Annotated in this window: 54 protein-coding genes (2 of these 54 running past the window's edge); 23 read left to right on the top strand and 31 right to left on the bottom strand. The window is 57.5% G+C overall.

What is annotated here, in order from left to right; translation table 11 throughout:
- From RBB47_RS17155 to RBB47_RS17140, 4 genes are all read right to left on the bottom strand, one after another.
- Positions 1-385, bottom strand: partial view of an ABC transporter permease gene (locus RBB47_RS17155; protein ID WP_305987082.1) — the start only. Its footprint begins 557 nt before the window's first position; only the first 385 of its 942 coding nucleotides appear in the window; it begins with the start codon at positions 383-385; its stop codon lies off the left edge, out of view.
- Between the two features lie 9 nt (positions 386-394).
- Entirely contained in the window at positions 395-1,900 is a 1,506-nt protein-coding gene (locus RBB47_RS17150; protein ID WP_305987081.1) for a sugar ABC transporter ATP-binding protein, read from the bottom strand.
- A gap of 10 nt (positions 1,901-1,910) precedes the next feature.
- The gene (locus tag RBB47_RS17145; protein WP_305987080.1) at positions 1,911-2,876 is read right to left on the bottom strand and encodes an ABC transporter permease; all 966 of its coding nucleotides are present in this window, start codon (positions 2,874-2,876) and stop codon (positions 1,911-1,913) included.
- 76 nt (positions 2,877-2,952) lie between these two features.
- Positions 2,953-4,062, bottom strand: coding sequence for a sugar ABC transporter substrate-binding protein (locus tag RBB47_RS17140; RefSeq protein WP_305987079.1), 1,110 nt, complete (start codon positions 4,060-4,062; stop codon positions 2,953-2,955).
- A 231-nt stretch (positions 4,063-4,293) separates the two neighbouring features.
- Between RBB47_RS17140 and RBB47_RS17135 the strand changes: the two genes are divergently transcribed.
- Positions 4,294-4,935, top strand: a complete 642-nt coding sequence (locus RBB47_RS17135) for a TetR/AcrR family transcriptional regulator (protein WP_305987078.1) — start codon at positions 4,294-4,296, stop codon at positions 4,933-4,935.
- Between the two features lie 27 nt (positions 4,936-4,962).
- Here RBB47_RS17135 and RBB47_RS17130 read toward each other — a convergent pair whose 3' ends face one another.
- From RBB47_RS17130 to RBB47_RS17115, 4 genes are all read right to left on the bottom strand, one after another.
- Positions 4,963-5,391, bottom strand: coding sequence for a heme-binding protein (locus RBB47_RS17130; RefSeq protein ID WP_305987077.1), 429 nt, complete (start codon positions 5,389-5,391; stop codon positions 4,963-4,965).
- A gap of 82 nt (positions 5,392-5,473) precedes the next feature.
- Complete coding sequence (locus RBB47_RS17125; RefSeq protein ID WP_305987076.1) at positions 5,474-6,538, bottom strand: TRAP transporter substrate-binding protein; 1,065 nt, start codon at positions 6,536-6,538, stop codon at positions 5,474-5,476.
- Positions 6,539-6,554: 16 nt separating this feature from the next.
- Positions 6,555-8,111, bottom strand: coding sequence for a TRAP transporter large permease subunit (locus RBB47_RS17120; protein ID WP_305987075.1), 1,557 nt, complete (start codon positions 8,109-8,111; stop codon positions 6,555-6,557).
- Positions 8,108-8,581 carry a TRAP transporter small permease subunit gene (locus RBB47_RS17115; protein WP_305987074.1) on the bottom strand — a complete coding sequence of 158 codons (474 nt, stop codon included), beginning with the start codon at positions 8,579-8,581 and terminating at the stop codon, positions 8,108-8,110. The genes RBB47_RS17120 and RBB47_RS17115 overlap by 4 nt, the downstream gene beginning before the upstream one ends.
- A gap of 284 nt (positions 8,582-8,865) precedes the next feature.
- On the opposite strand from RBB47_RS17115, the gene RBB47_RS17110 reads away from it, so the two are divergent.
- Positions 8,866-9,741: an NHL repeat-containing protein gene (locus tag RBB47_RS17110; RefSeq protein ID WP_305987073.1), complete on the top strand. Its 876-nt coding sequence runs from the start codon at positions 8,866-8,868 to the stop codon at positions 9,739-9,741.
- 48 nt (positions 9,742-9,789) lie between these two features.
- Here RBB47_RS17110 and cydX read toward each other — a convergent pair whose 3' ends face one another.
- The 5 genes from cydX to cydD form a co-directional block, all read right to left on the bottom strand.
- Entirely contained in the window at positions 9,790-9,915 is a 126-nt protein-coding gene (gene cydX, locus RBB47_RS17105) for a cytochrome bd-I oxidase subunit CydX (RefSeq protein WP_305987072.1), read from the bottom strand.
- 12 nt (positions 9,916-9,927) lie between these two features.
- Entirely contained in the window at positions 9,928-11,085 is a 1,158-nt protein-coding gene (cydB, locus tag RBB47_RS17100; RefSeq protein ID WP_305987071.1) for a cytochrome d ubiquinol oxidase subunit II, read from the bottom strand.
- A gap of 6 nt (positions 11,086-11,091) precedes the next feature.
- On the bottom strand, positions 11,092-12,696 hold the full coding sequence (locus tag RBB47_RS17095; protein WP_305987070.1) for a cytochrome ubiquinol oxidase subunit I: 1,605 nt from the start codon (positions 12,694-12,696) through the stop codon (positions 11,092-11,094).
- Positions 12,697-12,970: 274 nt separating this feature from the next.
- Positions 12,971-14,641: a thiol reductant ABC exporter subunit CydC gene (cydC, locus tag RBB47_RS17090; protein WP_305987069.1), complete on the bottom strand. Its 1,671-nt coding sequence runs from the start codon at positions 14,639-14,641 to the stop codon at positions 12,971-12,973.
- Positions 14,638-16,407: a thiol reductant ABC exporter subunit CydD gene (gene cydD / locus RBB47_RS17085; RefSeq protein WP_371932806.1), complete on the bottom strand. Its 1,770-nt coding sequence runs from the start codon at positions 16,405-16,407 to the stop codon at positions 14,638-14,640. The genes cydC and cydD overlap by 4 nt, the downstream gene beginning before the upstream one ends.
- 252 nt (positions 16,408-16,659) lie before the next feature.
- On the opposite strand from cydD, the gene RBB47_RS17080 reads away from it, so the two are divergent.
- Entirely contained in the window at positions 16,660-16,977 is a 318-nt protein-coding gene (locus tag RBB47_RS17080) for a hypothetical protein (RefSeq protein ID WP_305987067.1), read from the top strand.
- A gap of 52 nt (positions 16,978-17,029) precedes the next feature.
- On the opposite strand, the gene RBB47_RS17075 is transcribed toward RBB47_RS17080, so the two are convergent.
- On the bottom strand, positions 17,030-18,529 hold the full coding sequence (locus RBB47_RS17075; RefSeq protein WP_305987066.1) for a CoA-acylating methylmalonate-semialdehyde dehydrogenase: 1,500 nt from the start codon (positions 18,527-18,529) through the stop codon (positions 17,030-17,032).
- Between the two features lie 306 nt (positions 18,530-18,835).
- On the opposite strand from RBB47_RS17075, the gene RBB47_RS17070 reads away from it, so the two are divergent.
- Complete coding sequence (locus tag RBB47_RS17070) at positions 18,836-19,714, top strand: LysR family transcriptional regulator (RefSeq protein WP_305987065.1); 879 nt, start codon at positions 18,836-18,838, stop codon at positions 19,712-19,714.
- A 196-nt stretch (positions 19,715-19,910) separates the two neighbouring features.
- Positions 19,911-20,141 (top strand): hypothetical protein, encoded by a 231-nt coding sequence (locus RBB47_RS17065; protein WP_305987064.1) that lies wholly within the window; start codon positions 19,911-19,913, stop codon positions 20,139-20,141.
- 65 nt (positions 20,142-20,206) lie between these two features.
- Here the strand turns inward: RBB47_RS17065 and RBB47_RS17060 are convergent, their stop codons facing one another.
- Positions 20,207-20,824: a thiamine phosphate synthase gene (locus RBB47_RS17060; RefSeq protein WP_305987063.1), complete on the bottom strand. Its 618-nt coding sequence runs from the start codon at positions 20,822-20,824 to the stop codon at positions 20,207-20,209.
- A gap of 42 nt (positions 20,825-20,866) precedes the next feature.
- On the bottom strand, positions 20,867-21,391 hold the full coding sequence (locus tag RBB47_RS17055) for a DNA topology modulation protein FlaR (RefSeq protein ID WP_305987062.1): 525 nt from the start codon (positions 21,389-21,391) through the stop codon (positions 20,867-20,869).
- Between the two features lie 145 nt (positions 21,392-21,536).
- Between RBB47_RS17055 and RBB47_RS17050 the strand changes: the two genes are divergently transcribed.
- Both RBB47_RS17050 and RBB47_RS17045 read left to right on the top strand, forming a co-directional pair.
- On the top strand, positions 21,537-22,472 hold the full coding sequence (locus RBB47_RS17050) for a pirin family protein (RefSeq protein ID WP_305987061.1): 936 nt from the start codon (positions 21,537-21,539) through the stop codon (positions 22,470-22,472).
- A gap of 384 nt (positions 22,473-22,856) precedes the next feature.
- Complete coding sequence (locus RBB47_RS17045) at positions 22,857-23,750, top strand: ROK family protein (RefSeq protein ID WP_305987060.1); 894 nt, start codon at positions 22,857-22,859, stop codon at positions 23,748-23,750.
- Between the two features lie 18 nt (positions 23,751-23,768).
- On the opposite strand, the gene RBB47_RS17040 is transcribed toward RBB47_RS17045, so the two are convergent.
- Positions 23,769-24,770, bottom strand: coding sequence for a DMT family transporter (locus RBB47_RS17040; RefSeq protein ID WP_305987059.1), 1,002 nt, complete (start codon positions 24,768-24,770; stop codon positions 23,769-23,771).
- 236 nt (positions 24,771-25,006) lie between these two features.
- Here RBB47_RS17040 and RBB47_RS17035 point away from each other — a divergent pair, with 236 nt between their 5' ends.
- On the top strand, positions 25,007-25,576 hold the full coding sequence (locus tag RBB47_RS17035; RefSeq protein WP_305987058.1) for a MarR family winged helix-turn-helix transcriptional regulator: 570 nt from the start codon (positions 25,007-25,009) through the stop codon (positions 25,574-25,576).
- A gap of 34 nt (positions 25,577-25,610) precedes the next feature.
- Here RBB47_RS17035 and RBB47_RS17030 read toward each other — a convergent pair whose 3' ends face one another.
- The gene (locus RBB47_RS17030; RefSeq protein ID WP_305987057.1) at positions 25,611-26,477 is read right to left on the bottom strand and encodes a LysR family transcriptional regulator; all 867 of its coding nucleotides are present in this window, start codon (positions 26,475-26,477) and stop codon (positions 25,611-25,613) included.
- Positions 26,478-26,572: 95 nt separating this feature from the next.
- On the opposite strand from RBB47_RS17030, the gene RBB47_RS17025 reads away from it, so the two are divergent.
- On the top strand, positions 26,573-27,715 hold the full coding sequence (locus RBB47_RS17025; protein WP_305987056.1) for a TauD/TfdA family dioxygenase: 1,143 nt from the start codon (positions 26,573-26,575) through the stop codon (positions 27,713-27,715).
- Positions 27,712-28,302 (top strand): HD domain-containing protein, encoded by a 591-nt coding sequence (locus RBB47_RS17020; RefSeq protein WP_305987055.1) that lies wholly within the window; start codon positions 27,712-27,714, stop codon positions 28,300-28,302. The genes RBB47_RS17025 and RBB47_RS17020 overlap by 4 nt, the downstream gene beginning before the upstream one ends.
- A 71-nt stretch (positions 28,303-28,373) precedes the next feature.
- Here the strand turns inward: RBB47_RS17020 and RBB47_RS17015 are convergent, their stop codons facing one another.
- Positions 28,374-29,411 (bottom strand): M23 family metallopeptidase, encoded by a 1,038-nt coding sequence (locus RBB47_RS17015; RefSeq protein WP_305987054.1) that lies wholly within the window; start codon positions 29,409-29,411, stop codon positions 28,374-28,376.
- A 112-nt stretch (positions 29,412-29,523) separates the two neighbouring features.
- Between RBB47_RS17015 and RBB47_RS17010 the strand changes: the two genes are divergently transcribed.
- Together RBB47_RS17010 and RBB47_RS17005 are read left to right on the top strand one after the other, a co-directional pair.
- Entirely contained in the window at positions 29,524-30,288 is a 765-nt protein-coding gene (locus RBB47_RS17010) for an FKBP-type peptidyl-prolyl cis-trans isomerase (protein ID WP_305987053.1), read from the top strand.
- Positions 30,289-30,389: 101 nt separating this feature from the next.
- Entirely contained in the window at positions 30,390-31,580 is a 1,191-nt protein-coding gene (locus RBB47_RS17005; protein WP_305987052.1) for a cytochrome P450, read from the top strand.
- Between the two features lie 11 nt (positions 31,581-31,591).
- Here the strand turns inward: RBB47_RS17005 and RBB47_RS17000 are convergent, their stop codons facing one another.
- On the bottom strand, positions 31,592-33,013 hold the full coding sequence (locus RBB47_RS17000) for an 8-oxoguanine deaminase (protein ID WP_305987051.1): 1,422 nt from the start codon (positions 33,011-33,013) through the stop codon (positions 31,592-31,594).
- A 115-nt stretch (positions 33,014-33,128) separates the two neighbouring features.
- Positions 33,129-34,529 carry a Si-specific NAD(P)(+) transhydrogenase gene (gene sthA / locus RBB47_RS16995; RefSeq protein WP_305987050.1) on the bottom strand — a complete coding sequence of 467 codons (1,401 nt, stop codon included), beginning with the start codon at positions 34,527-34,529 and terminating at the stop codon, positions 33,129-33,131.
- A 405-nt stretch (positions 34,530-34,934) separates the two neighbouring features.
- On the opposite strand from sthA, the gene RBB47_RS16990 reads away from it, so the two are divergent.
- The 3 genes from RBB47_RS16990 (at position 34,935) to RBB47_RS16980 (ending at position 38,866) form a co-directional block, all read left to right on the top strand.
- Positions 34,935-37,121, top strand: coding sequence for an anthranilate synthase component I (locus tag RBB47_RS16990; protein WP_305987049.1), 2,187 nt, complete (start codon positions 34,935-34,937; stop codon positions 37,119-37,121).
- Between the two features lie 66 nt (positions 37,122-37,187).
- A complete protein-coding gene (locus tag RBB47_RS16985) occupies positions 37,188-37,712 on the top strand; it encodes a TerB family tellurite resistance protein (protein ID WP_305987048.1) in 525 nt (174 codons plus the stop codon).
- Between the two features lie 215 nt (positions 37,713-37,927).
- Positions 37,928-38,866, top strand: a complete 939-nt coding sequence (locus RBB47_RS16980; protein WP_305987047.1) for a hypothetical protein — start codon at positions 37,928-37,930, stop codon at positions 38,864-38,866.
- A gap of 17 nt (positions 38,867-38,883) precedes the next feature.
- On the opposite strand, the gene RBB47_RS16975 is transcribed toward RBB47_RS16980, so the two are convergent.
- The gene (locus RBB47_RS16975) at positions 38,884-39,990 is read right to left on the bottom strand and encodes a metal-dependent hydrolase (protein ID WP_305987046.1); all 1,107 of its coding nucleotides are present in this window, start codon (positions 39,988-39,990) and stop codon (positions 38,884-38,886) included.
- A gap of 126 nt (positions 39,991-40,116) precedes the next feature.
- Positions 40,117-41,961 (bottom strand): dihydroxy-acid dehydratase, encoded by a 1,845-nt coding sequence (ilvD, locus tag RBB47_RS16970; protein ID WP_305987045.1) that lies wholly within the window; start codon positions 41,959-41,961, stop codon positions 40,117-40,119.
- A 365-nt stretch (positions 41,962-42,326) separates the two neighbouring features.
- Between ilvD and RBB47_RS16965 the strand changes: the two genes are divergently transcribed.
- Entirely contained in the window at positions 42,327-43,655 is a 1,329-nt protein-coding gene (locus RBB47_RS16965; RefSeq protein WP_305987044.1) for a sugar porter family MFS transporter, read from the top strand.
- A gap of 109 nt (positions 43,656-43,764) precedes the next feature.
- Here the strand turns inward: RBB47_RS16965 and RBB47_RS16960 are convergent, their stop codons facing one another.
- The 3 genes from RBB47_RS16960 to RBB47_RS16950 all read right to left on the bottom strand — a co-directional run bounded on the left by RBB47_RS16960 (position 43,765) and on the right by RBB47_RS16950 (position 46,865).
- Positions 43,765-44,871: an alkene reductase gene (locus RBB47_RS16960; protein ID WP_305987043.1), complete on the bottom strand. Its 1,107-nt coding sequence runs from the start codon at positions 44,869-44,871 to the stop codon at positions 43,765-43,767.
- A 113-nt stretch (positions 44,872-44,984) separates the two neighbouring features.
- Positions 44,985-45,584, bottom strand: a complete 600-nt coding sequence (locus RBB47_RS16955) for a TetR/AcrR family transcriptional regulator (protein ID WP_305987042.1) — start codon at positions 45,582-45,584, stop codon at positions 44,985-44,987.
- Positions 45,585-45,686: 102 nt separating this feature from the next.
- Complete coding sequence (locus RBB47_RS16950) at positions 45,687-46,865, bottom strand: ABC transporter substrate-binding protein (RefSeq protein WP_305987041.1); 1,179 nt, start codon at positions 46,863-46,865, stop codon at positions 45,687-45,689.
- Positions 46,866-47,153: 288 nt separating this feature from the next.
- Between RBB47_RS16950 and RBB47_RS16945 the strand changes: the two genes are divergently transcribed.
- From RBB47_RS16945 to RBB47_RS16930, 4 genes are all read left to right on the top strand, one after another.
- A complete protein-coding gene (locus RBB47_RS16945; protein ID WP_305987039.1) occupies positions 47,154-48,350 on the top strand; it encodes an SH3 domain-containing protein in 1,197 nt (398 codons plus the stop codon).
- 133 nt (positions 48,351-48,483) lie between these two features.
- A complete protein-coding gene (locus tag RBB47_RS16940) occupies positions 48,484-48,960 on the top strand; it encodes a hypothetical protein (protein ID WP_305987037.1) in 477 nt (158 codons plus the stop codon).
- A 196-nt stretch (positions 48,961-49,156) separates the two neighbouring features.
- Positions 49,157-50,299 carry a lytic murein transglycosylase gene (locus RBB47_RS16935; RefSeq protein WP_305987193.1) on the top strand — a complete coding sequence of 381 codons (1,143 nt, stop codon included), beginning with the start codon at positions 49,157-49,159 and terminating at the stop codon, positions 50,297-50,299.
- Positions 50,300-50,321: 22 nt separating this feature from the next.
- Complete coding sequence (locus tag RBB47_RS16930) at positions 50,322-51,002, top strand: CPBP family intramembrane glutamic endopeptidase (protein WP_305987036.1); 681 nt, start codon at positions 50,322-50,324, stop codon at positions 51,000-51,002.
- Between the two features lie 76 nt (positions 51,003-51,078).
- On the opposite strand, the gene RBB47_RS16925 is transcribed toward RBB47_RS16930, so the two are convergent.
- On the bottom strand, positions 51,079-51,537 hold the full coding sequence (locus RBB47_RS16925) for a hypothetical protein (RefSeq protein WP_305987035.1): 459 nt from the start codon (positions 51,535-51,537) through the stop codon (positions 51,079-51,081).
- A 316-nt stretch (positions 51,538-51,853) separates the two neighbouring features.
- Between RBB47_RS16925 and RBB47_RS16920 the strand changes: the two genes are divergently transcribed.
- Positions 51,854-52,267 carry a GNAT family N-acetyltransferase gene (locus RBB47_RS16920; RefSeq protein ID WP_305987034.1) on the top strand — a complete coding sequence of 138 codons (414 nt, stop codon included), beginning with the start codon at positions 51,854-51,856 and terminating at the stop codon, positions 52,265-52,267.
- 130 nt (positions 52,268-52,397) lie between these two features.
- Here RBB47_RS16920 and RBB47_RS16915 read toward each other — a convergent pair whose 3' ends face one another.
- The 4 genes from RBB47_RS16915 to RBB47_RS16900 form a co-directional block, all read right to left on the bottom strand.
- Positions 52,398-52,979: a GNAT family N-acetyltransferase gene (locus RBB47_RS16915; protein ID WP_305987033.1), complete on the bottom strand. Its 582-nt coding sequence runs from the start codon at positions 52,977-52,979 to the stop codon at positions 52,398-52,400.
- A 226-nt stretch (positions 52,980-53,205) separates the two neighbouring features.
- Positions 53,206-54,129, bottom strand: coding sequence for a class I SAM-dependent methyltransferase (locus tag RBB47_RS16910; protein WP_305987032.1), 924 nt, complete (start codon positions 54,127-54,129; stop codon positions 53,206-53,208).
- 199 nt (positions 54,130-54,328) lie between these two features.
- Positions 54,329-54,883, bottom strand: coding sequence for a cupin domain-containing protein (locus tag RBB47_RS16905; RefSeq protein ID WP_305987031.1), 555 nt, complete (start codon positions 54,881-54,883; stop codon positions 54,329-54,331).
- Positions 54,884-54,909: 26 nt separating this feature from the next.
- Positions 54,910-55,614: a metal-dependent hydrolase gene (locus RBB47_RS16900; RefSeq protein WP_305987030.1), complete on the bottom strand. Its 705-nt coding sequence runs from the start codon at positions 55,612-55,614 to the stop codon at positions 54,910-54,912.
- Between the two features lie 144 nt (positions 55,615-55,758).
- On the opposite strand from RBB47_RS16900, the gene ruvX reads away from it, so the two are divergent.
- Both ruvX and RBB47_RS16890 read left to right on the top strand, forming a co-directional pair.
- Positions 55,759-56,241: a Holliday junction resolvase RuvX gene (gene ruvX, locus RBB47_RS16895; RefSeq protein WP_305987029.1), complete on the top strand. Its 483-nt coding sequence runs from the start codon at positions 55,759-55,761 to the stop codon at positions 56,239-56,241.
- A gap of 107 nt (positions 56,242-56,348) precedes the next feature.
- Positions 56,349-56,973, top strand: the 5' portion of a protein-coding gene (locus RBB47_RS16890; protein ID WP_305987028.1) for an AEC family transporter. It continues 302 nt past the right edge of the window; only the first 625 of its 927 coding nucleotides appear in the window; its start codon is at positions 56,349-56,351; its stop codon lies beyond the right edge, outside the window.

Here is a 56,973-nt window from a genome sequence, read left to right as displayed (position 1 = left end):
GCGCTGTCGAATAGGCAACACCGCCGATGGCGAGTGTCGAGACGAAAGACGGCACCAGGAGTCTGGTCGTGATGAACCCGGAGACCGCGCCAAAGGTAAGGCCTGCGACGATGCAGATAAGAGCTGCGGAAATCCCGAATGTGGGCAGCGCGACTGTCGCGACCACCGTCGTCATATTGGCGACCGACTGTGCCGACAAATCAATCCCGCCGATGTAGATCGCGAATGTCATACCGAGCGCCATGATGAAGAGCGGCATGATGTCGGCCACCATCGCCATCAGGTTCTGAGGCCGCAGGAAATTGGAGTCCGCAATGCCGACGATCAGCACGAGGACGAGCAGCGTAATCCAGGGCAAATGCGGCTTTATTCGTTCCAGGCTCATTCCGGTGCCTCAGGTCATGTGATGGACGAGATCGTAGAGCGACGGCTTGTCACCAGGCTGCCCGTGGAACACCTGCTGGGCTTCACCGTCTTTCAATACGAGGATTGTGTGACTGAGGCCGATGGCCTCTTCCAGGGTGTCGGCGACCAGGATGATCCCTGCTCCGTCGTCGCACATCTCCCGGACCATGTCGTAGACGTCTTCCTTGGCACCGATATCGAGGCCGCGTGTCGGATGATCGAGAAGGATGATGTCGGAGCCGGCCGAACGCCATTTGGCAAGCACGACCTTTTGCTGGTTTCCGCCGGACAGACCGCCGCAATCCTTGAACACCGACGGGGTCTTGATGGACAGGCGGTCAATCCATTGACGGGCAAGCTCCCGTTCACGGCTGATATTGAGCACACCGCCGGACGCGTAGTTCTGCATCTGGCTGAGCGTCATGTTCTCGTAGACGTTCATGCCGCCGACAATCCCCTCGACCTTGCGTTCGCGCGGGATATAGCCGACACCCATCGAAACGCCGGTCTGGGCGTTGAAACTGCGGATTTGCTGCCCTTTCAGCGATACCGTGCCGCTGGTCGGGGTTTCCAGGCCGAATATTGTGCGCAGGATCGGCTCGCGTCCGGAGCCTTCAGTCCCGACGAGGCAAAGCACTTCGCCGGCATGCAGGTCGAAGCTGATATCGCTGTATCTTCCCGCTAACGAAACCTTGTCGAAGCTGACCAGAACATTGTTCGTGTCGTAAGGACCCTGCTTCTGCTCCCTGTAGTATTCCTTGTCGATGTCCCGGCCGACCATCTTGTGCTGAATGGTGTCGATGTCGGCTTCGTCGTGATCGACAACGTCGACCACTTCTCCGTCCTTCATCACGTAAATACGGTCGGACAGCTCGAGAACCTCGTCCATCCGGTGGCTGACGAAAATGAACGATGCACGTGTGCGGAGTTCGCGAACCAGCTTGAACAGAAGTTCCACTTCTTCTCGCGCCAGAACACTGGTGGGTTCGTCGAGCAAAATGACCAGGTCGCCGTCGACGCGTTCCTCAAGTGTCAGCACCTTGGCCAGTTCGACGAGCTGCCTTTGCGCGAAAGACAGGTTGGCGGTGGTCATTGCCGGATCGATGTCCAGCTTCACCTTGGACAACTGGTGCCGCGCGGCGGCTGCCATTGCCTTCCAGTCGATGATCCCGAATTTGACGAATTGGCTCTCAAAACCAAGGAAGATGTTTTCCATCACCGTCAGGTTTGTGATCAGGGATTGCTCCTGAAACACCATCCCGATGCCATGTTCCATGGCCTGGCGCGGGCTCTGGAAGCGAACCGTTGTGCCGTCGATTGTCACGGTCCCGCCATCGGCCTGGTAAGCACCGTAGATGACCTTCATCAACGTCGATTTACCGGCACCGTTCTCACCGACAAGACCCACGATCTCGCCCCGACCGATGGTGAAGTCGACCGCTTTCAGGGCATGGACACCCGGAAACTTCTTGTCGACCTTGTTGAGTTGATACATGTGCCGCCCCTTATTTTACAAAGCTGACGGACTTGCGGTCGGTCGACAGGACCACCGCGGTGATAACGAGCAGCCCAAGGACGCCGTCCTGGACGTATCCGGGCAAGCCGATCACCACCATTCCATTGCCGATCACATTGACGATCAGCACTCCAATGAGCGTGTTCCATACACCGCCTATTCCACCCCACAGCGCGGTGCCGCCCACAACAACGGACGTGATCGAGATGAACATGAAGTTGTTTCCGGTGGCCGTTTCTGCGATCCCAATCCGGCCAACCGCGAGAAGCGCCCCGACTGCATAGAAGACACCGGCGAGCATGAAGCCCATCACACGCACACGGTCCACGTTCAGTCCCGACGCATGCGCGAGTTCCTCGCCGCCGCCGACCGCGTAGAAATTCCGGCCCAGCGTCGTGCGCGACTGGATGAACCATGCGATGAATAGGAAAAGAAGCGCGACGTAACACATCACCGGAAAACCGAACCAGCGCTCGGTCAACAACCCGCGAAAGACTTCGTCTTCGATGCGGATCCGGTCACCGCCAGTGAGCAGAAGTGCAAATCCGGTGCCGACAAAGCCCATCGCCAGCGATGCCATGAAGGATGGTATGCGTAATCGGACATGGACCAGTCCGTTGATCAGGCCGATAACGGCACCGACGATCAGCGCCAACGGCAGCGCCAGCCAGGCCCAGCTGAGAACAGTGCCCCCCATTGCGAGAAACGCGAAGGCAAACACCACCGCGGAAACCGAGACCGTCCCTTCCATGGACAGATCGATCGATCCCATGATGATGATGAAAGTCACTCCGACGGCAACCATGAGCGCGGGAGCGGACGCTATCGCAATGCGCGCCATGTTGCGGACCGAGATGAAGCGCGGCTCCATGACGGCGAAAAACAAGATCAGGACCAATAGAACGAGAAGCGGAGCCCATTTAACGAGGGTCTCCCTGGTCACGATGCCGTCCACGAACGCCTCCCAGCTTGTCGGCAAAAGACATGATTTCAGGAACGCGGCCGGTCTGCCGGCCGCGTTCCTTTAATGCTTATTTGTATTGAATCTGGCCGTTGGACGGCCCCCAGAAGTCTTGCCAGTCATATGTCGGCACGTTGTCGAGATAGCTGGTCTTGAACTCGATCGCATCGTCCGGGCGCACCATGATGGTCGGGCCATAGAACTCGCGATGCTCGTTCGGCTCTTCGGACGGTTTGAAGGTGCCCGTGGCTGCATGGTAGGCCAACGCTGCTGTGATACCACCACCCCAGTGCGGGTTTGTGAACACGGTTGCCAGGATCTTCTTGTCCGCGACAAGTTGAACCGCCTGCGGGTTGCCGTCATAGGAAACGATCGGCATATCTTCGATGCCTTCCGCCCGCAGGGCCTCCAAAACACCGTATGCGATGGTGTCGTTGGCACAGTGAACGCCGGTAATCTCGTCGCCGAAGCGCGTCAGGAAGGCCGACATGACCTGGTTGGCTTTCTGGGTGTCCCAGTCTGCCGGCTCTGCGGCAAGCAGCTCGACATCCGGATAGTCGACCAGCGCGTTCTTCAGACCCTGCAGACGCTCGATCGCAGGGTTGTTGGACGCAATACCGCCCAGATGAACAACACCGCCCTTGCCGCCCATGGCTTCCAGAAGAATGCGTGCCGTTTCTTCCGCCGGCTTTTCGTCCGACCAGCTCATGTGGCTGACGTAGTTGTCGCCGAAGTCCCAGGGATGCAAATCATCGGTCTTGTTCCACAGGGTTGAAACATAAGCTCCGGACTGTGCGCAGGCTTCTACCACCGGGCGCGCATTGGGCGCGTCGTTGGTGTCGATGGCCAGAGCCAGGTCCCCGTTTGTGCGCGCAAGCAGCGCCTTGACGTCTGCAAGCGACTTTTCCGAAGAGCCTTCATTGATCAGGTGAACCAATGCGTCCTTCGGCATACCGAGGCTTTCGACGAAGGCTTCGCCGCCGGACACGATTTCATTCCAGTAAGGGTTGGTCCGATTGCGGTAGCTCCAGGCAATCGTCGGATCCTGAATGGCGGCACGCGCCATGCCCGGACCAAACATGCCCGCTGCTGCAAATCCGCCGACGCCGGCCGCCGTTGCAAACAGGAAATTGCGACGGTTCACTTTTTCCTGCTCGATGAATTTCTTGATAAACGACATTCGTTCCTCCCGTTCCATTCAGTCCTGGCACAGCGCTTCGATCCTGCCGTCAAATCGACGGGCTTGACGGTTTCGATGACCTGCCAACAGATCCTTAATGCACTAACTAGTTACTTCATTATCAAATGAATTACAAGCCCGTTGAAACGGTCATTTCGCTGAATGGCCTTTGGACAACAAGGCACCAATCGGTTACTAAGCTGAAGTTGCTTGCACTGGGTTGGAATTAAGATGTCCAAAAACGTGGTTAAAAAACAAAGAGATGCCGACGCGACCAAGGCACGTATCTTGGCGGCGGCAAAAAAAGAGTTTGCCAAAAACGGTCTTGGAGGAGCGCGCGTCGATGAAATTGCCGAACGTGCAAAGGCCAACAAAAGAATGATTTATCATTATTTTGGCGGGAAAGAAGACCTGTTTCAGACGGTGCTGGAGGAAGGATATCTCGACATCAGAACCGCCGAACAGAAACTTGATCTGGAGCATCTTCCGGCACGCGAGGCACTGGAGACCCTGGTGCGGTTCACTTGGGAATACTACCTGAAGAACCCGGAGTTTCTGACGCTCGTCAACAGCGAAAACCTGCACAAAGCCCGGCATTTGAAAAAATCAAAGCTGATCGAGGTCGTCAGCCGCCGGTTTGTCGACATGGTTGGCGCGCTGCTGGACCGGGGCGTCAAAGAGGGCGTTTTCCGGACCGGTATCGATCCGGTTCAACTCAACATCACCATCGCCGCGATCGGGTATTACTACCTGACCAACCGCTTCACTGGCGCGATCATGTTTCAGCGCGACCTGATGGCAAAAGAGGCCCTGAACGAGCGGCTGGATTTCAACATCGAAACAATCATGCGCCTCGTGTGCAAGGAGGCGTGACTTCAGAACCTCCTTGTTGACGGTGCTCTAGCCGGGTTGCAGACCGGCGGCGCGAATGGCGTGCTCAGCGCAGTCAATATCTTCGTGCTCCTGGGCTCCGGACACACCGAGGCCGCCAATACATCTACCATCCTCGAAAACAGCTGCCCCACCTCCCCACGCCAGAAATCTGTTTCTGTTCGACAGGCCAAGACCAAGCGTCGGGCTTGAAGCCATTCGGTCTCCGAATGCCTTGCTCGATTTGCGCAGCGTACCGGCGGTATAGGCCTTGTCGATCGCGAACTCCCCGATCGGCGGCGCGACATTGTCCGTCCGCCCGAAAGCAACGAGATAGCCATTCGGATCGACGACGGCCACTGCGACTTCCCACCCATTCTGTTGAGCGTTTTGAAGAGCGTTTGCGACCAGGTTCTGTGCGGCTTCTGAGGTGATCTGGCGCTGTTCCAGGCTCTTCATCGCAGTAGCTCCCTAAATGGCTTCTGTATCTTGCGAGAACGGATTGCCAGGGGCTCACAAGCTCCCCGACAATCCGCGCGCGTCACACCCTTTGTGTAAAGGTCGCTGCTTTCACCTCGATGGCGTAATCCTTCGCCAACTCCAGGAAAGCGTCATAGCTCTTCTGGACTTCGGCAAAGGCGGGGTTGGCTTCAGCGTTCTCGGCCATGACTTCGCCGACGGCTGTCTTCAAGGCCGCAATCACGTCTTCGGGGAAAGCCCCAAAGGTGACGCCCTCCGACTTCAGCTTCTGCATGGCAACGGCGTTGAAGTAGTCAAACTGGGCTGTTGTCTCGACAGATGTCGCCTCGGCCGCGTTGGCGATCACAGCCTGAAGGTGTGCCGGCAGACTTTCAAAGGCATCCTTGTTGACGACGATTTCAAGCGCTGCCGACGGTTCATGGAAGGCCGGCACATAACAGTATTTGGCGACCTTCTGAAGACCGAAAGCCATGTCCAGCATCGGCCCGACCCACTCGGCCGCATCGATTGCGCCGGACTGGAACGCCGGGAAGATTTCCGGGGGTGGCAGCAGGACTGCGTTGACGCCGAGCTTGCGCATGGCCTCCCCACCGAGACCGGCGATCCGCATGTTGAGACCGGCGAGATCGTTCAGGCTTTCAATCGGATTTTTGAACCAGCCGGCCGCCTGAACGCCTGAACTGCCTGAATAGAATGGCTTCAGACCCCGCTCGGCGTAAATGGTGTCCCACAGGTCCTGGCCACCGCCGTAGCGCAGCCATGCCGTCGTTTCCACGGCTGTCATTCCGAATGGAACGGCTGAGAAGAAATGAAGCGCCGAATTCTTGGACGCAGCATAGTAGGGCGTCGAATGTCCGATTTCTGCCGTCCCCTGCTCCACAGCATCTTCCACGCCGAAAGGTGGCACAAGCTCACCACCCGAAAAGACCTTCAGCGTCAACTGACCATCTGACATTGCCGCCACCCGTTCGGCGAAAGAGGTCACATTCGTGCCGACGCCTGGCGCCTTGGCTGGAAAGGACGTCGGCAGTTTCCATTCGACCTTGCCCTGGGCAACGGCCGGAGCAGCAAGCATTGTCGCCGGTGCGGCGACGGCGCCTGCCTTCAAGAAATCCCGTCTTTTCATGTCACGTCTCCTTTGATCAGAACAAAACATCGGGCAGCCATGTCGCGAGTGCCGGAAAAGCGGCGACAAGGGCAAGTGCCAACAATTGGATCGCCACGAAAGGTATCACGGCCACATAAATCTGCGAGGTTCGAATGTCTTCTGGTGCGACTGACCGGAAGTAAAACAGCGCAAAGCCGAAAGGCGGCGTCAGAAACGACGTCTGCAGATTGAGCGCTATCAGCACCGCGAACCAGACCGGGCTGATGTCAGTCTGGAGGATGATGGGTCCGACGATCGGGACGACGATAAAGATGATCTCGACGAATTCAAGAATGAAACCAAGCAGAAAGATCACCAGCATGGTCAAAAGCAGCATGCCGTAAGCACCGCCCGGAAGAGCTTGCAGGAGCTCGGCGACATGCTCATCGCCATCAAAACCGCGGAACACAAGCGACAGGATGCTCGCGGCAATCACGATCCCGAAAATCATGCCCGTTATTGTCACCGTTTCGCGAAGGGCCAATAGCAGGACGCCGTTTTTCACAAGCGAAGTAGAAACCGCGAACAGGAGGAACAAGGCACCCAATGTCAGGGCCACGGACACCAATGACAGCACCGTCCAGCTTATGCGTCCGCTGGAAAACTCCAACCCGAGGAATCCAAGCTGGCGCAAGACAAGCAGCAGGATCGCCAATACCGCGCAGACCAGCGCCGCCCGGCTGTAAGCACCGCCCTGCCCTGCAGCGGCAATCAGAAGCGCCCCGGCGACACCGACACTGGCGGCTTCCGTTGGCGTTGCGATACCGACAAGAATACTTCCGAGCACAGCCACGATCAGACCCAGCGTCGGCGCAATGCTCAAGGTCAGTTCCCAACCGGTCACGCGCGTGTTGCCGGCGCCATCACCCGCATCGGCAGCTGCACCGCGAAGCCTGAGAAGAACGTAGCCCGCATAGAACACGACCAGCAAAAGCCCGGGCAGAAGCGCGCCGGCGAACAAGTCACCGACGGTGACTGGATCGGGCGCGAAATTTCCAGCTTCCTGCTGGGCTTCGAAGTAGGCGTTGGAGACCTGATCTCCCAGCAAGATCAGAACGATGGATGGCGGAATGATCTGGCCGAGGGTCCCGCTGGCGCAGATCAGTCCGCTGCTCATATGCTTGTTCACGCCCGCCTTCAAAAGCGCTGGCAGCATGATGGTGCCCAGCATGACAATGGTTGCGCCAATGATGCCGGTGGACGCAGCGATGAGCGCGCTGACCAAAACAACCGAGAGCGCAAGCGCGGACTGGTTGCCACCAAGCGCCGCGGAAAGACTTTTCAGCATGCGTTCCGCCTGATGCGACTTTTCCAGAAGCAGCCCCATGAAGACAAACAGGGGCACGGCGAGCAGCAGCGGATTGGACATGATGCCGAAGACACGCTGCGGCACAGCCTGAAAGAAGACGAGATCGAAGTCCCCCATCGAGGCTGCCAGCAATGCGATCAGTGTCGGCGCGCCGGCGATCGCGAGCAGGACCGGCACACCGGACAAGATGCAGGCAAACACAGCCAGCGCCATCAGAAGAAGCCAGACGATATCGACGCTCATGAGGCTAAACGCCGGACATAGCGAACAAGTCTGACGAGCGTCAGGAGAACAACCAACGCCGGCAAGATGAGCAGACAGGTCTTAACCAGAAAGAGGCCGGGCAGCCCTCCTGTTTCCGGCGACCCCTCCATAATCATCCAGGAACTTCGCACCAGCGGATAGGCCATCCACATCATCAGTCCGAAGACCGGCAACGCCAGAAAGATATCGCCAAGCGCGTCGATCCGCTGGTTGGCGCCGTCACCCAACTTCTGACGGATTACATCCACGCGTACATGCTTGTCTGCGTTGAAGGCAACCACCACCGACAAGGCGACCAGCGCGGCAAAGGCATAGTTGACCGCATCCTGGATTTCGAGAAAGCCGAAACCAAGCAAATACCGCATCAGAACCATGGAAAGCTGTCCGACAAAGACGATCACGGTGAGTGCCATGCAGATCTGGCGCACGCCTTTGAACACTGCTTGCATCAAAAACCCAGTTCCCGCCCCAATAGAGATTTCTGGTTCGGAGCCGCCCGTCTCGTCCCGTTCTGAGGTCTCAACTTATGCAGCAATTCCCCGATTGTATACAGACATTTGATGAACGGCAGCACATGTGTGGTTGCTTCGGCGGCAGCCATGAGAAACTGGGCGCGCTCCGTCAGCCTGCATTTGAAGAAACGGGCAATTTGACCGGATTTCGTTTGCTTGTGTTAGCCTCTGGTCGGGCGCACGCAGTCGCCTATTTCCCTTCTAGCGATGGAGGACAGCACATGCGAATCGGTCTCGGGACACTCTTTCTGGTTCTTGCTTTCGGGCACTCCGGACTTGCGCAAGAAAGTCCCGCTCCGTTCGCATCATTCGACAAGGCCGGACCTGAAGTCCTGAACGACCCCCATGACCTTGCCTTCGGACCCGATGATCTCCTCTACGTCGCCGACAAGTTTGGACACCGGATTGCCGTCATCGACCCGGAGACACTCGATCTGATTGAAAGCCTCGGCACCGGAAAACTGCCCGGCGTGCACGACATCTCTTTTGGCCCCGACGGGCGTGTCGCGGTCGCAGTTACCGGCCTCGGTAGCGTGTTTGTCTACAGCAGTGTTGAAACGCTCGACATTGCACCAGCCGTCATGCTGTCAGCGCCACGCACTGAAGGCGCCCTCGCCCACAGCAACGGGCGCATTTATGCCATGGCCGGCGGCACGGGGTTACTGATTGCCTATGAGAATGGAAAAGCCGTTGCCAGCGCAGGCTCGCACCCCGGCGCTCACGATGTCGCTGAAGGACCTGACGGTTCCGTCTGGGTCGCCGACAATTTCAACCGCAGGCTCGTGCGCTATTCCCCCGAGCTTGAAAAACTACAGACGGTCGAGGGACCGCAGTTCGGCTTCGTCGGTCCCCGTTATCTCGATATCGATGCCTTCGGAAGGCTTGTTGTGGCGGACCAGGACGCCCATCGCATCGTGATGATCGATCCGGATGGCGAGGGAGGCGCCGTTCTGGTCGGCGTTCTCGGGACCGGGCGTCCCGGCAAGGGACCCAACCAGTTTGATGATCCGGAAGGTGTCGCGATCCGCGGCAACGACTATTTTTTCGCTGACAGCGATAACAACCGGATTGTGCGCTATACGGTTGCAATCAACTGACCAGAAATGGCAACGACCGGGTGGCGTGTGCCCCCGGACCTTGCCTGATTACGAGTGCTGGCTGCGCTCGTGTTCGCGCCGTTCGTCGTCGGAACGCAGCTCCAGCCACATGGCATTCAGAATCGCCAGGCAACACGCCAGCGGCATTCCGAGGATCCAGGCAAAGTACCACATTTGAGTGTCTCCTCAGTAAGCCGTGTGGTTGTCGCGTTCGATGGTCTCTTCGTCGACCTTGCCCCACAAGACCTTGTAGACCCAGGCGGTGTAAACAAGGATGATCGGCAGGAAGATCACCACCGCGACCAGCATGTTGAAAAGGGTCCGGTGGGTCGAAGACGCATCCCAGACAGTCAAACTTGCTTCCGGTTGAACCGACGACGGCAGAATGAACGGAAACATGGAGATGCCGACTGTCGCGATGATGCCGGTGACTGCCCACTTCGAGAAAACGAAAATGAGCATCTCCATCTTCGTCTGCAGCAAGACCAGTGCCCCGAATAGCCCAAGGAACCCCATGCCGGGCACGATCCAGAGCCACGGATAGGCCTCATAGTTTGCCATCCAGGCACCATCCTCGATGACCGCTTCCTTAGCCAGCGGATTGGCCTGCATGTTAGGGTCGATTTCGGAAGTGATCCGGAAGCCATCGACATAGCCAGTGGCGACAAGATATCCCCCGAGTGCGAAAAGCACAATCGCCAGAAGAGCCGCGATGGATCCGTATCTGCGTGCGCGCACCGCAATGTCGCCGGTCGCCCGCATGACCAGCCAGACGGATCCGTGCATTACCAGCATCGCGACCGACAGCAGTCCGCATAACAGCGAGAACGGCGAGAACAGACCGAAGAACGATCCCTCGTATGTCATCCGCAGGTCGTTATCGAGAGAAAACGGCACACCAAGCAGGACATTGCCGACGGCAACACCGAATACCAGCGCCGGAACGAAGGAGCCAATGAACAGTGCCCAGTCCCAGGATGTGCGCCAGGACGGATCCGGCCTCTTTGAGCGATATTTGAAAGCAACAGGCCTCAGGATCATGGCCGCAAGCACCACGAACATGGCAAGGTAAAAGCCCGAGAAACTGATTGCGTAGAGCGGCGGCCAGGCGGCGAAGATTGCACCGCCGCCAAGAATGAACCAGACCTGATTGCCTTCCCAGGTCGGCCCGATCGTGTTGATGACAACACGGCGCTCGATATCGGTTTCGGCCACGAAGGGCAGCAAAGCGCCCACGCCCATGTCGAACCCGTCGGTGACCGCAAAGCCGATCAGAAGCACACCGAGCAGCACCCACCAGATAATCTTCAGCGTCGAGTAGTCGATCATTTCGTAAAGAATCATGTCTGCTTACTCCGCTGGAACAGGAGCTGCGCCGGAAACCGGCTGTGCCGAGGCAGGTGGCGATGTGCCTGCCGGAGCCCCATCCTCAGGCCCAATCTTGATGTATTTGATCATCAGCGCGATTTCGATCACCAAGAGCGTGCTGTAGAGCACCACGAAGCCTGCCAGTGTCAGAAGCACTTCTGTGACAGACAAACTGGATACCGCAGCCGATGTCGGCAGCATGCTCTCAATGATCCAGGGCTGACGGCCATATTCGGCGACGAACCATCCCATTTCGCAGGCAATCCACGGAAGCGGGATCGACCAGACAGCGACATGGAGCAGCCACCGCCGCTTCTCCACGAGGACATCGAGTTTTCCGGAAGAGGAATAGTAGAAGAACACGGATGTCAGCAGGATGAAGAAGAAGCCGCAGGCCACCATGATACGGAAGGCATAGAACATCGGCAGGACGTCCGGCACGGTCGACCAGGCAGCGGCGTCAATCTGTTCCGTGGTCGCTTCCAGCGGATTGTCCGTATAGGGCAGCAACAGGTAAGCGTAACCGAGCGACGTGGCGTTGTACTTGAACGTCTCGCGGACATCGTCAGAAACCGTGTCCGGGTTCTCCCTGATCTTCTGCAGGGCATCCCAGGCAATTGCCCCCTGCCGGATACGGTCTTTGGACTGGTCGACAAGCTCGTGGATGCCAGGGATCACCGTATCGAGCGAGCGTGTCGCGATCAGTCCCATCACATAGGGAACTTCGATTGCAAAGATGTTTTCCCGGTTTTCCATGTCCGGCCAGGCGACAACATTGAAAGCGGCCGGGGCCGGTTCCGTGTGCCACATGGCCTCGATGGTGGCCAGTTTCATCTTCTGGTTCAGGTTGGCCTCATACCCGCTCTCGTCCCCGAGAACCACCACGGACAGTGCAGACGCAAAACCGAAGGCCGACGCAATCGCCATGGACCGTTTCGCGACTTGCAGGTGCCTGCCCTGAAGCATGTACCAGGCAGATATGCCGAGCATGAACAGAGCTGCCGTGACATATCCCGCGGAAACCGTATGCACGAACTTGGCCTGCGCGACCGGGTTAAACAGCACTTCGAAGAAGCTGTTGACTTCCATGCGCATGGTGTCGGGATTGAACTCGGCGCCAACCGGGTTTTGCATCCAGCCATTGGCGATCAGGATCCAGAGCGCGGAAAAGTTTGTCCCGAGCGCGAGTGCCCAGGTCGCCGCCAGGTGCTGGCGCTTGGAAAGCTTGTCCCAGCCAAAGAAGAAGAGCCCGACAAAGGTCGCTTCCAGGAAGAAGGCCATCAGCCCTTCAATCGCAAGCGGCGCACCGAAGACGTCGCCGACATACTGGCTGAAATAGGCCCAGTTCATCCCGAACTGGAACTCCATTGTCAGCCCGGTCGCAACGCCCAGGACAAAGTTGATCCCGAACAAAGTGCCCCAGAACTTGACCATGCGCTTCCAGATCTCGCGGCCGGTCATTACGTAGACCGTCTCCATGGTTGCGAGCAAAATGGACAAGCCGATGGTCAATGGCACGAACAGGAAGTGATAGAGCGCTGTCATGGCAAATTGCAGCCGGGACAGGTCAACGACGCTGAGTTCCATCGTATGAATTCCCCCTTTTCGAGCCGTGACGGCTCGAGCACAAGGTCATGCAGGGCTCTGGACCGAATCGGTGTGCGCAGTTTTACCAACTGCGATAAGATTCGCGCCAACCGTTCCCGCCAAAGATCGGTGCAGAGCGATCCGCCAACACGTTTGGATCGTGACCCAGCCACATCTCAAGGTCAATGCGACAGATCGTATTTCACAACCGGAAATCGTAGAAAACCGGCGCGAAATCCTTTGAAAAAACGAAACAATTTGGGGCTGGAGGGTCTCAGTTCGCCGTGGTGTCGGTCAAATTCACAATCCTGTCTGCCACTTCAAGCTCCCGCTTCTTGTGAGCAATCATCAGGACGGCTTCATCTGTCCGGAACTCCATGAAGCTCGAAAGAACATCGCTCCCGGTTTTTTCATCAAGTCCCTCGGTCATTTCATCCAGAATGAACAGGGCCGGCCGGGTGAGAAACGCCCTGGCCAGTGCAAGTCTTCTTTGTTCACCGCCGGAAAGACCCAAACCGCCCTCGCCCAACACGGTCTTGAGACCATCGGCGCTCTCGGCGATTCGATCCGCCAGCTCCGCGCGCTCGAGTGCCTGCCAAAGCTGTGTGTCAATGGCGTCCGGATCGGCAATGCGCAAGTTCGCGGCCACAGTGTCGTTGAAGAGATATGGCCGCTGGCTCAGTACGCTCACCGCGCGTCGCAGGTCGATCTCACCGTAGTCGCTGATATCGGTCCCGTTTATCCTGATCGAACCGCTGTCGGAATCCCGGAGCCTGGCAGCCAGCGCGGCAATTGTGCTCTTGCCGCAACCGCTGCGCCCAGCAATTGCGAGCGTTTCTCCTCTTTCAATTGAGAATGACAGGTTGTCCAGGACCGGCCGCGACGCACCGGGATATGTAAAGGTGACATTTTTGAAGGTCAGAACAGGCCCGGTGCCGGGGTTTTCTTCCGGGCGTTTTTCCGGATCGGCTATCTGCTGCTTGCCCTTTTTTGCTGCCCCTGTTGCCGACATGGTGCGTGTTGCCGCAAGTGCGGTCCGGGGCAAATTTGCCAGTCCGGGAAGCATCATGGAGACGATTTCCGGAAGAGCCATGACAACCAGCAGAAGCCCTACAGCATAGGGAAGACTGATTGTCCCTTCGGCAACTCCCCAGGCGCATACAAACAGCATCGTGGCCAGGAAAGCCTGGCCAATGAGGTTTGAGTATGCGGAAAGCCTGATCGAGCGACGTTCCAGCCCGTCTTCAACCGATCTCAGTTGTTCGCTTGCCCGGGTTATTCCTTCGGCAGCTTTGTCGAGGCCGCCATAGATCGCAAGATCTCGCCTGCCGGCGGCCAGATCCGCTGCCCGAAGACGCATCGCATCAGATGCTGCATCTGCACGACGTGCCGTCTTCCGATCCGAATTCGAAAGGGATTTCCATGCAAGCAATGCCCAGCCGGCAAGAAAACCAAGTCCGGCCAGCAGAACCAGCCCCGAGCTGCCAGCCCAGACGAGCAAAAGGAAGGTTGCAACAACGATGCAAAGAACGATCGGCACCACGAGCCTGAGATACACCGTGTCAAGCGCCTCTATGTCGGCGGTCAGTCGGTTGAGAATCAGGCCCGACCGCTGCCGTCCGACAGCGTTTTCGGCAACCGCTGAAAACAACCGGTTTCTAAGGTTGCCCAGGAAGCGGAAAGTCGCGTCGTGGGTGAGCATGCGTTCGCCGTAACGGCCGGCCGTTCGAATGATCGCCAGGGCGCGAATGATAGCGCTTGGGGCAAAGATGTTGAGAAATACGCCGCTCAAGCCGGCAAGCGCCGCAGAGGTGATGAACCAGCCGGACACACCGAGCAGCAGAATACCGGCCGCAGCGGGAAGCAGTGCGACAAAGATCCCGAGCACAAAGCTATGCAAATCGTAGGATTTCTGGGTCTTGATGAACTGCCAGACCGGCTTCATGGCACCACCTCCGGCTCTCGCGCGATCCCGGACCCATCGAGATCGATTCTCCTGCCCCCGATTTTCAAAACCGCTGGATCATGTGTTGCGATGATCGTTGTACGGCTGTTCTTCAGCAGTCTCAGGCCATCAATGACGTCGACGGCAGTCTCCTCATCCAGCCCGGCGGTTGGCTCGTCCGCCAGCAGGATCGTGGCCTGTTTGCGCATTGCAGCGCGCGCCAGAGCCACCCGTCGGATCTCCCCGACAGACAGACCGAACCCATTTTCTCCCAAAGGCGTGTCGAGACCGCGCGGCAAACGTTGCGCCAGCGCCTCTGCTCCGGCAAGACGCAATGCCCTCCAGATTTCGCTTTCGGAAACAGTTTGGGGATCACTTACCCCTTTCAGAAGGTTTGATTTCAACGTGCCATGGAAGAGTTGAGGCGCCTGACCGAGCCACATGACATTCTGGCGAAACTCATGCGCTACCTCCTGTGTGTGCTTGTCGTCCATGCGAACCGAACCGCTATCGGGCGTTCGGAAACCCAGCACACAGTCGAGAAGTGTCGTCTTGCCGCTTCCACTCGGGCCGGTAATCAGCAGCGTTTCACCAGGCGCCAACTCCAGATCGACCTTGCTCAGGATCTGCCTGCCATCCAGTGAAATTGAGACACCGTCGAACGAGATGCGGGGGGCTCTGATTGTAGATCCTGTGCTTTCACGCTTGGGCAGGACACGCTCAGAAACTGCAGCAGCCGGGCCGATACTTTGCAGAAGATCCGACAGCTTCTGCCGCGCTGCAAGTCCTGCGGCCCTTTCGTGATAAGCCGCCGAAAACGCCCTCAAGGGTGCAAAGAATTCCGGCGCAAGCAGCAGAATAAACAATCCTTCAACGTAGCCCAAAGGCGTGTTCCAGACGCCAACTTGAATGTCTCCAAGCAACGAGAACCCGACAAAAACTGCCGAAAACGCGATTCCGAGCGCCGAGAAAAGTTCCAGCACAGTGGACGACAGAAACGCGACCTTCAGGACCTTCATGGTGCCCAGACGAAACCTTTCGCCGGCCTCTCGAATGTCCGACTTTGTCCTTTCCAGCGCGCCAAACACCCTGAGCGTTTCCAGCCCCTTGATACGGTCGAGAAGCATTCCGCTGAGCCGCGTCAGCTCCTCTTGCTGTTCGGCGCTCGCCGTTTTCGCGCGAGACCCGATCAGCGCCATGAACACGGGGATCAGCGGACCGCTGACAAGCAGGATCAAGGCAGCCATCCAGCTAAACCATGCGGTCACAAGAACAATCGCCAACGGAACCAGCTTCAGGCGCATGAACTGCGGCAAATAGTTGGTGTAGTAAGGCCCGAGCAAATTGACCTGATCCGTGACATGGGCGGCAAACGCTCCGGACGCGGGAAAACTGTCGGCCGGAGAGCGAACGACCGTCGCCTTTAAGAGGTCAGTGCGTGCCCTTTGCTGAATGGCTTGCGCAACCCGGCGTGACGTGTTCTGGGCAACCGTCTGCAGAACGACGCGCAGCAATGCAATCGCTATGACACCTGCGGCGGATGTCAGGAGCAAGGGCATGACCCCGGATACTTCCAGATTGGTTTCAGGGTCTGCAACCGCAGACAAAATCGAACCAAGGGTCCACGCGATCAGGCCGGCTTGAGGGATCCAGAGGAAATCTGACAGTGCCAGGACAACGCCTGCCCTGCCCAGTGTTCGCTTTTCGCTGGAGTCGGCGCCGCCAATTTCCACTCCGCTAATCGTGTTTGTTTTCAATCCCCTCACCAACACGCTCGTGACTTGCTCTACCTTTTGCGTGACCTTTTATCGTCCCCTCCCGGATCGCACCAGCCGACCAAACAATTTCGACCAGTAAGACCCTCTTACAGCCTCAAATGCGCTTTCACCACAAAGGTTCGGACAAAATTTTAGGGACATTGTTTTTTCGGGATGAAGAAAGGGTCCTGACAGGAGGCTGTCAGGAGCGCTGTGTCATGTTTGGAGTCAGGAAGATTCCTTCGAACCCGGGAGACAAAGATGACGAACACTTGCCTTGAACTGGCGGTTTTCAAAGTCAGGGATGCGGAAAAGGCCCGCGTTGCGCGCAGGTTCGCACAGCAGACCGTGCGCCACTATGAAGGTTTCATCGCATGGACAGCGTATGAAGCGATCGAAGACAAGGGGCTTTTCGCCGATATCGTGCTTTGGAAGAACCTGCAATCTGCTAAAGCAGCCGCTGACAGGTTGATGAAAGATCCCGCACTGGCGGACGTTCTTGCCGAAATCGACGGTATTCTGACGCTCTCGCACTTTGCGCCGGACCAGGCCGTTGAGGCAGCGTGTGTGGCCGCCTGAACGCAAACGGGCGGCGCCGATGCCGCCGCCCGACAACGATCTTGAAGTGCTGTTACTTCATCGTCGGAATGACGAACTCGGCGCCATCCTTCAAACCCGACGGCCAGCGGGACGTGACCGTCTTGGTGCGGGTGTAGAACTTGAAACCATCCGGGCCGTGCTGGTTCAGATCACCAAAGCCGGATTTCTTCCAGCCGCCGAATGTGTGATAGGCAAGCGGCACAGGGATCGGGACGTTGATGCCGACCATGCCGATGTTGATACGGGACGCGAAGTCGCGCGCGGTGTCGCCGTCACGCGTAAAAATCGCCGTGCCGTTGCCGTATTCATGGCTGAGCGGCAGATCGATTGCTTCTTCGTAGTTTTCGGCGCGAACGACCGACAAAACCGGACCGAAGATTTCGGTTTTGTAGATCTCCATGTCCTTGGTGACCTTGTCGAAAAGACAGCCGCCCATGAAGAAGCCTTCCTCGTAGCCCTGCATGGAGAAATTCCGGCCGTCGACAACGAGGTCAGCGCCTTCCTTGACGCCTTGGTCGACAAGACCCTTGACGCGGCCAAGCGCTTCCTTGGTAACCAGCGGCCCGAAATCGACATCGTCGCCAGCTGTATACGGGCCGATTTTCAAGGCTTCCACTTTGGGCGCCAGTTTCTCGATCAGCGCATTGGCGGTTGTTTCACCGACGGGGACAGCGACAGAGACTGCCATGCAGCGCTCACCAGCGGCACCGTAACCTGCCCCAACCAGCGCATCCGCTGCCTGGTCGAGATCGGCATCCGGCATGATGATCATGTGGTTCTTGGCGCCACCGAAGCACTGGGCACGTTTGCCGGACGCGGTCGCGCGTGAATAGACATATTGTGCAATCGGGGTAGAGCCAACAAACCCGACGGCCTGGATGGTTTCATCGTCCAAAATCGCATCGACGGCGGTCTTGTCACCGTTGACCACGTTCAGGACGCCGGCAGGAAGACCAGCTTCCATCATCAGTTCGGCCAGCATGATCGGCACGGACGGATCGCGCTCGGACGGTTTCAGAATGAAGGCGTTGCCGCACGAGATCGCCGGGCAGAATTTCCACATCGGGATCATGGCGGGGAAGTTGAACGGCGTGATGCCGGCAACGACACCAAGGGGCTGGCGCATGGAATACATGTCGATGCCGGGACCGGCACCTTCGGTGAATTCGCCTTTTAGGAGATGTGGCGCCCCGATGCAGAACTCGGCCACTTCAAGGCCGCGGATCACGTCACCCTTTGCATCCGGCAAGGTCTTGCCATGTTCGCGGGACAACGCCTCGGCGAGCTTGTCCATGTCCCGGTTGAGAAGGTCGACAAACTTCATCATGACACGGGCGCGGCGCTGCGGATTGGTGGCTGCCCATCCCCTTTGCGCTTCTGCGGCGTTGGCAACAGCGGCATCGATTTCTGCCTGGTTTGCCAGCGCGACCTGGGCCTGGACCTCGCCAGTCGCCGGATTGTAGACATCGGCAAAGCGGCCGGAGGTGCCTTCCACATGCTTGCCGTCGATAAAGTGACCGATTTTCTGCATTTGCGTTTCTCCCAGTGGACCGCAGCCGGCCAACCTAGTGCCGCTCAGCGCGTCAATTCTTCCCAACCTTTGTCGCTTTTATTTTTGTCGCAAACAAGATCCAGATTTCCGGATCTGTTGTGCATTTTTTATAGTTATGTCATATAACTTCCAAAGCCTCGCGCACTCTCGCACAATTGTCATCCCTGCGATGGCAGGGATCCAGTATCCGGCGGACTCCGTCGTTTCCACACCAAGACTTTGAACGACTGGTTCTCTGATCTTCGCGTTGCTTCGTCCGGGATGACAACTCGGTTGGGAAGGCCAATGAACTGGGACGACATCAGAATATTCCTGTCCGTTGCGCGTACGGGTCAGATCCTGGCGGCGGCGAGGCGCCTGGGGGTCAATCATGCAACAGTCGCACGACGCCTCACCTCCCTCGAAGAAAGCCTTGGGGCAAGGCTGTTTGACCGGTCGACATCGGGCTGCCTGCTGACGGAGGCCGGCAGCCGGTTTTACGACCGCGCGGAACGCATGGAAGCTGAAGCCGTTGCTGCCGAGGCGGACCTGGGCGGCGACACGCCGGAGATCGCCGGCACTGTGCGCATCGGCGCACCTGACGGTTTTGGCGTGGCCTATCTTGCGCCGAGACTTGGCAAGCTGACCGAAAAACATCCGGGACTGACCGTTCAACTCGTCCCGGTTGCCAGGTCATTTTCGCTGTCTCGACGCGAAGCCGATATCGCCGTGACGATTGACCGCCCTGAAACCGGTCGGCTTGTCGCTGGCAAGCTCGTCGATTACGCCCTCGGCCTTTATGCGTCAAAGTCCTACCTGGAAGACCGCGGCACACCAGCCTCGCCAGCCGATCTGATCGGGCACGATCTAATCGGCTACGTCGAAGACCTGCTTTATTCACCGCAACTCAACTACGGCACGGAATTCAGCAAAGACTGGACGGCGCGTTTCGAGATCGCGTCAGCTCTTGGACAGACCGAGGCAGTTCGGGGTGGCGCCGGCATCGGCATCCTGCACGACTTTATCGCGCGCGAGGACGATGATTTTGTTGCCGTTCTGCCGGAGATGAAATTGCACAGGGCCTACTGGATGGTCACGCATGAAAGCTCCCGCCCGCTCCGGCACGTGGCAGCCGTACAGAGTTTTCTGCGCGATCAAGTCGTACGCGATAGAGCTATTTTCTGATCCCCTCCGCGCCAGCACGGAACGACTGTCATTCGCGCAACGCTGACGTTGGGGCGGAAGAACGTTACGAATGTGACCGCAATCACAGCTAATACATGACGCCCCCTGTATTAAGATACCCATCACTTAAAGAAATCAATAATTCGAAAAAACAAGAAGATGTATTCTCTAATTTTACTTTTGAGAGGTCTTTGGAATGTTTAAATTCGGCACCGACGAGAAGCTTGGTGACAGCTTTAACTTCGATTTTTCCAACTCTGAACAAACCGACATTGATGACTTTGATTCAAATGCAGGCGGCAATGATCCGCAACCGCTCAAGATCAATCTCAAATCGGCTTTCGTGAAGTCCTGGTCCACCAGTGGCGACGCAGACGACCGGCCTACAGAGATTGAGACGTTCGGGCCGGACGACTTCCTGATGTGAATCAAATGAGGCGTGTAGGTCGGCCGGCAGGTAACCAACCTGTCGGCCGTTTTTGTTTGTGGGCTCTAGTTATCTGCGTCCGACCGGGAGCGCGTTGCCGCAATCCAATCAAGGGTCCTCTGTTCAGGATCGGCGTGTCGCGTCACGTCGCTGATAATTGCGATACTGTCCGCGCCGTGTTCCAGAACTTCCCCGGCCCTTTCCAACGTCACACCACCGATTGCGACCAGCGGCAAATTGCCGATCTGACGTTTCCAACCACCGATCCTTTCAAGCCCCTGCGGTGCCCATTTCAGCTCCTTTGACTGCGTTGGAAAGACGGGGCCAAGTGCGACGTAATCGGGGTCTGACGAGAGTGCCGTCTCAAGTTCTTCGCCATCATGTGTGGAAACCCCAAGGCGCAGACCGGCGCGGCGGATGGCAGGAAGGTCTGCCTCTGCAAGGTCTTCCTGTCCCAGATGCAGGAAATCGCATTGTTCCTCGATTGCGAGCTGCCAATAGTCGTTCACTATCAGCTGGCATCCGTGCCGTTTGCAGATTGCGTTCGATGTTGAAATTTCATCACGCAGATTTTCTTCCGCAAGCTCCTTGATACGCAACTGAACCAGTTTCACGCCCAACGGGACAAGTCGCGCGATCCAATCGGAGCTGTCGACAATCGGGTAAAACGGATCGAGTTTCATTGCGGGCACCTTGTTCTTGGTCAGAAGACGGCGGTTTCGAAATCAGGGCTGGCTGGACGGCGCTTGCAAGAACGCGCTTATCTCAACCTTTGTGCGCAGTCTCACGACGCGCAGATGGTTCGGCGGGTTTCGGTAGATTTGCATCAGCTTTGCGCGCGCGCTCTTCCGTGTCCTCAAGATAAAGCGGATAAATTCGACCGTCTCCCAATTCAATCGCTCCGGACACCCCTCGGCCAGATCGGGCCGGGTTTGACCGTAGTGCAGTATTGAGCGCTTCAGCACCCGAAAGATCCTCAGACCGACAGGAACATCAAGCCAGATGAAAGTATCGGCGCGTGCGACCCGTTCAGGAAACGTCCTGGAATGTCCGCCCTCAAAAATCCACGCGTCCTTTGCGTGGACTTCGTGGGTGAGCCTGTCCTTTTCTTCCCGGGCTCTTTCCAGCCATCCGGCGCGAAAGTGGATCTTGTCCATGTGATAGACCGGCAGGCCCGTCTGATCTCCCAAACGCAGGGCAAGCAGGCTCTTTCCCGATCCGGGACCACCGACAATCATTACCCGTTTCATGGAAACACCCTCTGGAGAGACGCGGCTCGCCGTTATACACGCTTCACATTGGCAGAAAAGATGGAAACGGACTGTTCAATGGACACTTTCCCGAGCCCGGCCCTATGTAGGTGACAGACGCGAGTTTGAAGGCAAGGAGAGGCACATGAGCTGGTTGAACAGCCCCGATCCCATACCCGGTGTCGCATCGAGTTGCGATCCCGTGGACACGATTATCGTTCCCCGTACGTCGGATCTCGGCGGGTTTTCGGTGCGCCGCGCACTGCCGTCGGCGAAACGCCGCATGGTCGGTCCGTTCATTTTCTTCGACCAGATGGGTCCGGCGGAACTGCTCGTCGGCGGCGGCATCGATGTGAGGCCGCATCCGCATATCGGTCTTGCCACGGTGACCTATCTCTTCGAGGGTGAAATGTATCACCGTGACAGCCTCGGGACGGAGATCGCGATTGCCCCGGGTGCGCTCAACTGGATGAGCGCGGGCAAAGGCATTGTGCATTCCGAACGTGAACGACCAGAACGCCTTCAGGCCAAGCGGCCGCTTTTCGGCCTGCAAAGCTGGGTTGCCCTGCCCAAACATCTTGAAGAAGACGATCCGACCTTCCAACACCACGGAAGCGACGAGCAGCCGGAATTCGCCGACAACGGCGCTTCCGTCAAATTGATCGCAGGCAGTCTTTACGGTCATACCGCGCCGGTCAAAACAGCGTCGGACATGTTCTACGCGGACATTGCTCTCGAGCCCGGAGCGAAGGTTCCGCTGGATACGGGCTGGGAAGAGCGCGGGCTCTATACGATCGCCGGAGAGATCACGATCGCAGACCAGTCCTTCGAGCCTGCCCAACTGCTTGTCTTCAAGCCCGGCGATCACCTGGTCATCGAAAACAACTCGCCAAACCCGGCACGCTTCGTTGTGCTTGGCGGTGAACCCATGGATGGTGACCGTTACATCTGGTGGAACTTTGTCTCCTCGTCCAAGGAGCGCATCGAACAGGCCAAGGAAGACTGGAGGCAGGGCCGGTTCGACACTGTTCCCGGTGATGAAGAGGAGTTTATCCCGCTTCCCGATCGCCCCGGGCCCTGATACCCGGGACGATCGCTTCGAATACCAGCAAACTGAGAAGAGCCGGAAATGTCCGGCTCTTTTTTGTTTCCCGCGGGTTTCACACAAGGCGACGGGCCGGATTCCCCTCTCTGATGGCCGGGTTTCGGTTGGTTTCGCTTGCCAGCCACTTGCATTCGCAGCCTGTTCTCGGCAAATAAAGTTCCCGTTCTTACGATACTTAACGCGCATCACGTTTATCGGCTCCGGCAACAACGTTTGTCGCTTCCGTCTCTTTTTGAGGTGAGACGAAACGCAAGGGCTAAGCCGCCGTGTGCGCGCTCAAAGTCAGCTTCGTCGAAACGACAATCGATGGGGCAGACAGGTTAGCAACAACCGGCACCTTGCCGAGAGGGAAAGACAACAATGCGGCTGGGAATCGACTGGGGCGGCACCAAGATCGAAATTATTGCGCTGTCGCACGAAGGCGCCGAAATGTTCCGTCAAAGGGTCGACACCCCGCGCGACGATTACCAGGGGTGCCTGGAAGCGGTAAAAAGCCTGGTGGCGGCGGCTGAGACGGCAACCGGCCAGGAAGGAACACTTGGTCTCGGCATTCCGGGGTCCCTCTCTCCAAAGTCCGGCCTCGTCAAGAACGCAAATTCCACCTGGATGAACGGTAAGCCGCTCGACAAGGATCTTGAACATTTGCTCGGAAGACCCGTGCGGATCCAGAACGATGCCAACTGCCTTGCCGTTTCGGAGGCAACCGATGGCGCTGGAGCGGGCGCGCATGTCGTTCATGCAATCATCATCGGCACTGGCTGCGGCTCCGGTATTGCCATTGATGCCAAGGCCCATCTTGGCGCCAACGGTATCGGCGGCGAATGGGGTGCCATCACGGTTCCCTGGCTCAAGGAAGACGAATTTCCCGGCCCAGAGAGCTGGATCGGCCACAAGGGGGTCATCGACAGATGGTGCTCCGGGACAGGGTTTCAGCTCGACTACAAGGAAAAAACCGGGACGTTGCTTAAGGGCCACGAGATCATGGCCCTGAAACGTTCGGGCGATGAGGTGGCGTCGGAGGTATACGAGGCCTATGTCAGCCGCCTCGCCCGCTCCCTGGCCATGTCCGCCAACCTGCTCGATCCGGATGTTCTGGTGCTGGGCGGCGGCATGTCGAACGTTGATGAACTTTACGACGACCTGCCGCCTGCCATGGCGCCCTACATCTTTTCAGACACGTTCGATACGCCCATCCGCAAAGCCATTCACGGCGACAGTTCCGGTGTCCGCGGTGCTGCCTGGCTCTGGAATTAAATTACGCTGGCGCTGGCCCTAGCCAGCAGACCGCCAGAGCCTGCGTTGTCCGATCGTTACCAAGACAATTCCGAGGCCGACAGACAGCACGGCACCAAGTTTCGCCGCGTTGGGAACCTCGTTAAAGATCAGATATCCGAACCCGAGGCCGACAACCGCTGCCACGGAGCCGATCTGACTTAGATAAACCGGGCCCGCAGTCTGCTGGAGCCGGAAATAAAGACCATATTGCAGCCCGAATATTACTGTCTGGACCGCGAGCAGCGCTGTTGCCTCATTGGTCCAGTTCACGGGCGTCACGGGAATGCCCCAAGCCGCAGTGAAGGCGGATAGAGCAAGAAATGCGACTGCCATCATGCCGAGCGCCAAGTCAACCGGCTGGGCCCCCTTCGGCCATTTCAAGGTGCGGTAGATGTTTCCCGCTGCCAGGAAGAACGGGATCGACAGGGCAAGCGCGGACCACACCGAGGCCTCTGCGGAAAGTTCAGCGCCCGATATGGCCAAAAGGACGCCACCTGCAACGCCGAAGAGAACACCGCCTCCCATGAGGATCTGGAAGCGCTGAAGACGCAGGATAACGGCAAATGCGTAAGTCAGAACAAGCGGAAAGGCATAGCAGAGCGCAACAAACCCGGCGCCAACCTTGGGCGCTGCTGCAAATGCAAGCATGTTCGGAATGATAAACAAGAGGCCGGTGACAAACACGTAGATGACCAGGCGTTGCCGATGCCCCTCGTCCCTCGCCGGTCTTTGGCGCCGTTTCCTGAAGCCCGCAAGTCTTGTCGTCGCAAAGAGACCGGCGGCCCCACCAAGGATGGACCATTGCAACAAGGCGACCGGATGCCAGCCAATCTCTGGCGCTGCCTTGGCAAACAACGTTGAAATGCCCAGAAAAGACCCGACCGTCAAAAGGAGGACCAGCGGCGTGTCCAGCGGGTTCCCGCCTCCAGCCGATGCCTCGACCTCTTCTCCGGAAGTACCGGAACCGGTGTGTGTATCCTGCCTTGCCATAGCGGTCATTGGACCTTCCTTTCATGGGGTTTGGCAACCTTGCCGTTATGCACCGGTCTGTTAGGTAGCATATTTTATCTTGATTTCAAGATACTTTATTTCAAGATTCTTGATCTGCATTGACAGACCCGCGCAAAACGGGAAAGCTCTGCGAAGCGAACCCTCTGATTTGTCATTAGCTTGCTGACGGTTTGTGCCGTTCGAATCCGGCCGCTGAAATTGAGAAACAAAGTCGGGAAACCGAAATGAGCAACACCACCGGGAACACACCAAAACACCTGTTTGGCGATCCGGAAGATCTTCTGACCGATCGCGCCGAACGTGCGCGCAGGCAGTGGCAAAAAGAAGTGCCCGAGGTTGCGGATAAACTTCTGCCGATGGTGCTGCTTGGCCGCTTGAACGAAGCCGGCCAGCTCATGAACCGCGACTATCTCACGCCGGCTTACGCCGAGATCGGCCTGAAACTGGGCGAGTTTGACGTTTTGGCGACCTTGGTGAGGTCCGGATCTCCTTACAAACTCACACCGACAGAACTCTACCGATCAACCATGATGAGTTCGGGCGGCATGACGGCACGGGTGGACAAGCTGGAAAAGGCCGGCCTCGTGGAACGCTGCCCGCATCCTGACGACCGGCGCGCGCTTACGGTCTGCGTGACACCGAAAGGCCTGAGCCTGATCAAGGACATGATCCCGAGCTATGTCGAGACCCAGCAAAAAGCCGTCGAAGGACTGAATCAAGAAGAGCAAAAACAGCTTTCATCCTTGTTGGAAAAACTCATACGAACCGCGAGTGATCCTGTGGCGGGCAAATAGAGCAGGCAACTGACTTTCTCCGGCAAAGCTCCGGTCAGTCGCCGATTGCCTTCAGTCCCCTTTCCAGCAAATCCCACTGTCTTCTCGAGACAGCCTCCCTGGATGCCAGCAACCAGTAGGTCTCGTGATGCGACAGTTCATCTTGCGACAGCCTTACCAGTCGCCCTGAGCTCAGATCGTCTTGGCAAAGCGGAAGCGATGCCAACACCACGCCGAAGCCCTGCCTTGCAGCCGAAAGACCTGCGAAGAAAGTGTCGAAGCGCAGACCTGGAAGCGGCGTCGATGGCGTTCCAAAGCGCGCGGACCATTCATTCCAGCCCGGGCGGGGGCCGACAACGGCAATGCGCGGCAGGCTCGTCCAGCCTGTGCCTTTTTTCAGAAGCTTCGGTGATGCGACGGGCGCAATGACCTCGCGATAGAGTGGCAGTTTGTACGTGTAGGCCCAGTCGCCAGAACCATAGCGGATCTGGATGATGCCTGGTTCCTGATGCGTATCCGCCGACAAAACCAGTGTCCTGAAGGACAGCTGGGCATCAATTTCAGCGGTCAATCTCGACAGTCGCGGCAGCAGCCAGAGCTCAATCATTGAGGCGCTTGCTGAAATCGTCAAACGGTGACGAGATATGCCGAACAGCCCCTCGGAGCTCTCACGCAGGCTTTCCAGAGCCGAGCGCACATGCGGCAGCCAGGTCTCTCCCTCCACCGTTAGCGAAATGCTCCGGGGCTGGCGCAAGAAGAGCTGCGTTTCCAGCCGTTTTTCCAGCTTTCCGATCCGTTGGCTGATCGCCGATTGCGTCAGCCCTGTTTCCTGGGCGGCGGCCGTGAAACTGCCGAGGCGCGCAGCGACCTCAAACGCCCTCACCCACTCCAGCGGCAGATTGTCGAACCGGGATTTATCCATTAGCAAAACCGACTCTTAGCTTCGTAATTGCTAATTTGATTTTATAGTAGAACAGCCTGATCCTGTCATTGTCCAAACAGGAGAGGCTTTGGCAGATGACAGAGGCAGCGATCGATGCGGCGGGAGATGTACTCGTTCTGAAACGGGACCTGGAACAGCATCGCTTCCATGCAGTCTGGCTCCGTGACAATGCCTGGGATGCGGAGACACGTTCGGCAACCAATGGACAACGATTGATCGCTCTTCGCGATATCGACCCGGATGTCAGCTTGACCGCCGCGGCAGTTGACGGCGACAAGGTCAATGTGACCTTTGCACCGGAAAACAAGACCATCGCGTACTCAATAGACTGGCTGTTTGCTCACGCATACGACCGTCCTCAGACGGCCCGCAAGGGCTGGCTTTCAGACAGTCTTGAACCCTGGGACGCCGCCCTGAACGAGAACGTTCCTTCCGCGGACTTCGGCCTCGTCGCTTTAAACGCTGGCGCCAAACGCGCCTGGCTGGAAGATATCGCCAGATATGGCTTCGGAAAACTCACGGGCGGTCCGGTTGAAGATCAGGCATTGATGAAAGTCGTCAGCCTGTTCGGCTACGTACGGGAGACCAACTACGGCCGCCACTTTGAAGTCCGCACAGAAGTCAACCCGACGAACCTTGCCTATACGGGTCTGGGCCTTCAGGCCCACACGGATAATCCCTACCGGGATCCGGTGCCGACCATCCAGGTCCTCTATTGCCTGGAGAGTTCTGCAGCCGGCGGCGAAAACATGGTTGTTGACGGTTTTCGCGCTGCGCTGCGGCTAAAGGAGGAAAACCCCGACTGGTTCGATGTACTGAGCCGTTATTGCGCGAGATTTGAGTATGCCGGAGACAAAGGCGTCGCCCTGAAGTCCCGGCGGCCGATGATCGAACTTGCTCCGGACGGCGAATTGATTGCAGTCCGCTTCAACAACCGGTCGGCGGCCGCCATCACTGACGTTCCGTTCGAGGATATGGGCCTCTACTACCAAGCATATCGTCGGTTTGGCGAAATCATCGACGACCCGGCAATGGAAGTCACGTTCCGCCTGGAGCCCGGAGAATGCTTTGTCGTCGACAACACCCGCGTTCTTCATGCACGCAAAGCCTATTCAGGCACAGGAACGCGCTGGCTTCAGGGGTGTTACGCCGACAAGGACGGCCTGCTTTCAACCCTTGCCGCCTTGCAGGCAAACGTTCGAGAGGCCGCCGAATGAGCAAGCCGGACTTTTCGGAGCTGACGCGCGACAACATCGTTGCTTTTCTGGGCGATATCTTCGAGCGCTGCGGCGACGAGGAATACCTGGGTGAACCTGTCACAATGGCCGAGCATATGCTGCAGGGCGCGACCATTGCGGAACAGAACGGTCTCGACGAAGAGATCATTGTCGGCGCTCTCTTGCACGATATCGGGCACTTCACGTCGGAGTTCGGCACCTTTTCCATGGAAGACACTGAGGACCGCTATCACGAAGAAGCCGGCGCAAAGGTCCTAAGCGCTTTCTTTCCGTCTGTAATCGTTGACTGCGTCCGCTATCACGTTGCTGCAAAACGCTATTTGTGCGCGACCAGGCCGGAGTATTTTAAGCGGCTCTCCGAAGCTTCGATCCATTCGCTCAATCTCCAGGGCGGGCCGATGCGGCCGGAGGAGGTCGCGGATTTTGAGAAAAATCCCAATCTTGGGAAGATCATTCAGGTCCGCTATCTCGACGAAGCCGGAAAGCGGACCGACATGGAAACACTTGATTTCTGGCACTTCGCGCCGATGGTGCAGCGGCTGGTCGACAGACATCTTTCTGCTTGAGCAAAAGCCCGCAGTCCCATTCCGGCTGCTTTCCTTTGAAGCGCTACGGATCGACGAGACATCCGCGTCGATCAGTCTTCAAGCTGCAAGCGCACCGTCTTTTCCTGAAGAGCCTGACCGTCCCGGACCAGCGTTGCCGTGCCGACATATTCGCCGCTGACCCAGGCATCGGCCGTGAGTTTGCGTCCGGCAAAGGAAACCCACTGCGCCTTTTGCCGGTCGATCGGCTTTCCTTCCGTCTCCGCCACGACGCCTTGCGGTCCATCCAGCCGCAGCGCCACCCGATCTCCCTTTTTCAGATTGATCAGGCGTGCGAAGAACACCAAGGCAGGTGACTCGGTGGTTGGCACCTTCTCAACACCCTGCTCAAGATCGACCGATTTAACTGGTCCGTCGGCAAAACCGGTCTGAATGATAACGCCTTCGCTGTCTGCCAGCAGCGTCTCGACCGGGTCTTGCCAAAGAGCATTCTCATAAGCCAAAGCGCCGCTGCCTCCCGACAGGCAACTGTCGAGGCGCTGTGTCGCCTGATCCTTTGTTCCAAGGAAAGGATCGATCACATCGCCCTCCTTGCGGACGGACAGATGAACGTGGGGAAACGCTGCGAATCCGGAATAACCGACAGTTCCAAGCTTTTGACCTCGTTCGACGCGGTCGCCTTGTGCCACGACAACAGAACCGCGCCGCAGATGACAGTATTGGGTTTCCCAGCCTTGTGCGTGGGCGATCACCAGTCCATTGCCACACTCGCGGTCCTTTACGAGTTCACGGTCTTCCGTGGAAAGCACCAGCCTGTCCGGCATGTCGTTTCGAACAGCTTTCACGATGCCAGGCGCCGAGGCAATGACATCTGCCTGTCCGTCGGTGTTCAAGACCCTGAAGTCCGTTCCCTTGTGACCGTCATAAGCTGCAAGATTGCACGCGGCCGTCCTCACCCCATTGTCCGGATCAATATCGACGTAATTCTGCACGAAACAGTCTTTCCCCAAATCACACGCGATCGGAAGCGACAGTTCCAGGTCCTGCGCAACGGCAAATGTGCCTTGCGCGACACCCAATCCGAATGCAGCAAGGAACATCGGGAAACCTGAGCCAAAGCGCCGCAGCATCGTCTTGATCCTTTTCAATTTATGCCGGCATGACCAATGCGTGACTTGCAATCCGATGATCTATCACCGACCCTTCGACAACCACTCTCCAGCAAATTATGGAACAAGCGTGATGATTAAGTGGCTTTCCACTGTTCTGATGACAGCAATTTTAGTGTTTCCGGCGATGGCCCAGGACGAACTGCAGATCCGGGATATCGAAAAAGGAACCGGAGAAGAGGCCAATGTCGGTGAGACGGTCGTCGTCCACTACACCGGCTGGCTGATGGACGGTACGAAATTCGATTCCAGCGTGGACAGGGGAACGCCCTTTTCCTTCACACTTGGCGAGCGAAGGGTCATTCCCGGTTGGGAAAAAGGCGTTGAAGGCATGCAGGTCGGCGGTAAGCGCGAGCTGATCATTCCGCCAGAAATGGCCTATGGTTCCCGCGGTGCGGGCGGCGTTATCCCACCGGACGCGACGCTCAAGTTCGAAATCGAGCTCCTCGACGTGAAGGGCAAGAAATTTTCCGACATCGGCAACGAAGAACTGAAGGCCAAGCTGGCGGCAGGTGCAACCGTCATAGATATCCGCAGGCCTGACGAATGGAAGCAGACCGGTGTCATTCCCGGCTCGCACCTGGTGACGTTTTTCGACGCCAGCGGAAACGTGAACCCGGAATTCGGCGCTGAACTTCAAAAGCTCGTTGCAAGTCCAGCGGACGAAGTCGTCTTCATCTGCCGGACCGGTCGACGCAGCCAGGTGTTGTCCGAGTATCTCTCGGGCCAGGCAGGCTTTACCAATGTGGTCAATGTCAAGGATGGCATCATGAGCTGGATCGGCGACGGCGAAGCGGTGGCCGCAGCGACGCTGCCTGAGAATTGCTGGCTGTGTTAAACTCGGGGGCATCGCGTTAACGAGCGAACCGCATCAGGCAAACCGTTGTCCGCAGAACCAGCCGGGACAAAACTGATCGATCCGCAGAGCGGGAGGAGCCATTGGAAGCGCCGCTCATACTGCCCAGAAAAGAGACCTGGACCGATCACGAATATGTCCGGCGTGCGGCAGCGCAAGGGCCCGTCGTACGAGACCGGCACGGAATTTTCATAACGTTTTCCTATGACCACATGCAGCAACTGGTCGATCCGTCCCTGACCCGGCAGATGGAAACGGAGACCATGGCCTTGCAGGGGATCAACAGCGGGCCTGTCTTCGACCTTTTCAACAACGCCATGTTGTTTTCCAACGGCGACGCCCACAAGACCCGGCGGGGTCTTCTGGCGCGATCCTTCGCCATTCCCCTGATCCGGCGAATGCGTCCCGAGATCCGCACGCTCGCAGAAGAGCTGGTCCGGGAAAACCTGGACAAGGGAGACATCGACTTCAGGGACAGGATCGGCGGGCAGCTCGCCGCACGAACGATCACGATGGTTCTCGGGGTTCCCCAAACGGATATCCCGCATGTGACGAAACTCGTTTATTCCGCGATCAGGGCACTTTCGGTCCGCTCCCCGGCGGTCCTTGAGGAGGCAACCGCGGATCTCGCAGACCTCAACGGCTATGTGGAAGCCCTGCTGGAGGATCATCGCAGCGCCGGACCAGATGATTTCCTCGGCGCCTATCTCGACCGCGTCGAGGACAGCTCCCTTACGGAAATTGAAACACGCGCGCAGATCGTCATTTTGCTGCTGGCCGGTTCGGACACGACCCGTGGTGCGTTGTCATCGACCGTCTCCCAATTGCTGCAGCACAGGACGCAATGGGACATGCTGTGCTCGGATCGCGAGGCGCATCTGAGCGGCGCAGTTTCTGAGGGCCTCAGATACGATCCTGTTATCGGTGCGCTGATCAGGGTCGCCGACCGCGATCTGGTGTTTGAAAACGTCTCCATCCCCGAAGGCTCCCTGGTCGGGCCGTTGGTGGTCGCCGCTCTGCGGGACCCGGAGGTCTACGACCGGCCGGACAGGTTCGACATCACACGCTCCGATCACCCAAGGTGGCATCCCGTTTTCGGGGCCGGTGAACACCGGTGCCTCGGAGAAGCACTTGAGCGTGCGGAGCTGGAGGAGGCATTGGATGCACTTTGCAGGCTGGCTCCGAAAATGGAGCTCACAGGTCCGCCACCCACCATCCGCGGTCTGGGTGCGACACGAAGCGTCAGCGAAATGCGCTGTGTTCTGGCGGCCTGACGCCCAAGGTTTCAGGGACCTGCGGCAATCTCCAGGCTCATCCGGTTGTGCTCGGCAACAACCTTGTCCATGTCCATTGTGACGATCTGGCCGTCCCTGACGATCGTCTCGCCATTGATAACAGTGGTCATCGCCGTCGTCGGGCAACAAAAGACCACGGCCGCCACCGGATCATGCAATCCGCCAGCGAACTGAAGTGTGTTGAGATCCAGGGTGAAGAAATCGGCACACTTCCCTGTTTCCAATGACCCAATGTCATCTCGGCCCAACACCGCAGCGCCGCCTCGTGTTGCAAGTTCCAATGCTTCGCGCGCTGTCATCCACTCCCCGGCACGCAAGGGGTGCGACGGCGGCAAAAGCGCGTGTTTGCGCGGTCCTTCCGGAGGCATGAGACCCAGCTGAAGGCGCGCGAGCAGCATCGCCTGGCGCACCTCCATCAGCATGTTGGAGCCATCGTTGCTGGCCGAGCCATCGACACCCAGTCCAACCTTCACGCCCGCTGCCATGTATTTCTTGACCGGTGCAATGCCCGACGCAAGTCGCATGTTGGAACACGGGCAATGGGCGGCGCCGCAGCCTGTGTTGGCAAACAGCCTGATTTCCTCGTCATCGACGTGAATGGCATGCGCGTACCAAACGTCTGGTCCGGTCCAGTCGAGGCCTTCCATCCATTCGACCGGACGTTTGCCGAAACGCTCGAGCGTATAGCGCTCCTCGTCCAGCGTTTCGCACAGGTGGGTGTGCAGCATCACGCCCTTGTCGCGTGCCAGCCGTGCACTCTCCTTCAAAAGATCTTCCGACACGGAAAACGGCGAACAGGGCGCAACCACGATCCGGGTCATGGCCCCCCTTGAGGCGTCGTGATACCGGTCGATGACCCGTACCGTATCCTTCAGAATTTCGTCTTCATCCTCAACGCAGTCGTCCGGCGGCAGCCCGCCCTTGCTTTCGCCCAGAGACATTGATCCGCGGCTGGCGTGGAAACGGACGCCAAGGTCTTTCGCGGCTTCGATCTGGTAATCGACCTTGTTCCCGCTTTGAAACAGGTAGGAATGGTCGAACACCGTTGTACAGCCGGAAAGCGCGAGCTCGGCAAGCCCGACCAGCGCGCTGGAGCGCGACGCTTCAGGGTGGGTTTTCGCCCAAATTCGGTAATGGGCCTGCAGCCATGAAAACAGGTTGTTGTTCTGGGCAGCCGGCAGATTGCGGGTCAGGGTCTGGTTGAGATGATGATGGGTATTGACGAACCCGGGAAGGACAATCTGCCCGCTCGCGTCGATCACCTCGTCGGCGCTCTCCGGCAAGTCGGCTGAAGGACCCACCTGCCTGATCATGCCGTCTTCGGCAAAAAGCCCGCCACCGACGATTTCGCGGCGTTCGTCATCCATCGTGACGAGCATGTCGGCGTTCTTCAAAAGCAGAGTGCGGGCCATGTCGGACTTTCAGTCAGAATCATTCGCTCGAGTGAGGTGTGCGGCAGCGTACCCGCATAAACGCGTACGCACCAAGCATTCGAAAACGAAAGTCCTTCAGGATTTTGTTGGAAGTCTACTCGGCCAATTGCGGCATGCGGTTCCAGGCATCCAGCGCGGCAATCTTGTAGGCCTCCGCCAGTGTTGGATAGTTGAAGGTGTTCTCGACAAAATACTCCAGCGTGCCCTTCAAATTCAGGACCGCCTGGCCGATGTGAACCAGTTCCGTCGCACCTTCGCCGACAATGTGGCAGCCAAGCAGACGCCGTGTCTTGAGCGAAAAGATCATTTTGAGCATCCCGGTATCGAGACCCATGATGTGGCCGCGAGAGGTTTCCCGGAAGCGTGCGACACCGCACTCGTAAGGAATGCCGCGTTCCTTGATCTCTTCTTCGGTCATGCCAACCGTGGAGATTTCGGGAACCGCATAAATTCCATATGGGAAATACTCCGGAGGATCATACGCCTGTTCGCCAAGCGCCTGGCACGCCGCGATGCGGCCCTGTTCCATGGAAGTGGATGCAAGGCTTGGAAAGCCGATGACGTCGCCGGCGGCATAGATATGCGGCACTTCGGTCTGGAAAGTCTCAGGATCGACTTTCAAACGGCCTCTGTGATCGACGCCCAGTCCACAATTGTCGAGATGAAGCTTCGGCGTTGCGCCCATGCGTCCTGCAGCGAACAGGATCACGTTGGCGCGCACGCAGCGTCCGCCCTCCAGAGTGATTTCACAATCGGAAGGCCCGTGTTTTTCAATTTTTTCAACCTTGGCCCCGAACCGCAACGCGATCCCCCGGTCTCGAAGCTGATGGGTGAAATCGGCAACCAGCTCCTTGTCCAGGAAATCCAGCATCGTTTCGCGAGGCTCAACCAGCGTCACGTGGACGTCGAGCGCCGAAAATATGGACGCATATTCGACACCGATCACCCCGGCCCCGATCACCGCAATTGACCGCGGTATTTCGCCGAGTTCCAGAATTTCGTCGCTGTCGAGGACATACTTGCCGTCAAAAGGCACATAGTCGGGACGGAACGGCTTTGTACCGACCGCGATAACGAACTTGTCGGCCTTGTATTTCAGGATCTCGCCAGCATCGCCCTCGACTTCAATCTCATGGGTGTCGATAAAGCGGGCCTCGCCACGTACCGTCATCACCTTGTTGCGCGCGAACTGATGTTCGAGCACGTCGACCTCGTGATTGAGGGTGATGTGCAAGCGGGCTCTGAGATCTGCCGCCGTCAGATCCTGCTTGACGCGGTAGGAGCTGCCGTAAAATCCACGCTCACGCCATCCGGTCAGATTGAGCACGGTTTCCCGCAGTGTTTTGGACGGAATGGTTCCGGTGTGCACCGAGACGCCCCCCACCCTGCGTCCGCGCTCAACGACCAGAACGTCACGGCCGAATTTTGCTGCCTGGATGGCGGCGCGCCGCCCCGCCGGCCCGCTCCCGATCACGATCAGGTCGAAGTGTTCCATGTGCCCCTCTGTACCGCTCGCCCGGCTCTTTGCAAACGAACCGGAATCAGGCTCCGTCCGCATGCCTTGACGCACTGCAAAACAGTATCTTCGTTTGCACGTCAAGACTGGCGCAAAAATATGGGCAGTTGCCTGTATGGATTGGACAAAAAAGCGGCAAATCAGGACGCGCATGCGATAGACCGTTGCCATATCCGCCCTCATCGGCTATGCGTCGTTTCATGAGAACGACCCTGAAAGCAGCATGGTGGTGGCGCGGCGCGAAATAGGCGGCCAGCGATCAATCATGCTCTGAACGGATCAAGATACTCACCAAAGGCCGCCGCGGGATACCGCTGGCGGCCTTGGTGCTTTATGAGGCCGCCAACGTCCCAAACGGCCACCAGAAACGGGAACGGAAAGATCATGCCGGTACTGGCAGACCAGACCTACGAAACGGAGAGCGGGATCACGATCCTGCGAACCTCACGCGCCTCGGACTATGAAACCGGCACCTCCGACTGGATCGACCGGCTGGACAGCGAGTTGGGCGCGGTCCTGTCTTCTTCCTATGAGTATCCCGGCCGGTACACCCGGTGGGACATGGCGCTTGTCAATCCGCCGCTCGTTCTGGAGGCGACCGACAGAAACGTCGAAATTCGCGCCTTGAACAACCGCGGCAGGATCCTCATCCCAGCAGTTGCGGACGCACTGAAAGGCCTGGACGTGATCGAGACGTTCCAGGCAGATGACGAAAACATCCGCCTTACGGTTGTCAAACCCGACAGGCTCTTCAACGAAGAGGAACGGTCACGGCAGCCGTCAACCTTTTCGGTCGTGCGCGCCCTGAAAGACCTCTTTGCGTGCGACGATGATCAGCTCGGCCTCTACGGCGCATTCGGCTACGATGTTGCCTTTCAGTTCGAACCGATCGATCTGAAACTGGACCGCCCGGACGATCAGCGTGACGTTGTTCTGTTTCTGCCGGATGAAATCCTGATCGTCGACCACCACGGCAAGCGTGCTTATGTGCTGGAATATGATTTCGTCGTGAAAGGCAAGTCCACGAAGGGGCTGGAACGAACCGGCGAAAAACGCGCATACATGCCGGCCAACACGGATCCGGGACGCGGCGATCACGAACCGGGCGAATATGCCCGGCTGGTCGAAAAGGCCAAGGACTACTTCCGCCGTGGCGATTTGTTCGAGACGGTCCCCGGCCAGACGTTCTATGAGCCCTGTGCCAATCCGCCATCGGCCGTTTCGAGGCGCCTGGCACAAATCAACCCTTCTCCTTATTCCTTCTTCTTCAATCTCGGCAAAGCGGAATATCTCGTCGGCGCGTCGCCGGAAATGTATGTGCGTGTTACCGGCGGCCGCCGGGTCGAAACCTGCCCGATTTCCGGTACCATCCGGCGCGGCAAGAACGCGATTGAAGATGAAGCCCAGATCCGCAAGCTTTTGAACTCGGCCAAGGACGAGGCCGAACTGACCATGTGTTCGGACGTTGACCGGAACGACAAGAGCCGCGTTTGTGTTCCCGGCTCGGTCAAGGTCATCGGGCGCCGCCAGATCGAAATGTATTCCCGGCTGATCCACACGGTGGACCACATTGAAGGGATACTGCGCGAAGACATGGACGCACTGGATGCCTTCCTTTCGCACACCTGGGCAGTCACAGTGACGGGTGCGCCGAAACGATGGGCCATGCAGTTCATCGAGGACCACGAAAAGTCACCCCGCGCCTGGTATGGCGGTGCAATCGGCGCCGTCCTCTTCAACGGCGACATGAACACCGGACTGACCCTCAGGACGGTTCGCATCAAGGACGGGCTGGCGCAAATCCGTGCCGGGGCAACTCTGCTTTATGACAGCGTACCGGAAGACGAAGAGGCCGAAACCGAACTCAAGGCGGAAGCCATGCGTGCCGCGGTACGCGAAGCCGGCCTTGCAACGAAATCATCCGAAAAGAAGACCGACCACAAGCCGGGCAAGGGCCTAAAGATCCTGCTCGTGGATCATGAAGACAGTTTCGTTCACACCTTGGCAAATTACTTCCGCCAAACCGGTGCGGACGTTGTCACGTACCGGACACCGGTCGCCGACCACGTCTTTCACGATGTCGACCCGGATCTGGTTGTCCTATCGCCCGGACCCGGCAATCCCAAGGATTTCGACTGTGCGGCGACAATCGGGCGCGCACGCGCTCGCGAGTTGCCGCTCTTTGGCGTGTGCCTCGGTCTTCAGGCTCTTTCAGAATATTTCGGTGCCGAGCTCGGCCAGCTGGACATTCCGATGCATGGCAAGCCGTCCCCGATCAGCCTTTCCGGCAACTCGCTTCTGTTTGACGGCCTCAACGCTCCTGTGATCGTCGGCCGCTATCATTCACTGTTTGCCGATCGCGCCACATTGCCTGGCGACATCCGGGTGACCGCGGAAACGGAAGACGGAGTGGTCATGGCGATCGAACACGAAAAAGAAGCCATTGCCGCCGTCCAGTTCCATCCGGAATCAATCATGTCGCTCGATCAGGATGCAGGCCACAAAATCATCGAGAATGTTGTTACCCGGCTGGTTAGCGTGAAAAACCACGCGACCACCGAAGCCTTGTAAATTTTGTCACGGTTCGTTTGCGATTTATGCGCTAAGGATGCGAGCATAGATTGAAGGAGATTTTCATTGCATATTTTGCTCGCAATTCTCGCCGTGCTCGCAGGTGCCGCATTCTGGATGTACCGCGTCCGGCAGGCGGCCGACACGACACGCGTCGCCCTGGACGCTGCCCACGATGTCAAGGCGGCTGCGCGGCGCTTCGGATTTCAAACCAGAGCCAACCAGCACCCCAGCGAAGGGGTCGACGATCCACGTGTCTCCGCCGCAGCGCTCCTGGTTCTGACCGCTGAACTGGATGGCGGAATTTCACAAGCCGAACACGGCGCCATTCTTGATCAATTGCAAACCGTTTTTCAGGTCTCGGAAAACGAAGCCGAGGACCTTTACCTGTTTTCCAAATGGCTTGCCAATCAAAGCAGCAATCCCGACGACATGATCCGCCGCTTGATAAAGCGAACCGTTCATCTGGGCGGCCGCGACACAATCCCTGACCTTGTCGAGATGGTCACGGTTGTCGGCAAGGCCGATACCGGGACACTCACGGACGATACAATTCACATAGTAGAAAAACTGAAGCAACTTCAGGGATGACAGAACCTGAGGTTCGATATTCGAAATAGTTTATCTCTTTGAGAATTACCGTTTGGTATTTAATTCCGTACACGGGCAAAACTCTTTTGTTCGAAAAGGAAGTTGATTAACAGACTGCAACGGCGTTCTATTGAATTCCAAAAATGATTTTGCACTGTTTTCACACGCTGGCGTTACAATAACCAAGGTACGGACAAAAGGGTCTTAAGAAAAACATGACACGTAGCGCCCATCGGATGCCTGCACGCTTGCGCATGCTTTGCAGCGCGGCGTTTGGTGTGTTCGCGCTAACGGGTGCGCTTCTTGGTGCGGCTCCTTTTTCCGATGCCACCGCGCAGGAAGAGAAAGCTCTGCGGAACCATATCGTGGGCATCGGAAACTGCCCGCCGTGGCACCCTCAGGCGCTGGAAGTGTGCCGCAACAGCCTGGAAAAGGTTGTCGCCGCTCTTGGGCCGAGACTGGATGCCGGACCGGACAAGACACATCTTCTCATCAACGAGGGCGCCAGTGCCTCTGCGCTCAAGATGAAGGCAACGGAACTGGCCAACAGGCTCGGACCGGAAGACCGCCTGATCATCTATGCGAACCTGCCGCTCGGCCAATTCGATTCCGATCAGCCCGACGCCGAAAACGGCTACATTCTTGAGTTCTGGGCGACTGAACGTCCGGAAACGGCAGCCGAAGCCATCGGCAACGGAACCTGGATTTCGGCACCGGCCTTTGCAGCCATGCTGCACACCATTCCAGCCGCAGAAGTGATCCTGGTCCTCGACACCAACAATTCCTATGCCGTCAACATGCATCTTCTCGACAAGCATTCGGTCGATCATGAAGAGCGGCCGGAAGCGCTGATCTCGTCCGCAGGGTCCGGACAGACCGCGAACTATTCGGCGGACCGGACCATTTCCCTGTTTGCAAAGCACCTTGCGCTCGCTCTTCAGGAAACGGACGGGACGTTGCAGGACGTCATGACTGTTGCCTCCGGCGGCACCAGGCAAGCGGCCATTCCGATTTGCGCTGCACTGAAAGAGCATCAGGGGGAAGACAACGGACCGTCAGTCGACTGTCAGCAGGTTCCGGAGATCCACGATCCGGATGCGCTCTTGAGCGAAACCATGTTGATCCCACTCGCCGAAACCGGTTTGAGCCAGTAGCTGGGCCAATTCGGCCTTTATCCGCTGACAGCACCCGTTGCGCCTGACCCACATGTCAGCTCGACGCTGGCCTTCACCAGGCCTTCAGACGTTTCCGATCGCGCTTCCGCATTTCGTACGCTCGGGTGGCCTTGAATCCTTTCGACAAACCAGGCCCAGTCGTCTTCGTCGATCCTGCCAAGCGCCGCATCGCGCTGCGGCGCGACCGGTCGAACCTCTTGCTGCTCCAGCTGGCCGACAACGAAACGGAAAGCGTAACCCGGTGTCAGGCCCATGCGCAGATCCGACATGATCACCTTCTGGTCGACCAGTTCTGTTCTGAAAAACCCTCTGCTGAACCAAGCGAGCTTCTTGTAGGCCGGCGTGTTCTGCAGGCATGCAGACAACTCGGGATGACGCGGATGCTTGTAGATCTCCGGCGGACCGTCACTGTCGAGCAGAGAGTAATAGAGGTTCTGGTATTGGTCCTGCCTGAGCCCGATCACCTTCCACAAGAGGATATTGAACGGGGCCGCGATGGCGTAAACGGTTTCCGGTTCAGTGCCTTCGTTCTGAAAAACCTCTCGCGCCTGGGCCTGCACATATTGCTGCAACACCGCGCTCACGCCCAAATAGGCCGTCGTGAACATGAGCGCACCTGCGACCCAGTTTCGCAAGCGAGTCGTCCAGGTCTTTTTGCAAAGCGCGTAGATGACAACGATGATCAAAGGCACTGAGTAGACCGGATCGATGATGAAGACAGACCCTACCCCGACCGGATCCGGATAGACCGGCCAGAATATTCGGGTTCCGTAGACCGTCATTGCATCGATGATTGCGTGCGTCGATAGAACCAGAAACACAGCCGACCAGGTCAACCAGCGATGTTCGCGCAAGCCCTTGAACAAGCGCATGAGGACCTCACCGATAACGGGCGCTGCCAGGGCATGGACAAAAACAGAGTGCGTCCAGCCGCGGTGATAGACGAAGCTGTCGATCGGATCGTCAAAGGGAATGAAGACATCCAGGTCCGGAAGAGTTCCGAGCAGACCGCCCACGAGCGCTGCCTTTCGCGGTCCGATCTTGTTTCCGAGGCAGGCGGTGGAAACGGCGGCGCCGAGAACAAATTGCGTGATTGAATCCATGAATGAGACCGAATCCGGAAGAACGAGATTTAGCCGGTTATGTGGTTGCAAGACAGCAAAGGCAATGGCTTGAACAAAAAAGGCGGGCCAAATGGCCCACCTGATCGTCGGTCACACCCCATTCCGTCAATCGACTTCGCGGACGGCGCCCTTGGCAGCACTGGTCGTCATTTTCGCATAAGCGCGCAGGGCTTTGGTGACTTTGCGCTTGCGTTTCTCAAGCGGTTTCCATGCCGCATCGCCCCTGGCCTCCATGACGGCACGACGCCTGGCCAGCTCCTTATCCGCAATATCGACCTTAAGGACACGGTTCGGGATGTCGATGACGATTGGATCGCCTTCTTCAACGAGACCTATGGCGCCGCCTTCTGCAGCCTCGGGCGACATATGTCCTATAGAGAGGCCCGACGTCCCGCCGGAGAACCGCCCGTCCGTGATCAGCGCACAGGCTTTCCCAAGACCTTTCGATTTTAGGTAACTCGTCGGATAGAGCATTTCCTGCATCCCGGGGCCACCGCGCGGACCCTCATAGCGGATCAGAACCACATCGCCTGCCTTGATCTTGTTGGTCAGGATCGCGGACACCGCGCTGTCCTGACTTTCAAAAATCCGCGCAGGACCGACGAACCTCAAAATGCTCTCATCGACACCGGCCGTTTTCACCACGCAGCCGTCTTCGGCAATGTTGCCGTAAAGAACCGCAAGGCCACCATCTGTGCTGTAGGCGTTTTCAGCTTCTCGAATGACCCCAGATTTCCGGTCGAGGTCCAGGTCCTGCCAACGCCGTTCCTGACTGAAGGCAACCTGCGTCGGGACCCCACCCGGTGCTGCCCTGTAGAACTCTTGCACGCTGTCCGAATTTGTCTGGCGTATGTCCCAACTCGCCAGCGCGTCTTTCAAGGTTGCCGAGTGGACTGTTGGTATATCTGTATGCAGCTTTCCTGCACGGTCCAGCTCGCCAAGGATAGCCATGATGCCACCAGCCCGATGGACATCCTCCATGTGTATGTTTTCAACCGCCGGCGCGACCTTGCACAGGACAGGCACCTGCTTCGACAAATGGTCGATGTCGTCCATCGTGAACCCGATTTCACCTTCGTAGGACGCCGCCAGCAGATGAAGGATTGTATTGGTTGATCCACCCATGGAGATATCCAGGGTCATGGCATTTTCAAATGCCTTGAAACTCGCGATGTTGCGCGGCAGTACGCTCTCGTCATCCTGTTCGTAGTAGCGTCTCGCAAGGTCGACAATCAGATGGCCGGCCTCCACAAACAGGCGCTCGCGGTCAGCATGTGTTGCAAGCGTCGAACCGTTGCCGGGCAATGCCAGTCCGAGCGCTTCCGTCAGGCAGTTCATCGAGTTCGCTGTGAACATGCCGGAACATGATCCGCAGGTCGGGCAGGCATTTTGCTCCATCGCGAGGACATCGGTATCCGACATGTTGTCGTCGGCAGCGGCGACCATGGCATCGACCAGGTCAATCGATTTCTCAACGCCGTTTTCCAGAACCACCTTGCCGGCTTCCATCGGGCCGCCGGACACGAAAACCACGGGAATATTCAACCGCATGGCCGCATTCAGCATGCCGGGCGTTATCTTGTCGCAATTGGATATGCAGACCAGGGCGTCCGCACAATGGCCGTTGACCATGTACTCAACAGCATCGGAGATGATTTCGCGCGACGGCAACGAATACAGCATGCCGTCGTGACCCATTGCGATACCGTCGTCGACAGCAATCGTGTTGAATTCCTTGGCAACGCCCCCCGCCTTTTCAACCTCTCGCGCGACGAGCTGGCCAAGGTCCTTCAGATGCACGTGACCGGGCACGAACTGGGTGAACGAGTTCGAGATCGCGATGATCGGCTTGCCGAAATCATCGTCCTTCATGCCAGTGGCGCGCCAAAGGCCGCGCGCACCAGCCATGTTCCGGCCGTGTGTCGACGTTCTCGAACGATACGGAGGCATCTTCGTTTCTCCCTGCGCTTTTAGGATTCCAGATCGGATCAGGTGCCTGTCATCGGCTGAAAACCGCCAGATATCCGCATCCGGATTTGCTTTGATTTTGGGTTAGACAGATTTTGACCGGAGCGAAAGGTCAGTTTGCCGAAAAAGAGTACGGTACGGTACGGTTCTCTCTCGAAATGAATGAATCCACTTTCTAAACTGCTGTGCGCGAAGCGATTTCAAGCGCCAAATTACTCCCTGCGGACATAACCTTTTACCTTGCATCCAAGCGGGTTATCGCGCGAAAGTTATGGACCAACAGAAAGAGCCCGGGACCAAAACTCGGGCCGTTCAGGAAGGTTGGGCGCGTTCTGGGGAGAGACGCATTGCTTGTTTTGATCGCTGTTCTGGCCGCTATATTCGGCTTCCTTTTCGGTACGGATCAGGGCGTTATTTCAGGTGCCCTGCCCTTTTTGAAAAAAGACTTCGTCTTCACTGCGCAGAGTGAAGGCTTCATGACCGCAGCGGTTCCATTCGGAGCCATCTTTGGTGCGCTGCTTGCCCTGATCACTGTCGACCGGCTGGGTCGCCGGCCCGTTCTGATCTTTTGCGCGCTTCTTTTCGCTGCCGGTTCCTTTGCCGCTGCCGCCGCGTTCAGTGTCTGGTCGCTAATCCTTGCAAGGTTGGTCATCGGCATTGCCATCGGGGCTTCGGCGCTCGTCGCACCCATGTATCTTGCCGAAATTGCTCCGGCCCGGATACGCGGCGCCGTCGTCTCGGCATTTCAGCTCATGATCACCGTCGGAATTCTCGCCGCGTTCGTCGTCGACTGGGCGTTTTCCTATTCCGGATCCTGGCGGCTGATGCTTGGCTTCAGTCTGGTGCCGGCCGCCGTTTGCCTTGTCGGCATTCTCAAGGCCCCGGAAAGCCCGCGCTGGCTGGTTCTGGCCGGCCGCGACAAAGCGGCACGCGATGTCCTCAAGACCGTTCAGCCGGAAGTCAGTGACGAGCGGCTCGATACCGTCGTCAAGGAGATCGAAGACAGCCGGCCGAGCGACCCGCAAGCGGAAAGCTGGAGCAGGTTCCGCGATCCGGCGTTGCGCGGATTGCTCATCTTTTCGATCCTGGCTTTCTTTCTCCAGCAATTCAGCGGCATCAATGTCATCATGAGTTACGCCCCCCGTATCCTGGACGATGCCGGATTTGGCGCTCTGACCAATCGGCTGGTCGCGACGATCGGAATCGGCGCACTGAATGTCAGCGTCACCGTGCTGGCAATGATCTTTGTTGATCGCATCGGCAGGCGCCCACTTTTCATTTTTGGCTTTGCAGGCGCCTTCGCGAGCATGGCCCTGATCGCCATCATGTTTCAGCTGGACGTCAACAACCTCGCCTGGCTCACGCTTGTCGGACTGTTTGCATTCATTTTCTTCTTTGCGATCAGTCTCGGCCCCCTTCCATGGCTCTACATGTCCGAGCTGTTTCCGCTCCCATTGAGGGGCAAAGGCATGGCAATTGCGTCCTTGTCAAACTGGGTCTGCAATTTCCTGGTCGTGTTTCTGTTTCCGACAATGGCTGCGAGCCTTGGCGAGGCCATCACCTTCGGCATCTTCGCCGCCTGTTGCGCCTTCGGTCTCTGGTACGCCTGGGCGTTTGCACCGGAAACGCGCGGTCTGCTCCTGGAAGAGATTGATCAGAAAATCGCCAAACAATAGGAACGGGACAGCCAAGTCAAAAGAAAGCCGGTGCAGGCATAACCTGCACCGGCTGACTATCAGGCTGCCCTGGAGAGGTGGATGCCGGACAACCTGAAAGACGTGGCCGCTACTGTGCGGCGACCGAACTCTCGGCGAGTGTGGGATAATCCGTGTAGCCCTTCTCGTTGCCGCCATAGAGCGTGTCCGGGTCGAGCGCATTGAGCGGAGCATCTTTGGCGAGCCTGTCCACCAGATCCGGGTTGGAAATGAAAGGGCGGCCAAAGGCAACAAGATCGATCTCATCGGAATGAACGGCATCGATGGCGGACCCGCGGTCATAACCGTTGTTGCCCATTCTGGCGCCGTCGAAGAGCGCATAGAGCGCGGCAAGGTCGCCACCTTCCGGAATGTCGCGAGGACCACCTGTCTGGCCTTCCACAAGGTGCAGATAGGCAAGACCATATGCGTTCAGCAGCCTGATCGCGTGAGAGAAAATCTCCTGCGGGTTGCTGTCGGCAACGTCGTTGGCATTGGAGAACGGGCTCAGCCTCACGCCAACACGATCGCCTCCCCACACGCCCACGACCGCGTCCATCACCTCACGCAGAAAACGGGTCCTGTTTTCAAGCGAACCGCCGTAACTGTCGTCGCGTACATTCGAGCCGTCACGCAGGAACTGATCGATCAGGTAACCGTTCGCTGCATGGACCTCAACACCGTCGAAACCTGCCTTCAGCGCGTTTTCGGCGGCCTTGCGGTAATCCTCTACGATGCCGGGAATTTCGTGCACCTCGAGTGCACGCGGCAACGGTGTGTCGACAAATTGTGTTCCGTCGAAGGTCTTGGACCTCGCCGCAATCGCGGACGGAGCGACCGGATCAGCGCCATTCGGCTGCAAGACCGGGTGAGAGATCCGGCCGACGTGCCAGAGCTGGATGACGATCTTTCCGCCCCGTGCGTGAACCGCATCCGTTACCTTTTTCCAGCCGTCGATCTGTGCCTGCGAATAGATACCCGGCGTCCAGGCGTAGCCTTTTCCCTGTGGCGAGATTTGCGAAGCCTCGGTGATGATCAGGCCTGCACCTGCGCGCTGGCCGTAATATTCGGCATGGATTTCAAAAGGAGCATCGTCTTCAGCCCTTGCCCGATTGCGTGTCAGGGGTGCCATGACAATCCTGTTCTTCAGCTCAATGGCTCCGGCCTTTGCCGGTGCGAACAGTTTTTCTTCAGACATATTCGGTTCCTTCTTTGTCATCTGACCACTCGGCCTTATTATTGGACCATTCAGTCCATATTTATGCGTGATGTGCGAGCGCGTTTCGTTTGCTCTGTGCACGGGCTATTTCATCAGGCAGGCAGCACTGTTCTGGCTTGTTTCAAAGTCTCGGCAATACGGTCCGCCGGTATTCCGGCCTTGCGAAGCGCCAGCGTTCCGATAGCGAGCGATGAATAGGCACGTGCCTTGTCTCGAACGCCGTCCGGATTGTTCGGGTCCAGAACGCCTGCAAAGATCTCTTCAATGCTTTCAAGGTGTCGGCGTCCAATTTCGGCGACTTCCTTGTCGTGCGGCGCCAGTTCGGTGATGCAGTTGACCAGCATGCACCCTTTCGAACCGCCTTGTGGGTTCGAAAGAGCCTCCATCATCGCGTCGATCGGATTGCCCTCGGCTGTTTGCGCAACTTCTTTCAGGTTGCGCAGGCCATTGCGCGAATAGTGATCCAACGCTCTGATGAACAGTTCCTGCTTGCTTCCGAAAGCGGCGTAGAAACTCGATCTGCTCAAACCCATGGCTTTTGTCAGATCTTCCAGAGATGTTGCCTCATAACCTTTGGTCCAGAAAACCATCAAGGCGGACTCAAGGGCCGTTGCCTCGTCGAAATTACGCGGTCGTCCCGGTCCTGAAGGCCGGTTTTCCGGTGCACGTGATTTCAATTCGGTCTGTGTCATGGGACTGATATGGACTGCACAGTCCGAAATACAAGTCCTAGAACGGCACTTTATGGACTGACCGTTTCAGAAAGCTGTTTCGTACTTCCGGAAAAGCAACCGTCACATGCGGCACGAGCCGGCAAAGGCATCACCGACATCGTCGAACACCCGGGCAATTGCTTCCATTTCATAGAGTTTGCTGGTGCGCCTGACCCCTTCGACGAGATAGAAATCCTGGATCGGGAACTGGTTTGAATTGAACCGGAAATCACCACGCACGCTTTCAAAGGGCGCTGCATGTATGGCTGAAAGCAACGCTTCCTGGTCTTTGACACCGCCCGTCAGTTCCAAGGCGAAGTGGATAAGTTTGGCGGCGTCATATCCTTGCGCGGCATAGATGGACGGGGCGTATTCATACGCCCTGCTGAATTCCCGCACGAAGCGCTTGTTGGCAGGGTTGTCGAGGTTCGGTGCCCAATGCGCAGCTGAAAACAAGCCCTCCCCTGTTTCCTTGGAATAGGGCAAGGTCACCGCGTTCACGGTTCGGGATGACAGGAAGGGGACGATCCCCTTCAGGCCAGAGGTCTGGAATTGCTTGACCAGTTCAACACCCATCCCGCCGGGCATGAAGGCAAAAATTGCGTCAGGTTCGATTTCCGCAATCTGATTGAATTCGTCGGAAAACTCCGTCTGTCCGAGCTTTGGAAACAGTTCCCTTGAAATCTGTCCCTTAAAGTGCCGCCGAAAAGCGGCGATGGCATCGCGGGCAGCTTCATAATCGGGGGCAATGGTCACGACCTGCTGGTAACCCTTCAAACTCGCATATCGTCCCATGGTTTCGTGAACCTGATCATCCTGGGACGCTGTCGAGAAGAAGTAACGGCTGCAATTTCGGCCGGCAATCGGCGCAGGGCCGGAATTGGTTCCGATGAACAGGGTCCTGGAACGGACAACAGGATCGTGGACGGCCAGCATGACCTTCGAAAAATTAACTCCCACGAGGACGTCGATGCCGTTTTGCTCAATCAGCTTCGTTGCCTGCTCGACCGCATAGTCGGGATCAAGCTTGTCGTCGACCACGATCACGTTGGTCGGCATGCCCCCGAGCGCGCCGTTGGACTGGTTGATCGCGAGCATGAAGCCGTCCCGCATATGCTCACCGTAAACGGCGGCGGGACCGGACAGCGTCGCCATAAAGCCGACTTTTAGTTCCTGGACCTCCTGCGCTATCGCGGCCTGACACATCGTGCCCAGCGCGGTCAGCAGTCCAGCGGATTTCAACAAGATCCCACGTATCATTGTGCTTTGCCTGTTCGTCGAAACAAGGTGCCGCCGAATTCTATCCGGTACACTCTTGCTCCAATCGCTCCTTACCGAATCCCAGAATGGCAAAGACAGGTTAGGCATTTGCAAACGCGGGAAACGCTGGACACATCAAAATCACATCCCTGTCATAATTCACGACAATTTCCCAAGAACCGCCGCAATCCGGCCTGTGTGAAGTCGCATTAACAAAGATTAATACACTGGTAACCAAACCAGTTGACCGCGTAGCGCGTGCCCGAACCGCAATACCAGGAGGGCCAAATGTATTCAGTATCCGCGCCAGCCAATGCTTGCGATACCCCAACAGGCCAAAACAAAGACAACAAACAAGAACAGCCGACGACATGCGACCTGAGACTTGTTCCAGATACAAAGACAAGCAACGACTTTCAGAAAACGCTCCAGAGTATCGACGCTGGTGAACTTGCGGCAAAAATCCTGCAATTGCACGCCGCCGCGGATGACAAGGAGGCCGCCGAAATTCGGCAGCCGAAGCTTGTCGAAGACGAAGACGATCAGTTTGAAATGCCCAGCGTGCTCAAGAAGAACGAAGGCGCTGTCGAGCACCCGGCAGACGACATCATCGCAGCTGCCCCAGCCGAAGAAAGCACGCCAAGCAATGGATCAGCCGCGCGCGGACCAAGCTTCAAGTTCCTGCTTCTCAGCACGCTGCTCATCGGGGTTGCCGGCGGAGCCGCGCTCGCCCTTGGGCTTCCGGAAATGCTGGAAAAGGAAGACGTCGCTGCACGTGCCGTTGAAACTCAGCTGATTACAGCCGAACCCGAGGTCGAAGCTGGCAGCAGCGCTCAGGTCACGAGCCAGGATCCTGATCTCAAAACGGCAGGCGTTACTGACCCATCTGCAACAACACCCCCGGCGACAGCAGCCCAGATTGCAAAGGCCAAGGACAGGATCCAGAACGCATTCGCTGTCGGCGGCGCCAGTGCACCGCAACCCGTGACACTTGCGGCACCGGCGAAGAATACACCGATAAATTCCCTCGCTGCGAACGCGGTTGAACCTGCCAACGAAACCCAATCGGACCTTGGTCCGCATCCGGCAAGCACCGCCTACCCGGTCTTGGCAAGCACATCCGCGCCTGTCGATCTGCCCGGAAACGTGATCGCTACCTCTGCCGAGAGCACCGGGCCAAATGCGACGCAGGCCGAGCCGGTTGCAACGGGTGCCGCTGTCGACAAACCTGTCGGTTCCGATGTTGCAGCAAACGTTTCGGCCGAAAACGCTGCCTTCCCCAACACGGGCAAGACGTTGGCTTCGCTCAATATGCGCGTGACGGAGGACAAGAACGGTCAGATCATTGCTGTCATTCCGGAAAACACCCAAGTCAGGTTCAATACGTGCGGCACCTGGTGGTGCGGAATTGAGTATCAGGGAAAAACCGGGTTCGTCGGTCAGAAATTCCTCGAGCGAGCGCCCGAACAAGGAGCAATCGAATAAATTCGGTAGCGGCTTGTTAAGCCCGGTCTCATAGGCTCACATTTGACGATCTGCGGTAAGTTCGACTGAATAAGCCTCCTGGCCTATTGGTCTCGTCCCGCAGGTCGAGTTGAATGCCTGACAGGAGACTGGAATGTTTCAGCAGCTCGCGACAGCAATCGGTGCGCTCGTCACCGTTCTCTCCCTGCTCTTTTCACCAGTGGCTCAGGCAGACGGCACCGACTGCGTGGTTTATGCGACCGACTATGCCAATTCTTATGTCGGCAACGGCGACGTTGTCGGAGATGCTGTCTCCGGTGGTATGGCCGGTGCTGTCGTCGGTGGAGAATGGGCCGGCCGTTCTGGCGCGGCACGCGGAGCACGCGCTGGCGGCGCAATTGGGGTGCTCAACAATATGGGCTCCCTTCCCGGGGGCTGGCAGGCCCTTTACGACATGGCTTATCAGATGTGCGAGCAACAGGTGTCCGGTGTAAACGCGGCGCCCCATTACGCGGCACCATCCTACTCTTCAGCGGGCGACTGCCGGTCTTCGGCGCGCGTGAATGCACCGCTGAAACGGACGCCGGAAGGCGGCATTATCGCCAGCTCCGATTTCGGAAACTGCAGATAGCCTGATCGTTCGTGCGGTCCTGGTGGATGACTGCAACTTGACCCGCCGGTGCGGTTGACGTTGCGGGCGAAGCACAGTCAACTATGCCCGATTTCAGGGGCCGTTTTCCCTTCGACTGCAATCAGGAACGACAGGACCATTCATGACCCGCCGTATGAATTCAGCGCTTCGATTTGCCACCGGGCTCGTTGCCGGCATGTGTCTCTTGAGTACTTCTGCCTATGCGCAGCAATGCGGCGGCGATTTCCGGCAGTTCCTGGCGGGCGTCAAACAGGAAGCGGTGGCAAAAGGTCTTTCGGCAGACGCGGCGGACCGGACGCTCGCGGGTGCTCAGATTGACCGCAAGGTCCTCTCGCGCGACCGCGCCCAAGGCGTCTTCAAACTGACGTTCCTGGACTTTTCAAAGCGGGTGATCTCAAGCTATCGGATGAAAAACGGCGCTGCGAACATGCAGAAATACGCCGGAATTTTCCAGAGAACCGAAAGCGAATACGGCATTCCAGCACCGGTAATCACGGCCTTCTGGGCGCTGGAGACGGACTTCGGCGCCGTTCAAGGCGATTTCAACACGGTCAATGCGCTGGCAACGCTGGCCCATGATTGCCGCCGGCCCGAGCTTTTCAGGCCGCAGCTTATTTCCGCGATCGAGATGGCTCAGGCAGGCGACCTCGACCCGCAACGCACGACGGGCGCCTGGGCGGGCGAGATCGGCATGGTTCAGATGCTGCCCGAGGACATTATCAAGTTCGGACGCGACGGTGACGGCGACGGGCATGTGCGCCTCAAACAGAGCGCGCCGGATGCGATCCTGACGGCAGGTGCTTTCCTGAATCATCTCGGCTGGCGCCCCGGCGAACCCTGGCTGCAGGAAGTGACCGTACCTCAGAACCTCAATTGGGCGGAAACGGGCCTTGGCAAAACCAAGACCGGCGCTGAATGGGCAGCTCTTGGCGTTCAGCCGCGCTGGGGACAGATTTCCTCGAACCTGCCGGCATCGCTGTTGCTGCCCCAGGGGCGGAACGGTCCAGCCTTCCTCGCCTACCCGAATTTCGACATTTACCTGGAGTGGAACCAGTCGCTGATCTACACGACATCCGCTGCCTATTTCGCCACGCGCCTGGCTGGCGCACCGCGCTACAACGCCGGCAATCCGGACCAGGGTCTGAACGATGCGCAGATGAAACAGCTTCAGACCAAGCTGCAAAACATGGGCTATGACGTTGGCAAGATCGATGGAATTCTCGGAGCCGGCACGCGGGGTGCTGTTCAGGATGTCCAGCAAAAGCTCGGAATGCCTGCTGATGCGTGGCCGACACCCGCGTTGTTGAACAAGCTCTGACGACCTGAAAACCAGAAAAGTCATGTTCCGGCAGGACCTTTCGCGAAAAGAACGGCTGTTGCTCATCACAGAGCTGGCTGTCCTCAGCGTGGGTCCCGTCCTCTTGATGGGTCTGTCTATTCAGATCCTGCGGTTTTCAACGATCTTTCTGGTGGCGGGCTACTGCCTGTGGCGGCTTTACCGGAATGCCGCTCTGAGAACCTATCTCAGGTTCAATTGGGCAGGATGTGGAAGGGCTTTGCCGGGCATTATCGTTCGCTGGCTGCTCGGTTCAGCAGCGATTGTCGTGATCGTGTTGCTGCTGCAACCGGAACGGCTGTTCTGCATTCCGCGCGCCGACCCGGCGCTCATGCTCGTGATCGTGACCTTTTACGGTCTGGTTTCCGTCCTGCCTCAGGAAGTCGCGTTCCGGGGCTACGCCGCCTGGCGGCTGGATCAGAACGGTGCGCCGTTCTGGCTAGCGATCCTCCTTTCGTCGATCCTGTTCGGTTGGGTGCATATCCTGTTCGGATCCTGGCTGTCGGTTGTCCTCAGCCTGGTGGCCGGGCTCTCCTTCTACCGCACGTACAGGACATACAGCTCTCTTGCGGCCGTCTGGCTGGAACACAGCCTGATCGGAATTTCAATCTTCGCCATCGGCCTCGACAATCTGTTTTATCTCGGGCCGACACCAGCCAATTTTGCCGGCGTTTGCACGGTGTGAATACGCCCTGGTCTGCCAAGGTTAAGAACAGGATTGTGGGCAGACCCCATGCAGTGAACGCGGGTATGGCGAACTTTCACATATCCCGCATTCGGTTGGTCTGCTGTGCAAGACGCATCGTCTCGTGCTCTTCAAGAGCCAAAAGTGACTGAACAAGCTCCTGGGCTTCTGGAATATCGGCGCGCCTGAGCAAATCCCGATAAAGGTCAATTGCCTGATTGTGCACGTCAAACACAGAACCGCAAATCTCATCGAAGTTCATTTCTGAAAAGGGCGCATCGCAGCTGCGGTGGAGGTCGATCGGTTCGTGTCCCAAATAATCGTACACCCAGGTGTTGAGCGCTTTGGAATCGGCTCGCTGCTCAAAGCCGTCGATCATTTTTCCCAAACTGGCCTCGTGATCTGCGAGGTATGACAATAGCAACCTCATCATCTCCCGCTCGTGTTCTGCCGAGCCGTCCGCCAGACGCTCGGCGAGCCGATGATGCATGGCCCGCGTCCAGTCAATGAGATCGGAAATCGTTTGGACTTTCATGACCTAAATCTCCTGTAGGTCGGTCGGCTGGGACTTGTTTCAGTGCGTGTCAGCTTCGGTAGAGGTAATTCGAGCTCTCGTGTTAGTCGAGGGCTCAGACTTATTCTTTTTGTTGGATTGATGCCGCCGTTAGCGATGAGCTGCAGGGAGGTTTTCTAGCCGGTTGAGCGGTTTGACGCAAAAGATCGAAGGCGTTTGAATACAACTTAGAATTCTTTTGGATTGCTGTATGACCTTCAAGTTTCGCCAGGGTAAGTCTTCAGATGCTGCCTCCTGCGCCCAAATCATTCGAGCGTGGGCGGCGGAGACGCCCTGGATGACAAAGGTGGACGACCTTGAACCGATGACTGAATACTGGCGTGAGCGATTCACGGTCGATCCCGTTTGGGTCGCAGAGGAGGCAGGTCAAATCGTAGGCTTTTGTGTCAGAGAAGCGGACAACATTGCCGCACTCTACGTGACATCGATGGCGCGGGGTCAGGGCGTTGGCAAACGATTGCTGGATCTTGCTAAAGAAAACCGCGATTGGATAACCGTTTGGGCTTACGAACTGAACACCAAAGCGCGCGAGTTCTACCGACGTGAAGGCCTGGTCGAGGTGTCGAGAGAATCGGAAACTTATGGCGACGGTATCACCCTTGTGGATGTCGAACACCGTTGGAAAAGACCAATCGTTCAACAAACCGACACGCTTGGCGCGGCACGACGCGCTGCAAGAAACGGCCAGTAAACTTCCTTGCGTTCATCAAGCTAGCTGCAATCAGGTTGAGGCTCCGAGCTTGTGAGTCCACGATCCAATAGCTGCCGTGAGAAACGAAACACGACTGAGCCGGTCCTTACACACGTTGGTACCTGTAAAGCTAATTTAGCGGCTTGATCATCAGGATCGCTTGTGTCGGCTCTTCTCCAAATGCGGAAAGGTCGAACGGTCGTCGTGCGTGCTCGATGTATCCGGCCCGTTCATAAACGCTTATGGCGTTCTCGTTTGAAGCGGCAACAATCAATGCGAGACCTGGGCAGGAGTGATCTCGTGCCTGTTCTTCAGCCTCGCCTAGCAGCGCAGCACCTACGCCGCGTCGTCGTCCTTCGGGCACGGTGGCCATGAAATTGATGTACCAATGACCCGGTACAAGCTGTGCGAGTTCCTCGATGGCGACAAACTCTTCGGGAACATCGGGCCCAATTGACTCCGGGGCGGTGGGAAGGATGTAACCGATCAAGCCACCCAGATCAGTCCCGTCACATTCTGCGACAAATCCATTTCGATAACTGAATTCCCCGCTCTCCTTGGCAACAAGCGAAAGCCCGACTTCGGAAGCTTGCGTTCCCTTGGGAGCCATCTCAGCCCAGAGCGTCGGAACAACCCCGCCACTTGCCAAATCAACGACACGCACAAGCAAGGGCGCATCATCCGGCGTCGACTTTCGAATCGTCAGTGGCATGGGAAGCTCCGTTTTGATCTAATTAGCTCTAATCGGCTCCCGTTAGGTTGATGATGATCAATTCAGACCTTTTTTACGAACCTGGCGCGACCGCACCTAGGCGACCGCAATCCAATTTGGGGCATCCGCTATTGCAGCGGTTGGAGCGCACGCAGCGATAAATCTGCGTCTCTGGGATAGGCTCGGAGCCCTTATTCGGCATTGTCGAGATCAGTTGATCCTGACACTAGTAGCTGCCGTTAAAAACGATACGCGAATGCGCCGGTCCAAGCTTGTGGAGCGTGACGTAGTCCTGCGTTTGCACCAATGGCCGTTTCGGGAGCCAGAAATGTTCGATGATGAATTCCGTGATCTCGATCCGCTGTTCCAGCGTGTAATCGTGCCGGTGGGGATAAAGCAGGATCATCCAGATGACGGACATGAAGAGATCGAAGTCATCAACCCAGAACTGAACCTTGCGCATTTCCGAGACGATCTCGCAATTCTTCAAGGCCGCATCAAAACTCAGCTCATGCCTGAGACCGAGCAGATCCTGATCCGTGGACGATCCAAAGAATTTCCGTGCGAAGCGATTGTAGAGCCATGTCGTTGTGAAGGGGGCCGTTTCGCGGGCGGACATCATGACCATGTGCATCGCGCCATCCGGCGCCAGCACGGCGTCGTAGAGGCTCTTGATCAATCTGGGCCAGTCCTCAGCATTTGAATAGTAAAGGCTGTGGTGCAGCGTGATCAGGTCCTGTCGTTGTCCATCCAGGATCGTCTCAAGGGAATGACGCGCGGAGGTGGGGTTCTGGAAGTCCTGATTGAAATCACCTTGGACAAGATGAACGTTTTCAAGCCTTTGCCGCGACTGGCGTTCCTGCAGGGTCGCCAACGCAGCCCCGTCGATGTCGTAAAGCCAAAGGCCGCGCTCGAATGCAGCCTGAAGTATTCGAAACTGCGGTTCATTTCCTGAACCGATGGACAGTGCGGAAAGTGACCGGTCCTCCGGTACCCGGCTGTGTATCGCCCGGATCGTTTGCATAAGGCTTGCGGCAACATCTGGCTTTTCGTTCGCGTAGCGCGCCCAGATCTTGTTCTGCTCGAATATATTGAGCTCTGCGGCTCTCAAACCGCGTTCGATGAGAGTGTCCGACTTTACCAGATGCACGAGCTGATCCTCCAAACCTAACTGGCCGGACCAAATCAACTTCCTTCCGCCGGCGCCTTGCTGGACAAATAAGCGCGGGCGAAAGCAATACCCGTGAAACTTTGTTCATGTAGGGCTGAATTACATTATATTTCTGTCATGTAGGCGTTCGCCGGTGTTCCAGGATCAGGTTTCACAAAGACCTTTACCCTGACGAGCTCTATTCGATCTTCGGCTGATCTGAACCGGGTGGATCCTCGGCGACAACAGCTTCAGATCCGTCGCCGAGCAGAAACACCGCAAGAATGCGGGCTGGTCCCTCGCCTGTGTTCTCGCCTCGGTGCGTTACGCTCATGGCCTCCAGCAACCCGTCACCCTGACGAAGCAGTTTCTTGCCGATGCCTTCGTAGGTGACGGTTATCTCCCCTTCCAGAATATAGGCAAACAGCGGCGCATCATGCGTATGCCACTGAGTGACTTCGCCAGGATCCATCGTGATCTCAAGCGCTCTTACCGAGGGATTGTTCTGCGGGAAGGAAAGCTTTTCCCCTGCCACCGTGACATCGCTTTCAAAAACCTTACGCACCTTGTCGTAGGACGGTTGCGAGGTATCGGCGCGCGTAGTTGCATCACCCGACTGTGTGTCGGGTTTGGCAATCGGTTGCGTCGGTGCCGGTTTTTCGTTTGGCGTGATCGATTTGTCCGCAGCAAGCGCGGGCGCAGCGAGCAAAGAAGCGGCGACAAGCACGCCGGACAGAGTTTTCCAGGGTCTCATTTTCTTCCCGCAGGTTTCGATCACGTTCAAATCTCCGTACTGGAGCCAGGCGCCATCGACCTTACTTTGTCCGCCCCCGCACCAAGGGCTGTCGTAAACGCATCGGGGGTCTGATCAATGATCGGGAATGTTCCGAAGTGGCAGGGAATAATCGCATCGAAGTCGAAGAAGCGATCACATGCCATCGCCGCGACCCTGCCCCCCATTGTGAAGCGGTCGCCGATGGGAACGATGCCGACTTTCGGCCGGTAAATCTCGTTGATGAGTGCCATATCGGAGAATATGTCGGTGTCACCCATATGATAGACGACCTTCTTCCCCGGGACTTCGATGATGACACCGTGCGGGTTGCCAAGGTAGATCGCCTCACCGTCTCCCTGTTTCGAAGACGAATGTTCCGCCTTTGTCAGTGCGACCTTGAACGGGCCGGTATCAACCATGCCACCCGTATTCATCGGGCTAAAATTCTCAACGCCCTGACGATTGGCCCACATGCAGATCTCGAAGTTGGAAATCAGCTGAGCGCCGGTCTTTTTCAGGATGTCGATGCTGTCTCCGACATGATCGTCATGCCCGTGAGTCAGGATCAAATGGGTGACGCCATCGGCGACCTGATCGACGCTCAGGTCTTCCGGAAACGATGGGTTCCCGGTCAGGAAAGGGTCGACAAGGATGTTTGCTTCACCGGCTTCGATCTTGAATGCCGCATGCCCGTACCAGGTGATTTTCATAGGCATCTCCCGATTCAATTGAACGTCTCTTTTTTGAAGCATAGGCCGCCAACTGAAAACCGCAAGAACGCAGTCGAAGCAACCAGGCCTTGCATTCGCGTGTCCATGCTGGCCTTTTCGCAAATGCCCTGCTAAAGCCCCGGCATGGCAAATGATCCCGCTCTCTCTCTGGAAGATTTTCTCACCGCGTTGCCGGCAAATACCCGCCTGATCGGTCTCGACCTTGGCACCAAGACGATCGGTCTCGCACTGTCCGATCTCGGTCGTGGCATTGCGTCCCCCATGGAGACCATCAGGCGCAAGAAATTCACGACGGACGCCGAGCAGCTGTTGAAGCTTTGCACCGAACATGAAGTTGGCGGCATCGTTCTCGGTTTGCCTCTCAACATGGACGGCAGCGAAGGTCCGCGCGCGCAGGCAACACGTGCCTTTGCGCGCAATCTGTCCCAGAAAACCGACCTTCCGATCACCCATTGGGATGAACGCCTATCCACCGCCGCCGTCACGCGTACCCTGCTTGAGGCCGATTCCAGCCGTGCAAAACGGGCCGATGTCGTCGACAAGATGGCGGCAGCCTACATCTTGCAGGGCTTTCTGGACCGGCTCGGGTTTATGGGACTAGACTGAGCATGCGCTTCATCCCGATATTGTCCTGCCGCCAGATCGACTTCATTTGTGGGCCCTTACCCTAGCCACGAGACGTTTGGACTTCCCCAAACGCGAGAGCTCTCTTCATGTTTGTGACATTTGCTGCCCTGATGCCCGTGATCCTCGTCATCGCGTCCGGCTACCTGATCGCGAGAACCGGCGCGATCTCCGGGGAACAATGGCGCGGCGTTGAGAACCTGGCCTATTTCGTCCTGTTTCCGGCAGTCCTTTTTGAAACCATTTCAAAGGCCGATTTTGCGGCCTTTCCAACCTTCAACATGGGCGGCGCGCTGCTGGCCTCCATCTTTACAATGGCCGCGCTCCTTCTGGGTGCCCGCACTGCGATTGAGCGTACCTTCGGTATTCCGGCTGTCAGGTTCACGTCGATCTTTCAAGGCACGCTTCGCTGGAATGCGATGATTGCTCTTGCGATCGCGGACAATATTGCAGGCGAGACCGGACTGGCGCTGCTCGCCGTTGCCATGGTGTTCATGATCCCGGTCGTGAACGTACTGAGTATCCTCGTCCTGTCGCGCTATGCCAGCGGGGCAGCGCCAAGTGGCGCAAAGGTGCTCAAGGACCTGTTCACCAACCCCTTCATCCTTTCCATTGTTGCCGGCGTGCTGTTCAATCTCAGCGGCCTGACACTCCCAGGTGTTTTTGCAGACACGCTTGAGATTTTTGCGCGTGCCTCGCTGCCGATCGGAATTA

This window comes from Roseibium sp. MMSF_3544 (genome assembly GCF_030732845.1).
Classification (GTDB): Bacteria; Pseudomonadota; Alphaproteobacteria; order Rhizobiales; family Stappiaceae; genus Roseibium.
The sequence above is the reverse complement of the archived record's forward strand: the minus strand, read 5'-3'. Positions and strand labels throughout refer to the sequence as shown.

Excerpts from the sequence above, each read along its gene's own strand:
- RBB47_RS17150 (WP_305987081.1), bottom strand. The coding sequence starts at position 1,900 with ATGTATCAACTCAACAAGGTCGACAAGAAGTTTCCGGGTGTCCATGCC.
- RBB47_RS17140 (WP_305987079.1), bottom strand. The coding sequence starts at position 4,062 with ATGTCGTTTATCAAGAAATTCATCGAGCAGGAAAAAGTGAACCGTCGC.
- RBB47_RS17135 (WP_305987078.1), top strand. The coding sequence starts at position 4,294 with ATGTCCAAAAACGTGGTTAAAAAACAAAGAGATGCCGACGCGACCAAG.
- RBB47_RS17130 (WP_305987077.1), bottom strand. The coding sequence starts at position 5,391 with ATGAAGAGCCTGGAACAGCGCCAGATCACCTCAGAAGCCGCACAGAAC.
- RBB47_RS17125 (WP_305987076.1), bottom strand. The coding sequence starts at position 6,538 with ATGAAAAGACGGGATTTCTTGAAGGCAGGCGCCGTCGCCGCACCGGCG.
- RBB47_RS17120 (WP_305987075.1), bottom strand. The coding sequence starts at position 8,111 with ATGAGCGTCGATATCGTCTGGCTTCTTCTGATGGCGCTGGCTGTGTTT.
- RBB47_RS17115 (WP_305987074.1), bottom strand. The coding sequence starts at position 8,581 with ATGCAAGCAGTGTTCAAAGGCGTGCGCCAGATCTGCATGGCACTCACC.
- RBB47_RS17110 (WP_305987073.1), top strand. The coding sequence starts at position 8,866 with ATGCGAATCGGTCTCGGGACACTCTTTCTGGTTCTTGCTTTCGGGCAC.
- cydX (WP_305987072.1), bottom strand. The coding sequence starts at position 9,915 with ATGTGGTACTTTGCCTGGATCCTCGGAATGCCGCTGGCGTGTTGCCTG.
- cydB (WP_305987071.1), bottom strand. The coding sequence starts at position 11,085 with ATGATTCTTTACGAAATGATCGACTACTCGACGCTGAAGATTATCTGG.
- RBB47_RS17095 (WP_305987070.1), bottom strand. The coding sequence starts at position 12,696 with ATGGAACTCAGCGTCGTTGACCTGTCCCGGCTGCAATTTGCCATGACA.
- cydC (WP_305987069.1), bottom strand. The coding sequence starts at position 14,641 with ATGAAGCCGGTCTGGCAGTTCATCAAGACCCAGAAATCCTACGATTTG.
- RBB47_RS17080 (WP_305987067.1), top strand. The coding sequence starts at position 16,660 with ATGACGAACACTTGCCTTGAACTGGCGGTTTTCAAAGTCAGGGATGCG.
- RBB47_RS17075 (WP_305987066.1), bottom strand. The coding sequence starts at position 18,529 with ATGCAGAAAATCGGTCACTTTATCGACGGCAAGCATGTGGAAGGCACC.
- RBB47_RS17070 (WP_305987065.1), top strand. The coding sequence starts at position 18,836 with ATGAACTGGGACGACATCAGAATATTCCTGTCCGTTGCGCGTACGGGT.
- RBB47_RS17065 (WP_305987064.1), top strand. The coding sequence starts at position 19,911 with ATGTTTAAATTCGGCACCGACGAGAAGCTTGGTGACAGCTTTAACTTC.
- RBB47_RS17060 (WP_305987063.1), bottom strand. The coding sequence starts at position 20,824 with ATGAAACTCGATCCGTTTTACCCGATTGTCGACAGCTCCGATTGGATC.
- RBB47_RS17055 (WP_305987062.1), bottom strand. The coding sequence starts at position 21,391 with ATGAAACGGGTAATGATTGTCGGTGGTCCCGGATCGGGAAAGAGCCTG.
- RBB47_RS17050 (WP_305987061.1), top strand. The coding sequence starts at position 21,537 with ATGAGCTGGTTGAACAGCCCCGATCCCATACCCGGTGTCGCATCGAGT.
- RBB47_RS17045 (WP_305987060.1), top strand. The coding sequence starts at position 22,857 with ATGCGGCTGGGAATCGACTGGGGCGGCACCAAGATCGAAATTATTGCG.
- RBB47_RS17040 (WP_305987059.1), bottom strand. The coding sequence starts at position 24,770 with ATGACCGCTATGGCAAGGCAGGATACACACACCGGTTCCGGTACTTCC.
- RBB47_RS17035 (WP_305987058.1), top strand. The coding sequence starts at position 25,007 with ATGAGCAACACCACCGGGAACACACCAAAACACCTGTTTGGCGATCCG.
- RBB47_RS17030 (WP_305987057.1), bottom strand. The coding sequence starts at position 26,477 with ATGGATAAATCCCGGTTCGACAATCTGCCGCTGGAGTGGGTGAGGGCG.
- RBB47_RS17025 (WP_305987056.1), top strand. The coding sequence starts at position 26,573 with ATGACAGAGGCAGCGATCGATGCGGCGGGAGATGTACTCGTTCTGAAA.
- RBB47_RS17020 (WP_305987055.1), top strand. The coding sequence starts at position 27,712 with ATGAGCAAGCCGGACTTTTCGGAGCTGACGCGCGACAACATCGTTGCT.
- RBB47_RS17015 (WP_305987054.1), bottom strand. The coding sequence starts at position 29,411 with ATGCTGCGGCGCTTTGGCTCAGGTTTCCCGATGTTCCTTGCTGCATTC.
- RBB47_RS17010 (WP_305987053.1), top strand. The coding sequence starts at position 29,524 with ATGATTAAGTGGCTTTCCACTGTTCTGATGACAGCAATTTTAGTGTTT.
- RBB47_RS17000 (WP_305987051.1), bottom strand. The coding sequence starts at position 33,013 with ATGGCCCGCACTCTGCTTTTGAAGAACGCCGACATGCTCGTCACGATG.
- sthA (WP_305987050.1), bottom strand. The coding sequence starts at position 34,529 with ATGGAACACTTCGACCTGATCGTGATCGGGAGCGGGCCGGCGGGGCGG.
- RBB47_RS16990 (WP_305987049.1), top strand. The coding sequence starts at position 34,935 with ATGCCGGTACTGGCAGACCAGACCTACGAAACGGAGAGCGGGATCACG.
- RBB47_RS16980 (WP_305987047.1), top strand. The coding sequence starts at position 37,928 with ATGACACGTAGCGCCCATCGGATGCCTGCACGCTTGCGCATGCTTTGC.
- RBB47_RS16975 (WP_305987046.1), bottom strand. The coding sequence starts at position 39,990 with ATGGATTCAATCACGCAATTTGTTCTCGGCGCCGCCGTTTCCACCGCC.
- ilvD (WP_305987045.1), bottom strand. The coding sequence starts at position 41,961 with ATGCCTCCGTATCGTTCGAGAACGTCGACACACGGCCGGAACATGGCT.
- RBB47_RS16960 (WP_305987043.1), bottom strand. The coding sequence starts at position 44,871 with ATGTCTGAAGAAAAACTGTTCGCACCGGCAAAGGCCGGAGCCATTGAG.
- RBB47_RS16955 (WP_305987042.1), bottom strand. The coding sequence starts at position 45,584 with ATGACACAGACCGAATTGAAATCACGTGCACCGGAAAACCGGCCTTCA.
- RBB47_RS16950 (WP_305987041.1), bottom strand. The coding sequence starts at position 46,865 with ATGATACGTGGGATCTTGTTGAAATCCGCTGGACTGCTGACCGCGCTG.
- RBB47_RS16945 (WP_305987039.1), top strand. The coding sequence starts at position 47,154 with ATGTATTCAGTATCCGCGCCAGCCAATGCTTGCGATACCCCAACAGGC.
- RBB47_RS16940 (WP_305987037.1), top strand. The coding sequence starts at position 48,484 with ATGTTTCAGCAGCTCGCGACAGCAATCGGTGCGCTCGTCACCGTTCTC.
- RBB47_RS16935 (WP_305987193.1), top strand. The coding sequence starts at position 49,157 with ATGTGTCTCTTGAGTACTTCTGCCTATGCGCAGCAATGCGGCGGCGAT.
- RBB47_RS16930 (WP_305987036.1), top strand. The coding sequence starts at position 50,322 with ATGTTCCGGCAGGACCTTTCGCGAAAAGAACGGCTGTTGCTCATCACA.
- RBB47_RS16925 (WP_305987035.1), bottom strand. The coding sequence starts at position 51,537 with ATGAAAGTCCAAACGATTTCCGATCTCATTGACTGGACGCGGGCCATG.
- RBB47_RS16920 (WP_305987034.1), top strand. The coding sequence starts at position 51,854 with ATGACAAAGGTGGACGACCTTGAACCGATGACTGAATACTGGCGTGAG.
- RBB47_RS16915 (WP_305987033.1), bottom strand. The coding sequence starts at position 52,979 with ATGCCACTGACGATTCGAAAGTCGACGCCGGATGATGCGCCCTTGCTT.
- RBB47_RS16905 (WP_305987031.1), bottom strand. The coding sequence starts at position 54,883 with ATGAGACCCTGGAAAACTCTGTCCGGCGTGCTTGTCGCCGCTTCTTTG.
- RBB47_RS16900 (WP_305987030.1), bottom strand. The coding sequence starts at position 55,614 with ATGAAAATCACCTGGTACGGGCATGCGGCATTCAAGATCGAAGCCGGT.
- ruvX (WP_305987029.1), top strand. The coding sequence starts at position 55,759 with ATGGCAAATGATCCCGCTCTCTCTCTGGAAGATTTTCTCACCGCGTTG.